This window comes from Erwinia sp. CGal63 (assembly GCF_037026505.1).
Taxonomy (GTDB): Bacteria; Pseudomonadota; Gammaproteobacteria; order Enterobacterales; family Enterobacteriaceae; genus Erwinia.
This window is the reverse complement of the sequence record NZ_JAKUMN010000005.1, coordinates 56883-114553: the sequence shown is the minus strand read 5'-3', so window position 1 is coordinate 114553 and position 57671 is coordinate 56883. Positions and strand designations below refer to the sequence as shown.

At 57.4% G+C, this 57671-nt stretch carries 44 protein-coding genes (2 of these 44 cut by a window edge); 23 read left to right on the top strand and 21 right to left on the bottom strand.

The annotated features are described in order from the left end of the window. The 4 genes from bcsC to MKZ79_RS15795 all read left to right on the top strand — a co-directional run. A protein-coding gene (gene bcsC / locus MKZ79_RS15810; RefSeq protein WP_336143496.1) for a cellulose synthase complex outer membrane protein BcsC crosses the window boundary here: on the top strand, positions 1–2838 show its 3' portion. 630 nt of this gene lie to the left of the window's left edge; the window shows 2838 of its 3468 coding nt (coding positions 631–3468); the start codon falls outside the window, past its left edge; its stop codon occupies positions 2836–2838. Between the two features lie 134 nt (positions 2839–2972). After that, positions 2973–4952, top strand: a complete 1980-nt coding sequence (hmsP, locus tag MKZ79_RS15805) for a biofilm formation regulator HmsP (protein WP_336143495.1) — start codon at positions 2973–2975, stop codon at positions 4950–4952. 400 nt (positions 4953–5352) lie between these two features. After that, entirely contained in the window at positions 5353–6639 is a 1287-nt protein-coding gene (locus tag MKZ79_RS15800; protein WP_336143494.1) for a dicarboxylate/amino acid:cation symporter, read from the top strand. 216 nt (positions 6640–6855) lie between these two features. Then, positions 6856–8349 (top strand): M16 family metallopeptidase, encoded by a 1494-nt coding sequence (locus MKZ79_RS15795; protein ID WP_336143493.1) that lies wholly within the window; start codon positions 6856–6858, stop codon positions 8347–8349. 68 nt (positions 8350–8417) lie between these two features. Here the strand turns inward: MKZ79_RS15795 and MKZ79_RS15790 are convergent, their stop codons facing one another. Further along, positions 8418–9293 carry an alpha/beta hydrolase gene (locus MKZ79_RS15790; RefSeq protein WP_336143492.1) on the bottom strand — a complete coding sequence of 292 codons (876 nt, stop codon included), beginning with the start codon at positions 9291–9293 and terminating at the stop codon, positions 8418–8420. A gap of 600 nt (positions 9294–9893) precedes the next feature. On the opposite strand from MKZ79_RS15790, the gene MKZ79_RS15785 reads away from it, so the two are divergent. After that, a complete protein-coding gene (locus tag MKZ79_RS15785) occupies positions 9894–10886 on the top strand; it encodes an Rpn family recombination-promoting nuclease/putative transposase (RefSeq protein WP_442897167.1) in 993 nt (330 codons plus the stop codon). Between the two features lie 89 nt (positions 10887–10975). Further along, positions 10976–11197: a hypothetical protein gene (locus MKZ79_RS15780; RefSeq protein WP_336143491.1), complete on the top strand. Its 222-nt coding sequence runs from the start codon at positions 10976–10978 to the stop codon at positions 11195–11197. Between the two features lie 129 nt (positions 11198–11326). Here MKZ79_RS15780 and MKZ79_RS15775 read toward each other — a convergent pair whose 3' ends face one another. Next, on the bottom strand, positions 11327–12253 hold the full coding sequence (locus MKZ79_RS15775; protein ID WP_336143490.1) for a sugar kinase: 927 nt from the start codon (positions 12251–12253) through the stop codon (positions 11327–11329). 194 nt (positions 12254–12447) lie between these two features. On the opposite strand from MKZ79_RS15775, the gene pdeH reads away from it, so the two are divergent. Beyond that, on the top strand, positions 12448–13218 hold the full coding sequence (gene pdeH, locus MKZ79_RS15770; RefSeq protein WP_336143727.1) for a cyclic-guanylate-specific phosphodiesterase: 771 nt from the start codon (positions 12448–12450) through the stop codon (positions 13216–13218). A gap of 60 nt (positions 13219–13278) precedes the next feature. Beyond that, positions 13279–15342, top strand: a complete 2064-nt coding sequence (locus MKZ79_RS15765) for an AsmA family protein (protein ID WP_336143489.1) — start codon at positions 13279–13281, stop codon at positions 15340–15342. A 40-nt stretch (positions 15343–15382) separates the two neighbouring features. Here the strand turns inward: MKZ79_RS15765 and MKZ79_RS15760 are convergent, their stop codons facing one another. Next, positions 15383–16711, bottom strand: coding sequence for an MFS transporter (locus MKZ79_RS15760; protein WP_336143488.1), 1329 nt, complete (start codon positions 16709–16711; stop codon positions 15383–15385). A 448-nt stretch (positions 16712–17159) separates the two neighbouring features. Between MKZ79_RS15760 and MKZ79_RS15755 the strand changes: the two genes are divergently transcribed. From MKZ79_RS15755 to MKZ79_RS15745, 3 genes are read left to right on the top strand one after another with little or no spacing between them, the layout of a single operon-like run. Beyond that, positions 17160–18254: an efflux RND transporter periplasmic adaptor subunit gene (locus MKZ79_RS15755; protein WP_336143487.1), complete on the top strand. Its 1095-nt coding sequence runs from the start codon at positions 17160–17162 to the stop codon at positions 18252–18254. A 12-nt stretch (positions 18255–18266) separates the two neighbouring features. Beyond that, on the top strand, positions 18267–21374 hold the full coding sequence (locus MKZ79_RS15750) for an efflux RND transporter permease subunit (RefSeq protein ID WP_336143486.1): 3108 nt from the start codon (positions 18267–18269) through the stop codon (positions 21372–21374). Beyond that, complete coding sequence (locus MKZ79_RS15745) at positions 21374–22408, top strand: AI-2E family transporter (protein ID WP_336143484.1); 1035 nt, start codon at positions 21374–21376, stop codon at positions 22406–22408. The genes MKZ79_RS15750 and MKZ79_RS15745 overlap by 1 nt, the downstream gene beginning before the upstream one ends. On the opposite strand, the gene MKZ79_RS15740 is transcribed toward MKZ79_RS15745, so the two are convergent. Then, positions 22389–23837: an alpha/beta hydrolase gene (locus MKZ79_RS15740; RefSeq protein ID WP_336143483.1), complete on the bottom strand. Its 1449-nt coding sequence runs from the start codon at positions 23835–23837 to the stop codon at positions 22389–22391. The two genes, MKZ79_RS15745 and MKZ79_RS15740, sit on opposite strands and share 20 nt — an antisense overlap. 624 nt (positions 23838–24461) lie before the next feature. Here MKZ79_RS15740 and mgtA point away from each other — a divergent pair. Continuing rightward, on the top strand, positions 24462–27137 hold the full coding sequence (gene mgtA, locus MKZ79_RS15735; RefSeq protein ID WP_336143482.1) for a magnesium-translocating P-type ATPase: 2676 nt from the start codon (positions 24462–24464) through the stop codon (positions 27135–27137). A 143-nt stretch (positions 27138–27280) separates the two neighbouring features. On the opposite strand, the gene MKZ79_RS15730 is transcribed toward mgtA, so the two are convergent. After that, positions 27281–27523 carry a DUF1158 family protein gene (locus MKZ79_RS15730; protein ID WP_336143481.1) on the bottom strand — a complete coding sequence of 81 codons (243 nt, stop codon included), beginning with the start codon at positions 27521–27523 and terminating at the stop codon, positions 27281–27283. Positions 27524–27861: 338 nt separating this feature from the next. Here MKZ79_RS15730 and mntP point away from each other — a divergent pair, with 338 nt between their 5' ends. Continuing rightward, the gene (gene mntP / locus MKZ79_RS15725; RefSeq protein WP_336143480.1) at positions 27862–28428 is read left to right on the top strand and encodes a manganese efflux pump MntP; all 567 of its coding nucleotides are present in this window, start codon (positions 27862–27864) and stop codon (positions 28426–28428) included. Positions 28429–28572: 144 nt separating this feature from the next. After that, positions 28573–28650 (top strand): stress response protein AzuC, encoded by a 78-nt coding sequence (gene azuC / locus MKZ79_RS21280; protein ID WP_442897166.1) that lies wholly within the window; start codon positions 28573–28575, stop codon positions 28648–28650. Between the two features lie 235 nt (positions 28651–28885). On the opposite strand, the gene MKZ79_RS15720 is transcribed toward azuC, so the two are convergent. The 7 genes from MKZ79_RS15720 to MKZ79_RS15690 all read right to left on the bottom strand — a co-directional run bounded on the left by MKZ79_RS15720 (position 28886) and on the right by MKZ79_RS15690 (position 35491). Beyond that, positions 28886–29227, bottom strand: a complete 342-nt coding sequence (locus MKZ79_RS15720) for a hypothetical protein (RefSeq protein WP_336143479.1) — start codon at positions 29225–29227, stop codon at positions 28886–28888. A gap of 121 nt (positions 29228–29348) precedes the next feature. Next, a complete protein-coding gene (gene uilS / locus MKZ79_RS15715; protein ID WP_336143478.1) occupies positions 29349–30200 on the bottom strand; it encodes a UilS family quorum-quenching N-acyl-homoserine lactonase in 852 nt (283 codons plus the stop codon). 323 nt (positions 30201–30523) lie between these two features. Continuing rightward, positions 30524–30892, bottom strand: coding sequence for an SgcJ/EcaC family oxidoreductase (locus MKZ79_RS15710; RefSeq protein WP_442897165.1), 369 nt, complete (start codon positions 30890–30892; stop codon positions 30524–30526). 382 nt (positions 30893–31274) lie between these two features. After that, positions 31275–31916 carry an RpiB/LacA/LacB family sugar-phosphate isomerase gene (locus tag MKZ79_RS15705; protein WP_336143476.1) on the bottom strand — a complete coding sequence of 214 codons (642 nt, stop codon included), beginning with the start codon at positions 31914–31916 and terminating at the stop codon, positions 31275–31277. Positions 31917–31958: 42 nt separating this feature from the next. Continuing rightward, positions 31959–32720, bottom strand: a complete 762-nt coding sequence (gene kduD / locus MKZ79_RS15700; RefSeq protein ID WP_336143475.1) for a 2-dehydro-3-deoxy-D-gluconate 5-dehydrogenase KduD — start codon at positions 32718–32720, stop codon at positions 31959–31961. Between the two features lie 13 nt (positions 32721–32733). Beyond that, positions 32734–33873 (bottom strand): beta-galactosidase BglB, encoded by a 1140-nt coding sequence (gene bglB, locus MKZ79_RS15695; RefSeq protein WP_336143474.1) that lies wholly within the window; start codon positions 33871–33873, stop codon positions 32734–32736. Between the two features lie 31 nt (positions 33874–33904). Then, positions 33905–35491: an MFS transporter gene (locus MKZ79_RS15690; protein WP_336143473.1), complete on the bottom strand. Its 1587-nt coding sequence runs from the start codon at positions 35489–35491 to the stop codon at positions 33905–33907. Positions 35492–35802: 311 nt separating this feature from the next. Between MKZ79_RS15690 and adhP the strand changes: the two genes are divergently transcribed. From adhP to MKZ79_RS15675, 3 genes are all read left to right on the top strand, one after another. Further along, on the top strand, positions 35803–36828 hold the full coding sequence (gene adhP, locus MKZ79_RS15685; protein WP_336143726.1) for an alcohol dehydrogenase AdhP: 1026 nt from the start codon (positions 35803–35805) through the stop codon (positions 36826–36828). 349 nt (positions 36829–37177) lie between these two features. Next, positions 37178–38188, top strand: coding sequence for an alpha/beta fold hydrolase (locus MKZ79_RS15680; protein WP_336143472.1), 1011 nt, complete (start codon positions 37178–37180; stop codon positions 38186–38188). Between the two features lie 420 nt (positions 38189–38608). Next, the gene (locus MKZ79_RS15675; protein WP_336143471.1) at positions 38609–38770 is read left to right on the top strand and encodes a hypothetical protein; all 162 of its coding nucleotides are present in this window, start codon (positions 38609–38611) and stop codon (positions 38768–38770) included. 2 nt (positions 38771–38772) lie between these two features. Here MKZ79_RS15675 and MKZ79_RS15670 read toward each other — a convergent pair whose 3' ends face one another. Then, positions 38773–39789, bottom strand: a complete 1017-nt coding sequence (locus MKZ79_RS15670; protein WP_442897161.1) for an ABC transporter substrate-binding protein — start codon at positions 39787–39789, stop codon at positions 38773–38775. Positions 39790–39799: 10 nt separating this feature from the next. After that, positions 39800–41908, bottom strand: a complete 2109-nt coding sequence (locus MKZ79_RS15665; protein WP_336143470.1) for a TonB-dependent receptor — start codon at positions 41906–41908, stop codon at positions 39800–39802. Positions 41909–42695: 787 nt separating this feature from the next. Here MKZ79_RS15665 and MKZ79_RS15660 point away from each other — a divergent pair. Continuing rightward, entirely contained in the window at positions 42696–43298 is a 603-nt protein-coding gene (locus MKZ79_RS15660) for a helix-turn-helix domain-containing protein (protein WP_336143469.1), read from the top strand. A 51-nt stretch (positions 43299–43349) separates the two neighbouring features. Here the strand turns inward: MKZ79_RS15660 and MKZ79_RS15655 are convergent, their stop codons facing one another. Genes MKZ79_RS15655 through tssF form a run of 7 tightly spaced genes read right to left on the bottom strand, consistent with a single transcriptional unit; the run spans position 43350 to position 51190 of the window. Further along, positions 43350–43841, bottom strand: coding sequence for a DcrB-related protein (locus MKZ79_RS15655; RefSeq protein ID WP_336143468.1), 492 nt, complete (start codon positions 43839–43841; stop codon positions 43350–43352). Further along, complete coding sequence (locus tag MKZ79_RS15650) at positions 43831–45261, bottom strand: OmpA family protein (protein WP_336143467.1); 1431 nt, start codon at positions 45259–45261, stop codon at positions 43831–43833. Before MKZ79_RS15650 ends, MKZ79_RS15655 begins: the two co-directional genes overlap by 11 nt. A gap of 2 nt (positions 45262–45263) precedes the next feature. Beyond that, complete coding sequence (locus tag MKZ79_RS15645) at positions 45264–45869, bottom strand: DotU family type IV/VI secretion system protein (RefSeq protein ID WP_336143466.1); 606 nt, start codon at positions 45867–45869, stop codon at positions 45264–45266. After that, on the bottom strand, positions 45866–47194 hold the full coding sequence (locus MKZ79_RS15640) for a GlcNAc-transferase family protein (protein WP_336143465.1): 1329 nt from the start codon (positions 47192–47194) through the stop codon (positions 45866–45868). The genes MKZ79_RS15645 and MKZ79_RS15640 overlap by 4 nt, the downstream gene beginning before the upstream one ends. A gap of 54 nt (positions 47195–47248) precedes the next feature. After that, complete coding sequence (gene tssA / locus MKZ79_RS15635; protein ID WP_336143464.1) at positions 47249–48268, bottom strand: type VI secretion system protein TssA; 1020 nt, start codon at positions 48266–48268, stop codon at positions 47249–47251. A gap of 10 nt (positions 48269–48278) precedes the next feature. Then, positions 48279–49313: a type VI secretion system baseplate subunit TssG gene (tssG, locus tag MKZ79_RS15630; protein WP_336143463.1), complete on the bottom strand. Its 1035-nt coding sequence runs from the start codon at positions 49311–49313 to the stop codon at positions 48279–48281. Next, positions 49313–51190, bottom strand: coding sequence for a type VI secretion system baseplate subunit TssF (tssF, locus tag MKZ79_RS15625; protein ID WP_336143462.1), 1878 nt, complete (start codon positions 51188–51190; stop codon positions 49313–49315). Before tssF ends, tssG begins: the two co-directional genes overlap by 1 nt. 459 nt (positions 51191–51649) lie before the next feature. Here tssF and tssH point away from each other — a divergent pair, with 459 nt between their 5' ends. The 5 genes from tssH to tssJ form a co-directional block, all read left to right on the top strand. Continuing rightward, entirely contained in the window at positions 51650–54304 is a 2655-nt protein-coding gene (gene tssH / locus MKZ79_RS15620; RefSeq protein WP_336143461.1) for a type VI secretion system ATPase TssH, read from the top strand. 200 nt (positions 54305–54504) lie between these two features. Continuing rightward, positions 54505–55038, top strand: a complete 534-nt coding sequence (tssB, locus tag MKZ79_RS15615; RefSeq protein WP_336143460.1) for a type VI secretion system contractile sheath small subunit — start codon at positions 54505–54507, stop codon at positions 55036–55038. Between the two features lie 23 nt (positions 55039–55061). Continuing rightward, on the top strand, positions 55062–56549 hold the full coding sequence (tssC, locus tag MKZ79_RS15610) for a type VI secretion system contractile sheath large subunit (protein ID WP_442897164.1): 1488 nt from the start codon (positions 55062–55064) through the stop codon (positions 56547–56549). Positions 56550–56662: 113 nt separating this feature from the next. Next, positions 56663–57148, top strand: a complete 486-nt coding sequence (locus tag MKZ79_RS15605; protein WP_336143458.1) for an Hcp family type VI secretion system effector — start codon at positions 56663–56665, stop codon at positions 57146–57148. A gap of 108 nt (positions 57149–57256) precedes the next feature. Continuing rightward, positions 57257–57671 carry the 5' portion of a type VI secretion system lipoprotein TssJ gene (tssJ, locus tag MKZ79_RS15600; protein ID WP_336143457.1) on the top strand. The gene runs 110 nt beyond the window's last position, so the window shows 415 of its 525 coding nt (coding positions 1–415); the start codon lies at positions 57257–57259; its stop codon lies off the right edge, out of view.

Genomic DNA, 57671 nt, shown 5'->3' with positions numbered 1-57671 from the left:
GCTGGCCGCACGCAGGCGGCCGAGCTGTGGCTGAGCGATATCAAATCGCAGCCGGTGACGCCGGAAACCGTGGCGCAGCTGAAAACCTATCTGCAGACCTTCACCAGCGATAAACCCCAGGCGGACGGGCAGCTTGAGCTGGCGCGGCAGGAAAAGATGCTGGCCGATCCCGCTTATCAGCAGCGGCTGCGCGGTCTGGCGCTGATCGACAAGGGCGAAAGCACGGCGGCTATTCCCGCGCTGCGGGCGGCGCTGAAGGCCAGTCCGAACGATGCCGATCTGCTGGGCGCGATGGGCCAGGCGCTGGCGCGCGCCAACCAGCGTGAAGAGGCAGACGGCTATTTTCAGCGGGCCGTGGCGGCCGACGCCCAGGGCACGGATATCGGCAAATGGCAAAGCCTGCTCAAGTCCAACCGCTACTGGCTGGCGATTGCCGCAGGCGACAAAGCGCTGGCGGCGGGCGATATTCGCGGCGCGACGCGCAGCTATCAACAGGCGCAAAGCCTGGATAACACCGACGGCTACGCGCTAATCGGCCTGGGCGACGTGGCGCTGGCGCAGAAAAATTCGCAGGCGGCAGAATCGCTGTTCCGTCGGGCACGCCAGATCGATCCGGGCAACGCCACGGCAACGCAGCGGTTAGTGAACCTTTACCAGCAGCAGTCGCCGGAAAAAGCGCTGGCCTTTATCAACGGCCTGCCCGCCGCGCAAAAACGATCGCTGGGCGCGACGCTGGTCAGCCTGCGCAGCAGCACGCTGAGCGCGGAAGGCGATAAACAGGCGGCGGCCGGACGCTGGGCGCAGGCGGCGGAACAGTACCGCCAGGCGCAGCAGGGCGCGCCGGACGATGTCTGGCTGAACTACCGGCTGGCGGGCGCGCTGCGTCAGGCGGGCCAGCCGCAGGCGGCAGATCGGCAAATGGCGGCGATGGCGCAGCGCCAGCCAGGCGCGCCAACGCAGGTTTACGCCTACGCGCTCTATCTTTCCGGCAGCGATCGCGCCGAAGAAGCGCTGCGGCAGCTGCACACGCTGCCCGCAGAGAAGCAGGATCAAAATATCAAAGAGCTGACCGCCCGGCTGGAAACGGACAGGGTTATCGCCCGCGCCGACCAGCTGCGTGCCAGCGGTCAGGAGAGCCAGGCCATCGCGCTGCTTGGCCAGTTGCCGCCTTCCAGCCGCATCACGCTGACCGAAGCGGACTGGGCGCTGGAGCGCGGCGACGCGGAACAGGCGCTGGCGCGCTATCGTGACGTCAGCGAAAAAGAGCCGCAGAACAACGACGCGCGGCTGGGCGAAATCGAAGCGCTGGTGGCGCTGAAAGATCTGCCTGCGGCGAAAGCGCGGCTTCAGGCGCTACCGCCAGCCATAGCGGAAGAGAGCGTAAATACAGGAAGACGCGTAGCTAACGCGGCGCAAAGCGTCGGCGATACTGCCCGCGCGGCTACGCTTTATGGCTTGCTTAAGCCGAAGGCAGCGCAGGAGATGCCGTCGCAAAGCAGCGCGCTGGTATTCCGCGACGCGGCCCGGCTGGAAGCGGCGCAGAACCAACCTGCCGCCGCGCAGTATGACTATCGCCAGGCGATGGTCGCCAGCGGCATCGCCGCCGCGCCGCCGCAGAGCACGGAAGAGTATACGCGGCTGACGCGCAACGACGAGCGGGACGACTGGCTGAAGCGCGGCATCCGCAGCGAGGCGGCCGATCTGGCGCGCCAGCAGGACACCGTCCTGACGCTGGAAGAGGATTACGCCCGCAACAAAGGCACCGGCGGCGTCTCCGATTTCACCGCGCACACGACGATGATGCAGGCGGAAACGCCGTTCGGCCAGGGCAAAGGCTGGCTGCGGTTGGATAACGTCGATATCTCGGCAGGCACCTTCTCGCGCAACAGCCTCGGCAATATCGACGAAAACTACGGCACCTGCGCCAACGACGATGCGACCTGTAACCGCGACTTTCGCCAGCACCAGAACGGCACCAGCGTCGGCGTCGGCTACAACAGCGACAAATGGTCGGCGGATATCGGCACCACGCCGCTGGGCTTCGAAGTCACCAACTGGGTCGGCGGCTTTACCTGGAACACCAGCGTGAAGGATCTGGGCGTTTCGCTGACCGCTTCCCGTCGTCCCATCTCCAGCTCGCTGCTGGCCTATGCGGGCGCGCGCGATCCCAATACCGCCAGCGGCAAAACCTGGGGCGGCGTGGTCGCCACCGGCGGCGCGGTTGGCCTGAGCTATGACCAGGGCGGCGCGCACGGCGTCTGGGCCGATATCAGCGCGCACCAGATCACCGGCGAAAACGTCAAGGACAACTCCCGCGAGCGGCTGATGGCGGGTTATTACTACAAGCTGATTAACGAGAACAACCGACGGGCGACCATCGGCCTCAACGGTATGCTGTGGCACTACGCGCAGGACTTAAGCGACTATTCGCTCGGCCAGGGCGGTTACTACAGTCCACAGAGCTATAACTCGCTGTCGGTGCCGTTAACTTATCGCCAGCGGACGGAGAACTGGTCATTCGATCTGGGCGGCTCGGTTTCCTGGTCCCATTCCCGCACGCGCGGCCAGTCGCGCTATCCGCTAAGCTTCGGCGCGCTGACCAGCGATAACCCGCGCGGCGACAGCAGCAGCAGCAGCGGCTTCGGCTATACGCTGCAGGCGGTGGTGGAGCGGCGGCTCAGCGCGCACTGGACGCTGGGTTTGGGCATGGATATCCAGCAGGCGAAAGACTATACGCCAAGCCACGGCATGCTTTATCTGCGCTATTCGATGGCGGGCTGGGAAGGCGATCTTGATATGCCGCCGCAGCCGCTGACGCCCTACGCGGACTTTAAATAACCTTCGAAGCCCATCGGAAAACGCTTAATCGGTCAGTAGCTTTCAGGGATGTCTTAACAAGTGCCTGTCATAGGATATACTCAGGGCTGTTTTTGCCGCCTTTCTGGCAGCATTCAGTTTTGCGGAGAACAGGCTTGCGCGTTAGTCGTTCCTTAACGATAAAACAGATGGCGACGGTGTCCGGCGTCGCCGTAGTCACCATACTGATTTTTATCGTCATTCAGCTTTTCCACTTTGTGCAGCAGCGCAGGATTGACTACGCCCAACAGATGGAAAACGTAGCGCATACCGTGCGTCAGCCGCTGTCGCAGTCGGTGTTGAAAGCGGATATCACCCAGGCCGAACATATTCTTAATTCGCTCAAGCCCGCCGGGATCCTGGCGCGCGCCGAAGTGGTGCTGCCGAACGGGCTGCAAACGTTGCATACCGATTTTGAACCGGCGAAGCCGGTGCCAAAGCTGATAGCCGCTATTTTTGAACTGCCCGTGCAGATCACGGTGCCGCTCTATTCGGTGGAGCCGGCCAATCCCAAACCGCTGGCGCTGCTGGTGCTGCAGGCCGACTCCTGGCGCGTTTACCAGTTTATCCTCAGCGCGCTCTCCACTATGGTGACGACCTATCTGCTGCTGGCGCTGATCCTCTCGGTGGCCATCAGCTGGTGCATCAACAAACTGATGGTCAGGCCGCTGCGCCGGATCGCCGCCGAGCTGCACGATTTACCGCCGCAGGAAGCGATTGGTCATCAGCTGGCGCTGCCCGCTCGCCATCGCGACGACGAGCTGGGTATCCTGATCCGCAGCTATAACTACAATCAGCAGATTATCGAAACGGTGCACGACGAGATGAGCCGCCTGACCACGCGCGTCGCGCTTACCGGGCTGCCTAATCAGGCGCTGTTTCTGGCGCTGCTCGAACAGCATATCGAGGCGATAGCGGACGAAGAGAGCTTCACGCTGATGGCGTTGCGTATTGAAACGCTGCAGGAGGCCAACGGCGTTATAACGGACGAGCAGCGCGACGCGCTGACGCTGACGTTGCTGGATAAGATCCGCAACTGCGTCGACAGCCAGACGGTGGTCGGTCAGCTGTCGGACAGCGATTTCGTGCTGCTGATGAAGCGCGCCAGCACGCCCGTTCGCGCTATGCGCATGGCGCGTCTGCTGCAGCTGCGCCTGACCCAGCCGGTGACGCTGCAGGAGATGCAAATCCGACCGACCATCAGCATTGGCATGGCGGCGCGCTGTTCGTGTGCGGCAGAACTGCTGAACCGGGCGGCGTCGGCGATGATGTCGGCGCGCCTTGAGGGTAAAAATCAGATCCTCTTTTTCGATCCCGCCATGACCGAGCGGGCGCACAAGCGGCTGACTCAGGAACACGCTATTTTGCAGGGCCTGAACGATGGCCGGTTCGCAGTATTTCTGCAGCCGCAGGTCGATATGCGCAATGGCCAGCTGGTCGGCGCCGAAGTACTGCTGCGGATGCACCAGCCCGATGGCAGCTGGAGCCTGCCGGAAGATCTGATCGTCAACGCGGAAGAAAACGGCGTTATCAGCGCGCTTGGCCGCTGGGTGTTCGAGGAAGCGTGCCGGATTCTGGCGGCGTGGCAACAGCGCGGTATTGCGCTGCCGCTCAGCGTGAATATATCCGCCGTACAGCTGCGCGAGCCGGACAGAGTCGCGCACCTGCGAGCGCTGATTCAGCAATACGGTATCAGGCCTGGCAGCCTGATGCTGGAAATTACCGAGACGGCGCAGGTCGGCGAACCCGAGCTGGCGCTGCGTCTGCTTAACGATCTGCAGCAGGCGGGCGTCGCCGTGGCGCTGGACGACTTCGGGATGGGCTACGCCAACCTGAACTGGCTGAGCCAGTTTAAATCGTTGCCCATCAGCAAGCTAAAAATGGATCGCAGCTTCGTCAGCGAGCTGCCTGAGGACGATACTATGGTGCGCGTGGTAGCGGCTATCGCGGAGATCGTCCAGCTGGAGGTGATCGCCGAAGGCGTGGAAACCGATGCTCAGCGCGACTGGCTGCTGGCGCGCGGCATCCATCTTGGCCAGGGCTATCTTTACGCCGAAGCGCTGCCGCCCGAAGCGTTCGAACAGCGTTATTTTTAACGGCGAGGGCGCGGATAAAAGCAAGCGCGGCGGGAGCAAAGCATCGTAAGGCAGGAATAATCGACAGGCAGGAATAATCGACGCGAAACGGCTGCGCTTTAGCGTTATGGAATAAGGCAGCGATAGATCCTGTTTTAAGCATTTTGCAACGCAGGACGTCGCTCCGCCTCCTCTCCGGCATCGGCAGAACTGCCCACCTGAATTAACCAAAACGTAACTTTTATCCGGCCTTGAGAGGCCTGTCATACCCGAAGCTGAAGTGATTCAGCTCATAAAATCAAACGCTCGTCCGCGCATAATGTAGCAGATTATATCAATCCGGTTAACGTGGTGTTACTTTTGGCCTGTTGTCAAAATAACCACAGCAATGTCACCCGCCGCAGATGTTAACGGATACTTTATGAAAACTTCCCTGTTTAAAAGCCTCTATTTTCAGGTATTAACCGCGATCGCCATCGGCGTTCTGCTGGGCCATTTTTATCCCGAGCTGGGCGCGCAGATGAAGCCGCTGGGCGACGCGTTCGTCAAGCTGATCAAGATGATTATCGCCCCGGTTATCTTCTGTACCGTCGTGACAGGCATCGCCGGTATGGAGAGCATGAAGGCCGTAGGCCGCACCGGCGCGGTAGCGCTGCTCTATTTTGAAATCGTCAGCACCATCGCGCTGATTATCGGTCTGGTTGTGGTTAACGTGCTGCAGCCGGGCGCGGGCATGAACGTCGATCCTTCCACGCTGGACGCCAAAGCCGTCGCCGTTTACGCGCAGCAGGCGGAGCAGCAGGGTATCGTCGCCTTTTTAATGGATATCATTCCCGGCAGCGTGATCGGCGCTTTCGCCAGCGGCAACATCCTGCAGGTGCTGCTGTTCGCCGTTCTGTTTGGCTTTGCGCTGCATCGTCTGGGCGACAAAGGCACGCTGGTGTTTAACTTTATCGACAGCTTCGCCAAAGTTATTTTCGGCATCATCAATATGATTATGCGCCTCGCGCCGATCGGCGCTTTTGGCGCGATGGCCTTCACCATCGGTAAGTACGGCGTGGGTTCGCTGGTGCAGCTGGGCCAGCTGATTATCTGCTTCTATATTACCTGCGTGCTGTTCGTGGTTGTGGTTCTGGGCCTGATTGCCCGCGTCACCGGCTTCAACATCTTTAAATTTATCGCTTATATCAAAGAAGAGCTGCTGATTGTGTTGGGGACTTCCTCTTCGGAATCCGCGCTGCCGCGGATGCTGGACAAGATGGAAAAGCTGGGCTGTAAAAAATCGGTGGTGGGCCTGGTGATTCCGACCGGTTACTCCTTCAATCTGGACGGAACGTCGATTTACCTGACGATGGCCGCGGTGTTTATCGCTCAGGCGACCAACGCGCATATGGATATCGTCCATCAGATCACGTTACTGGTCGTGCTGCTGCTCTCTTCAAAGGGCGCGGCGGGCGTGACGGGCAGCGGCTTTATCGTGCTGGCCGCCACGCTTTCCGCCGTCGGCCATCTGCCGGTCGCGGGCCTGGCATTGATTCTGGGCATCGACCGCTTTATGTCCGAGGCGCGAGCGCTGACTAACCTGGTAGGCAACGGCGTAGCGACCGTGGTCGTGGCGAAGTGGGTCGATCAGCTGGATGAAAAACAGCTGAAAGCGACGCTTAATGCATCGAAAAAGCCGAAGAATCTGACAGAAACCCGCCTGTAACGCTAAATATCCGCCGAAATGCCCGTCGTGACTTGCCCTCACGGCGGGCATTTGCATAATAACCCCCATTGTTTGACTATTTTTCGCTTTGCGGCGGGACATCGCCGCCGCCGCGTGGTCTAAAAAGCTGTTCGCCGGCTTCCCTGAGTTATCCTTTCCACCGATAGCCGCAGGCCGCACGCGATTTTTTTGGTTTGTGACTGACTAGGGGTTCACATGCAGGGCACCACAATTCGTCTTTTAGTGGGTGGGATAGCGCTGGCCTTCGCCAGCAGTTCGGTGCAGGCTGAAACTCTTCAACCCGATCCCGCCTGGCAGCAGGGCAAACTGGACAACGGTTTTCGCTGGCAGGTACTGACCACGCCGCAGCGCCCCAGCGACCGCGTGGAAGTCCGTCTGATGGTCGACGCCGGTTCGCTGCTGGAGAGCACTCAGCAGGCGGGCTACAGCCATCTGCTGCCGCGCCTGGCGCTGGTACATAACGCGAAGCTGGACACGGCGCAGCAGCGCTCGCTGTGGCAGCAGAGCATGAATCCGGATCGCCCGCAGCCGCCCGCGGTAACTTCTTATAATTTCACGCTCTATTCGCTCAGCCTGCCCAACAACCGTCCTGAAGTGCTGAAAGAGGCGCTGAACTGGCTGGCCGCTACCGTTGGCGATATGGCGGTCAACGAGCAGACGGTTAATACCGCGCTGAACGCCGACGATCCTATCGCCACCTGGCCTGCCGATCCGCAGGACCCCTGGTGGCGCTATCGCCTGAAGGGCTCCGCGCTGCTGGGTCACGATCCGGCTTTGCCGGTAAGCACGCCGGTGGATATGGCGAAGCTGAACGATTTCTATAAACAGTGGTATACGCCGGACGCCATGACGCTGTTCGTGGTCGGCAACGTCGAAAGCCGCGGCCTGGCGGAACAGATCAACAAAACCTTTTCGCCGCTGCAGGGCAAACGTGAAACGCCTGCGCCGGTGCCGACGCTTTCTCCGCTGCCGCAGCAGCCGATCAATCTGGTTAACGCGAATCTCAGTCAGGATCGGCTGTCGCTGGTCTGGGATAATCCGTGGCTGCCGATCCGCGACTCGCAGAATCTGCAGCGCTACTGGCAGAGCGATCTGGCGCGCGAAGCGCTGTTCTGGCACGTGCAGCGCGTGTTAAGCGACAACAAAGCGCAAAAAGTGCAGGTTGGTTTCGACTGCCGGGTGCTGTATCAGCGTGCGCAGTGCGCCATTAATCTGGACGCGGACAACAATACGCTGGCCGCGAACCTGAGCCTGGTCGCCCATGAAATGGCGAATATCCGTGATAACGGCCTGCCGCAGGAGGAGTTTGACGCGCTGATGGCGCAGAAAACCGCCGAGCTTAACAAGCTGTTCGCTACCTATGCCCGCACCAATACGGACGTGCTGATGAGCCAGCGCCTGCGCTCGCAGCAGAACGCGGTGGTGGATATCGCGCCGGAGCAATACCAGAAGCTGCGGCAGAAGTTTCTGTCGGAGCTGACGCTGCAAATGCTGAATCAGGAACTGCGCCAGCAGCTGTCGCAACCTTTGACCATGCTGCTGATGCAGCCGCAGGGCGAAGCGGAAACCAACGTGCAGGCGCTGTATGAGAGCTGGCAGAAGATTATGCAGCCAGAAGCTGGCGCGTCGCCGCCGGTTGTGGATGACACAAAGCCGGAGGTTTCGGATATTCCCGCCACGCAGAATTAACGAACGACAGGGCCGATCGGACTTAGCTCAGCCCGCTGAAAACCCGGCGTTAAGCCGGGTTTTGCGCCTTACCATTTGCGCGCGCGCAGCCATTCGTTAACCAGCATAGGCCAGCTGGCGAGCGGCAAGTCCGCCACGTTGCGGAGGCCGAAGCCGTGGCCGCCTTGCTCATAGAAATGCAGCTCGCTGGGTACGCCGTGCTCCCGCAGCGCGCTGAACATCACCATGCTGTTGTTGATTGGCACCGATTCGTCGTTCACCGCGTGGATCAGCAGCGTCTGAGGTGTTTGCGCCGTGACGCGGGTTTCCAGCGAATAGGCATCGATTTCGCGCTGGGTCGGACACTCTCCCAGCAAGCGCAGCCGCGAGCCGACGTGCGCCAGGCCTTCACGCATGCTGATCACCGGATAGAGCAGCACCAGCGCATCGGGCCTGGCGGCCAGCGAATCGGCGATATCCTGAACGGGATAGAGCTTTTCGTCAAAGCGCGTGCCCACGCTGGCCGCCACGTAGCCGCCGGCTGAAAAGCCCATCATCACGATCTTCTTGCCGTTAAGACCCCGCGCCGCGCGATGGCGCAGAACGCGCACGGCGCGCTGGGCGTCGGCTAAAGGCGCTTCGGCCGCTTCATGATGGCCGTCCTGCGGAAAACGATAGGTCATTACCGCCAGCGTGTAGCCCATCGAGGTAAAGAACACCGCTAGCGAGCTGCCTTCTTTATCGATCATAATACGTTCAAAACCGCCGCCGGGCGCCACCAGCAGCGTTACGCCGTTGCTGGTTTCCGGATACCAGAAAGCCAGCTCCGGGCAGCGCACGCCGGAAGCGGCGCGATCGAAAGGCTCATACTCTTTAGCCAGATCGACAATTTGCGGGCTGACGCGAGAATCGCTGGCGCCTGGCGCCTCACCGTGAGGCCAGATAGTGATTATTTCGGTTTTCATAAAGACTCCCGCTTCGCCCTATTTTAAAGCGCCAGACGAAACAAATGATGTAGTTTTAAACTGCTCTGAGAATAATTTTAGCATCACCTGGTTAAGGTGTTTTCGTCTACTGCTTAATGCTTAATTCGCGCGATTTCAGAATTTATCCAGCTCTATTATTCAGGCATCTTTTTCCCTTTATTGCAGAGTAAATTCGGTCAGTTTGTATTTTCCTGATATAAAATTTTTTATAAATTTAATGCGGGGGTTATCTGATAAAAAAACTCTGCGGAATAATAGTGATGTTATTTGACTTATGCCGTTAAAAAATATGTTAATAAGTGGCTGAGAGCGGTTCAGAGAAAAGGTATTTTTACGTAAACCGCTAATTTAGCAACTTAAAATCATCACCGGGTGGGTGGCAGGTAATTTTTCGGGCTGTCTCGCAATTTTTATGTCGCAGGTGAAATATTGCAGTAAATGTTAACGAGTCGCGCCGCATAATTGTTTTTCTGCCATTTTTTCCGTTGACCCACTGCTATAGAGTCCGAAAAACGATTCGGCGTGAAGCCGGTGGTGACCTGGTCGGGCAGAGGGCTGCCCGATCTTATTGAGGCAGGGATGATGAAAAAAACGCAAACCGTATCAACGCCGCACGATGCTATCTTTAAACAATTTCTGGCTGACTCGACCACGATTAAAGATTTTATCAAATTACATCTTCCGGTGGATTTACAGGAAATCTGCGATCTGACTACGCTGCAGCTGCTTTCCGGCAGCTTTATCGAGGACGATTTACGGCCTTACTACAGCGATGTGCTTTACAGTCTGAAAACAACAGAGGGCCAGGGCTATGTGCATGTGCTTATCGAGCATCAAAGCACGCCCGACAGGCATATGGCCTTCAGGCTGATGCGCTACGGCATTGCGGCTATGCGCCGTCATCTTAATGCCGGGCACGACCGCCTGCCGCTGGTGATCCCTGTGCTGTTTTATGCGGGAAAGCGTAGCCCCTATCCTTATTCGCTGAACTGGCTGGAGGATTTCGACAATCCGGCCCTGGCGAAAAAGCTCTACAGCGACGGGTTTATTTTAATCGACGTGACCACCATTCCTGACGACGAGATTATGCAGCATCGCAGTATGGCGGCTCTGACGCTGCTGCAAAAACATATTCAACAGCGGGATCTCGCCGCGCTCGCCGACAAGCTGGCGGCGGTGCTGCTGGCTGGTTATCTCTCCCAGGAGCAGGTAAAATTATTGTTCAACTACATCGTTCAGGCTGGCGAGACGGCAGACGCCGCAAAGCTTGTTCGCCAGCTTGCGGAAAAGGTGCCGCAACATGGAGAGGAACTGATGACCATTGCACAACAGCTGGAACAGAAAGGCTTTGAGAAAGGCATTCAGCAAGGGCTTGAGCGGGGAATTGAGCAGGGGCTTGAGCGGGGAATTGAGCAGGGGCTTGAGCGGGGAATTGAGCAGGGGCTTGATAAAGGGCGCAGAGAAGAGGCGCTCCGTATCGCCAGGCAACTGATGCATAACGGCTACAGCCTGGCCACCGTTAGCGATATAACCGGTATTGCCGCAGAAGAGCTGGCTTTGCTGCAGCAGTAAAGCGGACGTGCCACAATTTGTGGTAGCGTTGCGTCGGAGCGCTACTCGTCATCTGGCGGTACAAAGTGCCGCAACATGGAGAGGAACTGATGACCATTGCACAACAGCTGGAACAGAAAGGCTTTGAGAAAGGCATTCAGCAGGGGCTTGAGCAAGGACTTGAACAGGGGCTTGAGCGGGGAATTGATAAAGGGCGCAGAGAAGAGGCGCTCCGTATCGCCAGGCAACTGATGCATAACGGCTACAGCCTTGCCGCCGTTAGCGACATAACCGGTATTGCCGCAGAAGAGCTGGCTTTGCTGCAGCAGTAAAGCTGCTGTGTGGCGCCATGCATTAATGATTTGCGGCGCCATGCATCAATAGCTCAGCCGCTGTATGATTGCGCCGCCGCCGCGGTGAGGCGACAGCGCCGCTGGCCTGTGGCGCTGGCGGAAGCGTCGCTATGCCGGCATGGCAGAGAGCGGAATAATCGCCCCACGATGTTGAATAACCGTACTGGCCGTCAAATGGCCTCGCCTGGCCGCCTCTGCCACACTGCCGCCGTTCAGGCGCACGGCCAGATAGCCTGCGCTGAAAGAGTCTCCGGCCGCCGTGGTGTCCACAATACGCTCTGGTGGAAGCGCCTGCGCAGGAACCTCGACCAGCGGCTCGTCAGCCAGCGACACCAGACAGGATTCCGATCCGCGCTTGATTGCCACTTCGACAACGCCCGCCGCATGCGTTCTGGCGATAACCTCATCCACGCTGGTTTCGCCCCAGAGCAAATGCTCATCGTCCAGCGTCAGGAAGGCGATATCGGTAACGGCCAGCATCGCCCGATAAGCCGTTTGAGCTTCCTGAACGGAAGCCCAGAGCCGTGGACGATAATTATTGTCGAAGATAACCTGGCCGCCGTTACTGCGACAGCGCGCCAGCAGCGCCAGCAGCTTCTCACGTCCCGCAGGCGTGAGAATGGCGAGGCTGATGCCGCTCAGGTAGAGATAGTCGAACTGCGCCAGCTGCTGGCAAATCTCATCGGCCCGTTCGCCTTCCAGCCAGAAACGGGCCGCCGCGTCATTGCGCCAGTAATAGAAGGTGCGCTCGCCGCGGGCATCGGTTTCAATCACGTAAAGGCCGGGCAGTTTATTCTCCATGCGCTGGATAAGCGCGGTCTGCACTTTTTCCTGCTGCCAGGCCGCCAGCATCTCGCTGCTGAACGTGTCCGTACCCAGCGCGGTCACATAGTGAACCTCCAGCTGGCTGGTTTGCCGGGCAAGGTAAACCGCCGTATTTAGCGTATCGCCGCCAAAGCCCCGGCTCAGGCCATTTTCCTTTTGGGACAGCTCAATCATACATTCGCCGATAACGGCGATTTTTTTCCTGGTCATGATAATCCGCTCGCTGGTTTTTTCGCCCAGTTTCGCCGCGCAGCCCGCCGCAGTCAATAATTTAAAACGCTGTTTTATTTTTCTCAAGGCCAAAGCGCGCCGGCAACAATGCGATAAAGTTATATAGCCAAATGCCGATACTGATTGCTGAAGCCTCATCCAATATGGCCGTAGAAAATTATAAGGATCTCACTATGGTGCTGAAGAACATCAGACACCGGCTTCCTCCCTCAACTGTCCTGAAACAGCAGCAGGAGCGACTTTACTGGCGACAGTGTCAGCGCACCTATACGTTTCAACCGATCTACCGGGTAACCGGCAGCCTGATGGCAATTGAGTTGCTCACCGCGGTGTTTCATCCTGCCGCGCCGGAGCAAAGACTATCGCCGGAGTCCTATTTTGCCGCGCTTGATACCGCAGAGCGGGTGCTGATTATTCGCGAGCAGCTGGAGCTGCTGGAAACCTGGCAAGCAAAATTTGTCGAAGGCGGTATGGTGGCCTCGGTCAATATTGACGGCCCGACGCTGCAGGCGGTACGGCATAACCCGGCGGTTCGACAGCTGATCGCACGCTCTCCCTGGGTACGTTTCGAACTGGTCGAGCACCATGTGCTGCCGCAAGAAGAGCTGGTGGCGCAGATGCCGGAGCTGGGGCCGCTGTGGCTGGATGATTTTGGTTCAGGCATGGCGAATTTTTCCGCGCTGTCCGAGCTGAAATATGACTATATCAAGCTGGCGCGCGAGCTGTTTATCCTGCTGAGAGACTCGGAAGAGGGGCGCAGCCTGTTTAATATGCTGCTGGCGCTGATCAATCGCTATTGCAAAGGGGTAATAGTAGAAGGCGTCGAGACGCTGGAAGAGTGGCACCAGGTGCAAAACTCCTTCGCCTGCGCCGCGCAGGGCTACTACTTTTCTCGTCCTGTGCCGTTCGATCGTCTGGCGACGCTGCCGCTCTCCCTGGCATAATGCCGTTTTCTCCGCGCTCGTCTATCTTTACTGAAGACGAAGCGAGCAAGGAGATAAACAGTGTCGCGCACGGGAAAAGTAATTAGCTGGGTGGTTGGGATTTTTTTGTTGCTGGTTGTAGTGGTGGTAGTGGTTATCGCGACATTTGACTGGAACCGCCTGAAGCCAACGATCAACGAGAAAGTCTCTACGGAGCTGAATCGTCCTTTCGCCATTCGCGGCGACCTGGGCGTCGCCTGGGAACGCAACCGCGACGAGCCAGGCTGGCGTAGCTGGGTGCCGTGGCCGCATCTGCACGCGCAGGATATTCTGCTGGGCAACCCGCCTGAAATCGCTGATATCACCATGGTGCATCTGCAACGCGCGGACGCGACGCTGGCACCGCTGGCGCTGCTGCATAAAGAAGTTTTTATTCCGTGGATTAAGCTGGAGCAGCCCGATGCGCGTCTGATCCAGACCGCAGACGGCAAGAATAACTGGACGTTCAATCTGGCCGCCGGCGACAGCGCCGAAGCCGACAAGCAGCCTTCAGCGTGGCGTTTCCGCCTGGACAACATCATGTTCGATCAGGGGAAAATTGCTTACCGCGACGCCATTAACAAGGCGGACGTACAGGTTACGGTCAATCCGCTGGGCAAGCCTGTTCCCTATGCCCAACTGGCGGGCGGCAAAGATGAAGCGGGCCAAAAAGGCGCTTCTGACTTTATCTTCGGCTGGAAGGCGGCCGGCACCTATAATGATGAAAAACTGACCGGCGACGGAAAAATCGGCGGTATGCTGTCGCTGCGCAGCAAAACCAATCCTTTCCCTGTTCAGGCCGACGTACGCAATGGCGCTACCCGCGTGCAGATAGCGGGCAGCCTGCAGGATCCGATGAATCTGGGCGGACTGAATATCCGTTTGCGCTTCTCTGGCGACACGTTGGCTGACCTTTATGGCCTGACTGGCGTACTGCTGCCGGATACGCCGCCTTATGAAACCGACGGTCATCTGATCGCTCGCTTCCAGCAAAAAGGCGGGCCGGTTTTTGATTACAAGGATTTCAACGGCCATATCGGCGACAGCGATATTCACGGCTCGCTGACCTACAGTCAGATCAAACCGCGGCCGAAGCTCGAAGGCTCGCTGGAGTCGCGTCAGCTGCGCATGGCCGATTTGGGGCCGCTGATCGGCGTAAACTCCGGCAAAGGCAGCGAAAAAACGGCGAAAGCGAAGGCGAAAAGAGGCGACGCAGCCAGCCAGCCTGCAGATCGCGTGCTGCCGCACGACAAGTTTGATACCAAAAGCTGGGACGCCATGGACGCTGATGTGAAGTTCAGCGGCAAACGCATCGAACACAGCAACTCACTGCCGATTAGCGATCTCTATACGCATCTGGTACTGAAAAACGGCGACCTGCTGCTGGACCCGCTGCGTTTCGGCGTAGCGGGCGGCAATCTCAACTCCACTATTCGTATGGAAGGCGATCGTACGCCGATGCGCGCGCGCGCCGATCTACATGCGCGCAACCTGAAGCTGAAACAGCTCTTCCCCGGTGTGGAATCGATGCAGAGCAGTATGGGACAGATTAACGGCGACGCCACGCTGAACGGCACCGGCAATTCGGTCGCTGATATTCTGGCGACCAGCGACGGCAGCGTGAAGCTGTTGATGAACGATGGCGTGATCAGCCGTAACCTGATGGAAATCGTGGGCCTGAACGTCGGCAACTATGTGGTCGGCAAGCTGTTCGGCGACGATGAAGTCCGTATCAACTGCGCGGCGGCGGATCTGAACGTTGAAAACGGCCTGGCGTCCACCAAACTTTTTGTGTTCGACACGGAGAACGCGGTGATCAATATCAGCGGCACCACCAACTTCGCTAATGAACGAATGGATTTATCGATCGATCCGGAAAGCAAAGGCGTACGTATCGTGACGCTGCGCTCGCCGCTCTATGTCAAAGGCACCTTTAAGGATCCGGATGCGGGCGTGAAAGCCGGCCCGCTGATCGCCCGCGGCGCCGCGGCCGTCGCTCTTGGCGCGGTAGTCGCGCCTGCCGCCGCGCTGCTGGCGCTGATTTCCCCCAGCGACAATGAGCAGAATCAGTGCGTCAACGTGCTGCAGCAGATGAAAAAGAAATAGCGGACAAGCAAAAACCGGCCTTCAGGCCGGTTTTTTTCGCTCAGTCGAACAGCGATTCGTGCCGGGTTTCGCGGCTGGCAAACAGCGCAAATAGCGTCAGGCAGGCCATAGCGGCCAGATAGACGCCGACATAGAACAGGCCATACGTGTGCGCCAGCCAGGTCGCGATATAGGGCGCGACCGAGGCGCCGAGAATCGACGACAAATTGTAGGAGAAAGAGGCGCCGGTATAGCGAACCTCAGTAGGGAAAAGCTCCGGCAGCAGCGCGCCCATTGGGCCGAAGGTCAGTCCCATGATGCTTAATCCGCACAGCAGAAAAGCCATCACCAGCAGCTGATTGCCGGAACCCAGCATGAACGGGAAGATCAGCGCGAAGGCGATAATCATCAGCGTAATGACGATCATTGTGCCGCGACGGCCAAAACGATCGGCCAGCAGGCCCGCAATCGGCACCATAACGCCGAAGCCGAGCACCGCCAGCATCAGCATCCACAGCATGGTGTTGCGCTCAAACCCCAGCCCGTTGGGCGCTGCCGTAGTGCCGTAGGTCATGGAATAAACGGTCATAATATAGAACAGCGTATAGGTCGCCAGCATGATAAAGGTGCCGAGAACGGTGGCTTTAAGATGCTTCGACAGCAGCGTACCGATCGGCACTTTCACCTGCTTTTTCTCTTTTTTCGCTTTGGCGAAAACCGGCGATTCGTTCAGCGAAACACGCACGTAGAGGCCGATCAGTACCAGCACGGCGGAGAGAATAAAGGGCACGCGCCAGCCCCATTGCATAAACTGATCGTCGCTCAGCAGCCAGGAGAGCAGCAGGAAGGTGCCGTTAGCGAAAAAGAAGCCGATCGGCGCGCCAAGCTGTGGGAAAGAGCCGTAAAGCGCGCGCTTTTTCGCGGGCGCGTTTTCCGTCGCCAGCAGCGCCGCGCCGCCCCATTCGCCGCCCAGACCCAAACCCTGGCCGAAGCGCGCCAGCGCCAGCAGCAGCGGCGCAAACACGCCGATAGTGTCATAGCCCGGCAGCAGGCCGATCACCACGGTGGAAATACCCATAGTCAACAGCGAGGCGACCAATGTTACTTTACGGCCCGCACGATCGCCGAAGTGACCGAATACTGCCGAGCCGATAGGCCGGGCCACAAAAGCGATAGCGAAGGTGGCCAGCGACTGTAGCGTTGCGACGGTAGCGTCTCCCTGCGGAAAGAAGATATGCGGGAAAACAATCACCGCCGCCGTAGCGTAGATATAGAAATCGAAAAATTCGATAGCGGTACCGACCAGAGAAGCGACCACAACCTTGCCCCGTGAATTTACGGGCTGGGCGTCCTGTTCGGCGTCGAGCGATGGAGCGATGGAGGCTTGCATAATCATTTCTTATTTGTAATACGTGAAAAGGAATCTTACGCACTGGTTTCTGTTGGTTCAATGGTCAAAAGCCGGCGAAAAGACGCGCGGCGGCGGGAAAAGAGGATCGTGCGTGAGATAGTCTCGTCGCTGGCTGATAGCCGGGGAAAATGACGGTTTTATGGCAATATTCACCAGCAAAGAAGCGATAAAAAGTGTCCCCGGATTAAAAATATCGGACGGTGAGCGTTTTTAAGGCGCCTGACGCTATTTTCGGCTGATAAAAGCGGCGCGCTCCCGAGCGACGGCGATGAAAAGGCGTTTCGCCAGCAAGTAAATCAACCCTAAATCAACCCTGCATTTCCCACAAAATTCAGCTTTTTCCTGATCGAAAACAGCCTGCCGCCGCCAGCGGTAAATAGACTCTCCTTACTTTTTGCCTCCTGAATTTCTGAAAGGTTTTGCCCGGATGCGACTCACTACTTTGCGCGCGCTGACGCGCCTTTTACCTCTGCTGTTTGCTTTTTCCGTGTCGGCAGCGGCGCCGCCCGTTACCGTAATAACGTTGACCAGCGAAAAAGTCGCCAATCCCCGCAGCTATCTGGGCCGTATCGAGGCGTTGCGACAGGTCGATGTGATGGCGCGTACGGAAGGCGTTATCGCCAAACGCTATTTCAGAAACGGCGAAAACGTGAAGGAAGGGCAGCTGCTGTTTGAGATCGATTCGGCAGAGCATCGCGCGGCGCTGGCGCGCAGCCAGGCGCAGGTTAATAACGCGGCGGCGAAGGCCAGCAACGCGCAGCTGCATCTCAATCGCCTGCAGCAGCTGGGCGCAGGCACGGCGGTCAGCCAGTCTGAACTGGATAACGCGCTGGCCGAACGCGATATGGCGCGCGCCGCGCTGAAAGAGGCGGAGGCGCTGTTGCAGACCCAGCGGCTGAATCTGGCTTTTACCCGGATTACCGCGCCGATTGGCGGACGAGCGGGCCACAGCGCTATTCATGAAGGCGCGCTGGTCAATCCGGCACGCGGGCCGCTGGTCAGGCTGAAGCAGCTCGATCCCGTGCATGTGGTGATAGCGATTAACGAGCGCGACTACCTGGCCGACTGGCAGAAAACGCTAACCGCCGATATGCAAAAAGCGAACGCGGCGGTGACGGCCCGGCTGCAGCTGGCGAACGGCGTGGCTTATCCCTTCAAAGGAAAGTTTTTCTCCGTTGATAACCATATTGATAACCATACCGGCACCGTGGCGATTAGCCTGGAGTTCGCTAATCCGGAGCATCTGCTGCTGCCGGGCGGCGTCGTCAACGTGCAGCTGCAGCCGGAAGCGCAGGATCGGCTGCTGCTGCCCGCCGCGGCGCTGCAGCAGGACAGCGGCGGCTATTTTGTCCTGCGAGTTAATCACGAGCAGCAGGTAGAGCGCGTCGCTATCGAACCAGGCGCGCAGATAGCGCAGCGCTATATCGTGACTTCCGGCCTTAATGCGGGCGATCGCGTCATTGTCGCGGGGATGCAGCGGGTCAGGCCAGGTATGCAGGTTATCGCCAGCGAAGCGCCATAAGGAACCGAGCCGATGCTGAACTTTTTTATCAGACGACCTAAATTCGCGATGGTTGTCGCGCTAATTATCGCGCTGAGCGGCGCGGTGGCGCTGAGAGTTATCCCGGTCGAGCAATTTCCGCAGATCACGCCGCCGGTTATCAGCGTGTCGGCGCTCTATCCCGGCGCCAGCGCGCGCGACGTGGCTGAAGCGGTCGGCGCGCCGATCGAGGCGCAGATCAACGGCGTCAGCAATATGCTCTATATGGAGTCGACCAGCGGCAATAACGGCAGCTATCAGCTAAGCATCACCTTTGCCAGCGGCACCGATCCCGATATGGCGGCGGTGGAAGTGCAGAACCGGCTGTCGCAGATCAGCGCGCGTCTGCCTGCTGAGGTCAATCAAAACGGCATCGCCGTCCGCAAACGCGCCAGCAATATTCTGATGAGCATCAGCGTGCTGTCGCCCAATAATACGCTGGACCCGCTCTATCTCAGCAATTACACCTCGGTAAGGCTGCGCGACGCGCTGGCGCGTATCAAGGGCGTCGGCGACGTGCAGGTGTTCGGCGCACGCGATTACAGTATGCGTATCTGGCTTGATCCGCACCGTATGGAAGCGCTAAACATTACGACGGACGAGGTGGTGCAGGCTTTACGCCAGCAAAACGTGCAGGCGGCTGCCGGACAAATCGGCGCCGCGCCTTCGTCTGCGGCGCAGCAAACCGTACTGACCATCAGCGGCCAGGGCAGGCTGATGACGCCGGAAGCTTTCGCCAGCGTCGTGCTGCGCAGCAACGAACGCGGCGGTATGGTGCGCGTCGGCGATATCGCCAGCACCGAGCTGGGCGCGCAGAATTACCAGGTCAACGCCGCGCTGAACAATAATCAGGGCGCTTTTCTGATGGTGTATCCCGCGCCGGCGGCCAATGCGCTCAGCGTGGTGAAAGCGGTGCGTAAGGAGATGAGCAAACAGGCGCAGGTTTTCCCGCCGGATATGGAATACCAAATCAAGTTCGACGCTACCACGCCGGTGACCGCCACGCTGCATGAGATTGCCTTCTCACTGCTGGTTACGCTGATCGTGGTATTAGCGATCGTCTGGTTGTTTTTACAGAGCCTGCGCGCGACTTTTATCGTGGCGCTGACCATTCCGGTGTCGCTGCTCGGCACCTTCGCCGTGCTGCTGACGGCGGGCTATTCGGCCAATACGCTAAGCCTGTTCGCGATTATCCTGGCGCTGACCATCGTGGTGGATGACGCCATCGTGGTGGTGGAAAACGTCGAGCGCCTGCTGACGGAAGAGCCGTCGCTGACGTCAGCCGACGCGACGCGCAAAGCGCTTAAACAGATAGCTGGCCCCATTATCGCCACCACGCTGGTGCTGCTGGCGGTTTTTGTGCCGACCGCCGTGCTGCCGGGTATCGTCGGCGAGCTTTACCGGCAGTTCGCCGTCACGCTGTCGGCAGCGATGGTGCTCTCCAGCGTTTGCGCGCTGACGCTGACGCCCGCGCTTTGCGCCTGTTTGCTGCGGCGGCGCGTGGTGCCGACTAAAGGCGCGCTGACGGCCTTTAACCGCCTGGTCGACCGCGCGCGCGACGGTTACGTCTTGCTTTCCCACAAAATCAATCGCTACGCCACCACTACCCTCGTGGTGATCCTGGCGGCGGGCGCCGTTACCTGGCTGAGCTATCAGCAGCTGCCCGGCGGCTTTTTACCGCAGGAGGACGAAGGCTATCTGTTTATCAACGTCCAGCTGCCGGACGGCGCGGCGCTGCCGAGAACGCAGCAGGTGATGGAAGCGATGTTTAAGGTCGTGAAGCACAATCCGGCGGTGGAGGACGTGATTAAAATTACCGGCTTCAGCCTGCTGGGCGGCGGCAATGCGCCCAACAGCGGCTTTGGCATCGTGCTGCTGAAAAACTGGCACGAACGCGCGCCGATAGAGCAGGTGCTGCCGCAGCTTCAGCAGCAGCTGGCCGCGATTCCTTCCGCCACGATTATGGCTTTCGTGCCGCCGCCGGTCAGCGGCCTGGGCAACGCCGCCGGTTTCGACCTGCGTATCCAGGCGCTGGAAGGGCAGTCGCCGCAGGAGCTGGCGCAGGCGGCTCACGCCGTGATTAGGGCCGCAAATCAGCATCCTCAGCTTAGTCGGGTGTTTACCACCTTCAGCGCCACGGTGCCGGAGATGAGCCTGACGATCGATCGGGAACGCGCCGCGCTGATGCAGGTGCCCGTCAGCCGCATCTTCTCCGCGCTGCAAACCGCGCTTGGCGGCAGCGACGCGGGCGATTTCACCTGGAACGCGCGTCAGTTCAGGGTACAGGTGCAAAACGAGACGCGCTTCCGCCAGTACAGCGATCAGCTGTTGAATCTGACGGTACGCAGCGATAGCGGCGCCCAGATCAGGCTGAACCAGCTGGTGACGCTGACGCCGTCGCTTGGCGCGCCTTACATTATGCAGTACAACCAGTTTCCTGCGCTGGCCGTCAGCGGCTCCGGCGCGGAGGGCGTCAGCTCCGGTCAGGCGATGCAGGCGATGGCCGAGGTGCTGGCGCAGCATCTGCCGCAGGGCTACGACTACAGCTGGAACGGCATGTCCTGGCAGGAGCAGCAGGCCGGCAACCAGGCGGTGCTGATCTATCTGGCGGCCGTGCTGTTCGCCTGGCTCTTCCTGGTGGCGCAGTATGAGAGCTGGAGCGTGCCGCTGGCGGTGATGCTGTCGGTGGTTTTCGCCGCCGCTGGCGCGGTGGCTGGTTTACACCTGATGGGCTTTACCAACGACGTCTATGCGCAGATCGGTCTGGTGCTGCTGATGGGGCTGGCCGCTAAAAACGCTATTCTGGTGGTGGAGTTCGCCCGCGATCGCCGGGCCAGCGGCGTGCCGATCGGCAAGGCGGCGAAGCAGGCCGCCGGCCAGCGTTTCCGCGCGGTGATGATGACCGCCATCTCCTTTATCGTCGGCGTGCTGCCGCTGGTGATGGCCAGCGGCGCGGGCGCGGCCAGCCGCCAGATTATCGGGATAACGGTTTTTGGCGGTATGCTCGCGGCCACGCTGTTCGGCATGTTGTTTATTCCCGCGTTGTGGCTGCATATCCAGCGTCTGCGGGAGTGGAGCAAGCGCCCGCGCGGTGAACGCTGATGACCCGGCGCGATCGGGCCTTCAAAGCCGTCGTCATGCTAGGCATGCTGGTGATTATCTTCGCCGGCGTACGGGCAAGCGCCGAAATCGTAGTGCCCTTTATTCTGGCGCTGTTTGTGGCGGTGATCCTGAATCCGTTAGTGAAGCTGCTGCAGCGCATCGGTCTGCCGCGATTGCCGGGGATCGCGCTGGTTATCGGCGTTATCGTGCTGGCGGGCGCGCTGCTGCTGACCACGCTGGTGACGATGCTGAATGATTTCGCCCGCACGCTGCCGCAATACCGCCTGGTGATGATGTTGTGGCTGCAAGAGGCGCAGCAGCTGATGGCGCGCTTTGGCATCTCTTTCTCTTTGAACGAAGCGATGGCGCTGGCCGATCCCAACGCGGCGATCAACCTGGTTAGCCGGCTGGTTTCACAGCTTTCCGGGGCGATCAGCGGCCTCTTTCTGCTGCTGATGACGGTGGTTTTTATGCTGTTTGAAGCGCCTTTACTGACGAAAAAGCTGCAGCGCGTCCTCAGTCGGCCCGGCGCCGGCATGGCGGCGATCCAGCGCGCGCTCGACAGCGTCAGCCGCTATCTGATTCTGAAAACCGCCATCAGCCTGCTGACCGGCGTGGTGGTCTGGCTGCTACTGTGGCTGATGGGCGTACGCTTCGCGCTGTTGTGGAGCGTGCTGGCCTTCGCGCTGAACTATATCCCTAATATCGGCTCGGTTATCGCCGCGGTGCCGCCCGTTATCCAGGCGCTGATCTTTAACGGCAGCTGGGAAGGCGTGGTGGTGGCCTGCGGCTATCTACTGATCAACCTGGTGATCGGCAATATGCTGGAGCCGCGCTGGATGGGACGCGGTCTGGGGTTATCCACGCTGGTGGTTTTTCTGTCGCTGATCTTCTGGGGCTGGCTGTTAGGGCTGGTCGGGATGCTGCTCTCCGTGCCGCTGACCATAGTAGCGAAGATCGCGCTGGAGCAGGCGCCGGGCGGCAAGCGGCTGGCGCTGCTGCTCGGCGACGATCTTACTGCAGCGTCTGATTGATGCGCTGCCGCATCCACGGCCAGAAGGGATTGGAGGCCTGTCGCATCAGCATATCCAGACTAACCATCAGTACGGCGCGTTCGCCGCGCGGCGTCAGGATACCAAAGCTGACACCGAACTCGTTGGGTTTGGCTGGCAGACGGCCATAGAGCGAATCACTGAGCGGGAAGGGCAGTGCGACGTGAGAGAGCGAATAGACGTCCGCCGGATAACTGATGCCGAGCGGCGCGCTGACGGTCGTTGCAGAACCGGCTGGCGTGGTGCGGGCAACGGCGCTGTTGCTGTCTGGCGCGGCGTTGGTCACCAGGGTAACGGCATAGTTGCGCGGCGTTGGCGGCAGCAGGTTTTCCGCCGCATGTAGCGCCGCGGGCCGCATTAGCGGCGAAAGACGTACCGAACGGTTGACGTCGAAAAGCACCAGTTCGCTGCCGTTGGCGGGCAGCAAATTATAAAGACCTCGCACCACTGCGGGCGTACTTACCGTCGCGTCGGCCACCGACTGAAAAGTCAGCACCGGCGGCAGTTTTTCCAGCAGGCTGCTTTCCCTGTCGCGGTGCAGCTGGCTTTGCAGCGCGCTGGTCAGCAGCCAGGATTGTCGCGCCGCCTTCACCGGAAAAGAGTTGTATTTAAAAGGATTAAATTCCGGCAGGATGCTGAGCCACGCCGAACGGGCGAAAGCCGGCAGCAGCGAAGGCAAACCGGCCAGGCCCGCGTAGCGCGCGTAGCTGCTGACGCCAATCATCGGCGAGATCAGAATCAGCCGGTTTGGCCGCGGCAGCGCAGGATCTTCCAGCGCATCCAGCGTATATTTCATCGCCAGCGCGCCGCCGTTGGAGAAGCCCACGATCTGCAGCGGCGCGCCGGCAGGGATCAGCTTCTGCGCTTCCCGCACCGCCAGCCTGGTCGCCGCCAGCCAGTCTTCCCATTCGATGCGGGTCAGCGAAGCCGGCACGGTGCCGTGACCCGGCAGGCGAATAGCGACCACGGCGTAGCCCTGTTGCTGATAGTCGGCGGCAAAATGGCGCAGGCTGTAGGGCGAATCCGTCAGGCCGTGCAGCAACACAACCGCGCCGCGAGGCTTGCCGTCGGGCAGCAGCTGGTAAGAACGATTCCAGTCGGTAGCGAAACGCGCCGGATAAACCGGGCTCTGTTCGGCATAGCGGTTATAGGTTTCCGCGCTGCTTTCCGGCAGCCTGTCGCTGACGTTGCGTTTCATCTCCGTAAAAATGCGCTGCTCGTTACGCAGATAGCCTGCCCAGTCGCTGCGATCCAGCTGGCTGTCGCTCAGCTCCTCCGGCAGCCAGGTATGCCAGAGCTGCAGGGCTGGCCCACGTTCGGTAACGGCGACGCGCAGCGCCAGCAGGATGATGATAACCAGCGCCAGCAGCAGCAGCAGCCGTCTTATCCAGAATCGTGTGCGTTGTAGCATGGCTTTTCTCTTCGGCAATTTCCGCTGGAAGTATAGAGGAAATCAGCGGCCTGGCGTTGATCGGCGTCAGCCCGCCAAAGCGTCTCGGCGAAGCGCCCTGGCAACCACGGACTAAATCGCGCCGGTTGACGGATGGTTTAGGAAAAAAATGGCGGTTAATTACGGTACGTTACTTTTTAACCGTATGAATAATATATGATTTATCTGCGATAAATCAGGGGTCAGGCCCGGATCCAGACAGGTTTACTTCGCCGCCATGCAGGATTATAGTGGCGACGAATTTTTCAACGGAGCCATAAATTGGACAGTCATTCTTCTTGTTGTAACTGATAAGGCAGGCTACGCCGTTTGCTTGCCGAAAAACCGGTGGGCACTGTTTTACTCTCTCCTGAGCATCACATCCCCGTCATTCATTTTTTTTCCCGCGCAGCTGCCGGGCAAGGATTAACCATGAAAGAACCTCCGACCAGCGACGGGCGATGGCAAACAGGCAGAGCAGGGAGCTGCTTCCCTTAACCCTCCTTTTTTCTCTTCCCCCGCCTCGCCCAATCCCGACATAAAAAATTAAATCCTCACGCGCAGGATCGCTTCTCTGCGCCTGAATAAAAATAAAGGATTCGGCCTATGAACAAAGCCACTGTAAAACTCGCCCGCGATCTGGCTATCGCTCGCGAGGTCAAACTGAGCCTGGACAGCACGCTGGCGCGACTGAACACGCAGCGCAACGGCCTGACCAGCAGCGACGCCAGCGAGCGCCTGCTGGAATATGGCAAAAATCAGGTCGCCACTGAAAAAGCGCCGCACGCGCTGATCCAGCTGGTGCAGGCTTTTAACAACCCTTTTATCTGGGTGCTGATCGCGCTGGCTGCCATCAGCTTTGTCACGGATTATCTGCTGCCGCTGCGAAAAGGCGACGACACCGATCTGACTGGCGTCATCATCATGCTGCTGATGGTGACGCTCAGCGGCCTGCTGCGTTTCTGGCAGGAATACCGCACCAATAAAGCGGCGGAAGCGCTGAAATCGCTGGTGCGCACTACCGCGACGGTGATCCGCCGCAGCAGCGACAACGCGCGGCCGGTCAGGATGGCGATCCCGCTACAGGAAGTGGTGCCGGGCGATATTATTTTTCTGTCGGCTGGCGATATGATCCCGGCGGACGTGCGCCTGCTCTCAGCGCGGGATCTGTTCGTCAGCCAGGCGTCGCTGAGCGGCGAAGCGGTGCCGGTTGAGAAATATGACGTGCTGTCAGGACTGGCCTCGGCACGCACGCCACAGCCGGATGAAGACGATCTGTTGAACGCGCCCGACATCTGCCTGATGGGCACCAACGTGGCCAGCGGAACCGCTACGGCGGTGGTCGTGGCGACGGGTAGCCGCACATGGTTCGGCTCGCTGGCGAAATCGATCGTCGGCAGCCGTCCGCAAACCGCTTTCGATCGCGGCGTCAACAGCGTCAGCTGGCTGCTGATCCGCTTTATGCTGGTGATGGTGCCGGTAGTGCTGTTTATCAACGGCTTTACCAAAGGCGACTGGCTGGACGCCACGCTGTTCGCGCTGGCGGTAGCGGTAGGATTGACGCCGGAAATGCTGCCGATGATCGTCAGCTCCAACCTGGCGAAAGGCGCTATCGCCATGTCACGCCGCAAAGTGGTGGTGAAGCGGCTGAACGCTATCCAGAACTTTGGCGCGATGGATGTGCTCTGCACCGATAAAACCGGCACGCTGACGCAGGATCGCATCATTCTGGAGCAGCATCTGGACGCGCACGGGCGGAACAGCGAGCGGGTTTTGCAGCTGGCATGGCTTAACAGCCGCCATCAGACCGGCGTTAAGAACCTGCTGGATAAAGCGATCCTCAGCTTCAGCCAGGGCAGTAAAGCAATTATCGGGCTGCAGCGCTACCGTAAAGTCGACGAGCTGCCGTTTGATTTTGAACGCCGCCGCCTGTCGATCGTGGTGGCGGACGAGCGCAACCGTCAGACGCTGATCTGCAAAGGCGCGCTGGATGAGATGCTGGCCGTCGCCAGCCACTGGCTGGACGGTGACGAACGCCGTCCGCTGGATGAAGCGGCGCGCCAGCACTGGCTGCAGCAGGCGGAAGATCTTAATCGTCAGGGATTCCGCGTGCTGATGATCGGCGAGCGCGACCTGGGCGAAACGCCGCTGCGACTGCCGCTGCATAAAGACGACGAGCGGGATCTGACGCTTTGCGGCCTGCTGACCTTCCTTGATCCGCCAAAAGAGAGCGCGCGGGAAGCCATCGCTGCGCTGCATGAGCATGGCGTAACGGTCAAAGTGCTGACCGGCGACAACGCCACCATCACCAGCAAAATCTGTCGCGACGTCGGGCTGGAGCCTGGCGAGCCGCTGTGCGGCAGCGAGATCGAGCGGCTGGACGATGACGAGCTGGCGGCGCAGGTCGCTTTACGCACGGTGTTTTGCCGCCTGACGCCGCAGCAAAAGTCCCGCGTGCTGCGGGTGCTGCAGCGCAGCGGTCATACGGTCGGCTTCCTGGGTGACGGCATCAACGACGCGCCGGCGCTGCGGGATGCGGATATCGGTATTTCAGTCGACAGCGCTACGGATATCGCGAAAGAGTCCGCCGATATCATCCTGCTGGAAAAAAATCTGCTGGTGCTGGAGCAGGGCGTTATCAAGGGACGCGAGACTTTCGGCAATATCATCAAGTACCTGAATATGACCGCCAGCTCCAACTTCGGCAACGTCTTTTCCGTGCTGATCGCCAGCGCGTTTATCCCGTTTCTGCCGATGCTGGCTATCCACCTGCTGATCCAGAATCTGATGTACGACCTTTCCCAGCTGGCGCTGCCCTGGGACAAGATGGACAAAGAGTTTTTGCGCAAGCCGCGTAAGTGGGACGCAAAGAATATCGGCCGCTTTATGTTATGGATGGGGCCAACCTCTTCGCTGTTCGATATCACCACGTTTCTGCTGATGTGGCACGTTTTCGCCGCCAACAGCGTGGAGCATCAGGCGCTGTTCCAGTCCGGCTGGTTTATTGAAGGGCTGCTGTCGCAGACGCTGGTGGTGCATATGCTGCGGACGCAAAAGATCCCGTTTATTCAGAGCCGCGCGGCGCTGCCGGTGCTGCTGATGACGGGACTGGTGATGGTGCTGGGTATGCTGATCCCGTTCTCACCGCTGGGCCACGCCGTTGGCCTGGTGCCGTTGCCCTGGAGCTATTTCCCGTGGCTGGCGGCGACGCTGTTTGGCTATTGCCTGGTGGCGCAGAGCATGAAGCGCCTTTATATCCGCCGTTTCGGCCAGTGGTTCTGAGGAGAAAACCATGAAGCATAACAACGTTATCACCACTATCGTGCTGTTTTTTATCGCCGTTATTATCCTTTCCAGCGGCCTGATGATGATCTTCAGCCACTGACCCCACGGTGCAGCTTAAGGCGGAGTTCACTCCGCCTTGTTCATACTTTGATAAAGCGCAGCCAGATAAAGCGGATTACATAATATTCCAGCGCGCCCAGCAGTAAAAACCACAGGCAGAAGATCAGGGTATAAAGCTGATTGATGTCGCTCAGATGGAACAGCTCGGTCAGGCGGCGCGTCAGCTCAACGCCGAACCAGGGCGCGGGCAGCAGCAGCGCGGAGAGGAAGCCCAGCATCAGCGTGCTCATCGGCATCAGAAAGGTCAGAAAGGGATTGTTCATTGTGCTTACCGTTGCATACAGTGGCGGCCATTCTCCGGCAAACGGCGTATGGGTTCAACCTTCGGCGTTCAGGCGGGTTTAATCCCCTTAAGCTAAAGGGTGAAAGCCTTAAGCCGGTAATTCTTTTGGAGTTTTTCGGCTGATTTTCCGACCGGAATTAGCATTCGTTAAAAAGTATAGCCAATGCTATAATTAAACACCTGATTTTATTGTCTTTTTTTTACCGATATCGCATGGTAGGATGCATGCCACATTGAGCCTGATGCGCTTATTTTTTCCACAAGAAGAGTGCTTTTAATGGCTGGGCGGTCAGTTAGCCGCCAGGTCGGTATAACCACATGAATCTATATGCAACCCTTATCCTGGCTTTCGGTATGTCAATGGACGCCTTTGCCGCCGCGATCGGTAAAGGCGCCAGCCTGCAGCGTCCAGGCCTGAAAGAAGCGCTGCGCACGGGCCTGATTTTCGGCGTGATTGAAGCGCTGACGCCGCTGATCGGCTGGGCCGTCGGCATTGCTGCCAGCCGCTATGTCATGGCATGGGATCACTGGGTCGCCTTTACGCTGCTGTTTGTGCTGGGCGCACGTATGATCGTGGAAGGTTTTCGTAAAAAAGATGAGGTTTGCGAAGCGCCGGAGCGTCACGGCTTCTGGCTGCTGGCGATGACCGCCGTGGCGACCAGCCTGGACGCAATGGCCGTCGGCGTCGGTCTGGCTTTCCTGCAGGTTAATATCGTGACTACCGCGCTGGCGATTGGCGCTTCCACTATGGTGATGGCGTCTGCAGGGATCCTGCTGGGCCGTTTCCTGGGGCCGGTGATGGGGAAATGGGCCGAAGTTTTCGGCGGCGTGGTGCTGATTGGCATCGGCACCAGCATCCTGGTTGAGCATTTGGGTCTGCTGTAGCGCGGCGAACGGACATTTGTGCCCTGACGGTTTTGCCGCTTTATGTTGTTTTTGTGAGCTGGTTCAAATTTATTTGCCTGAAAAACGCGCTTCTTGTATACTTTTTTTGCGTTCTATCAATAAAAGTTGAATCAGGTGAAAAAAATGAAGAAGATTGTTAATTACGTGTTCCGTAGCTACGTTGAAACTTTTAAACACGTACCGCCAGGCGCCATGTATTAATGGCCGTGGCCAGAAACCCTCGATAGCCGCGGTCAGGGAAAGACCGGTGGTTATCACCTTCCGCTTCGCTTTATCCCTTCTGATTCCACCATCGCGCCTTTAACGGGCCTGTATTCTATTCAGCTAAATGTTTTGTCAGGCGTGAGTCGATTGCGCTTTGCGGGCGTATTCATCCGCAGGGAAAACCGCCGCTGCTGACGCCATCGCGACCAACAGGGCGGAACAGGAAGGGCCGTTAGTCCTGGCTTTGATACTCGTCCAGCGTGGCATTTTGACAGGCCTGCGTGCTCTGACGCGCCTGCTGTTTTTGCGCCTCGCTGAGGTTCAGCCAGGCGGCGATCACGGTGCGTGCTTCATCCTCGTCGAAATCCGGCTTCTCCTGAGCGGAAGGCGACTGACCACGCGCGTCCAACGCCTTCAGTTTTGCAATATAGCTGTCTGCCGAGCCGGACGTTTTCTCCTGGGTAACTACCGTGCAAAGATTGGCGATATAGCCTTCAGCCGGATCGTCTGAATCTGCAGCGTGAGCCGCGCCGGTCGCCGCCAGAGCGGCAAGCAGCAGCATAACTTTTTTCATACTTGCTCCTGTGATTAACGTTCAGCCTTTCTACCGCCGGGCGGTAGATTTTTTACCCTGCCCGATAAGGATAGCGTTTCCCTGTCGGGCCGGGTTTACAGGCAAGAGCCAGTACTTTAATTCAGAGCCAGTTTCGGTACCAGTCGATCTGCTGTGCAACGACGTTATCGAAGTGCGGGCCGCTGTAAATATCGTAATGCTTAGCGCCCGCTTCCTGATGCAGCTTTTTCTCTTGCGCCGCTACGGCGTCGAACAGTGCGATGCCCTGTTCCGGCGGATTGACGCGATCTTCACCTGCCACGACCACCAGCGTCGGGCAGGAGACGAGGCGGGCGTTTTCCGCCGGTTTGTAGTTCAGCGTTTCGCGCACCGTCAGGAAAGGAATTTTTACGTCCATCGCCGGGAACTGCGCCTTATTGCTTTCAAAAAAGGCTTTTGACTCTTCGTCGCTAAGAACGCGGGTAATGGCGACAAACATCTCTTTGCCGGTCGCGGCCTGCTTCGCGGCCATTTTGTCCAGCGTGGCGATGAAGCCGCTCTTTTCGTCTGCGGAGAGGTTACCGGTCACTACCGCTTCGCCGTCGGCAAAGGCCAGCTGGCTGACCACGCATTTGACCGCGGGACGGCGCGCAGCGGCGCCGAAGACATGACAGCCGCCGAAAGAGGTGCCCCATAATCCAACGCTTGCGATATCCGGCTGCGAGCTGGCCCAGTCGATAACGGTGACGATATCCTCAATCTGCATGGACGGCACCAGGCGGCCGCGTTCGCCGCCGCTGGCGCCAAAGCCGCGGTAGTCGAAGGTGAGGGTGGTGAAGCCGGCCTGGGTAAACGCTTCGGCGAAGGCGGGCAGCAATATCTCCTGAATGCCGCAAAAGCCGTGGCAAAGAATAATAGCGGGCGCGGAAGAGAGATCGGGCGTGCGTACGGTGACGGCGATATCGCCAGCCAGCGTGCGGGTAAATAGTGACATAAAAACTCCCTGTAATAACGGTAGGTGGTTGAGTATTCCATCCGGTGCCTGGCGATTTTACAGAGTCGCTTTCTATAGCAACATAATCTTAATCAAAAAATAATAATCCGGGCCGAATAAAATTTGCCGGCCCGGATTTTCTCAAGGTGAGAAGAAACAGCATTTTCAGCGAGAACAGAATGACAAAATCACCATTTACTTTCTGGCGAGTAAGATGCCAGTCTTAATAATTCTATCCGTCAGCGAAGCAGGAAATTCTCATTCCGTCTTAACCTTATCCGGGATAAATAATCGCTGAAGAAAACAGGCTGGCGAGCGCTGTTTTAACCTTCAGGCATGGCGGAGGAGTGATGGCTTGAAATCAGCCATTTTTGACCATCCCACGCATAGGTAAAGGTATAACGCGCGGCGGCTTCGGAACCGTCGCCAAAGGTAAAGGTATAGGTGCCGGTATCGATAGCTTTATTGCAGCCGATGCGAATGGTGCGGCTGTCGATATGCCCAACCGGTTTTTTCGCCAGGAACTGGTTGAAGTAGTCGATACGCTCTTCGTCAGTCAGACGAGCCTTGTTGGAGAGCGTTGGCAGCAGAACGGCATCGGAAAGATAGTTCTGCGAAACGGTTTTCGCGTCGCCGGTTTTCAGCGAATCGTTCCAGCGATCGAACATAGAGGCCACTTCTTTTTCGGTCATTTTAACGCAGGAAGTGGTTTCCTGGGCAAAAGCGGCAGAACTGGTAAGAACGCCGGCAATCATTAAACCAATTAATCCAGTCTTCATTAATCATCTCCGTAGTGTTTATGTTTTATAATAAAAATAAAATAACAGAAACGGCTAAACGCCAATTAAACGCCGGCAGCAAACAGAAATACCCTTTCTTATTGATTGATACAGATCACACCCGATGATTACGCGGTTTTGTAATGGGTTTGTTAATTATTTATATGTTGAGTGGAGTAATTCATTAAATAAGCGAGGTGAATAATGGAGTAATAAACGACAGGCGGCTGAGAATAATTATTGGCAATAATAACGCGGCGTGAAAAGCGGCCAGCCAACGCTGACCGCTATAATCTTATTTCTGTAAAAGCTGCTTAACCCAGGCGATGATTTCCGCATCTTTGCCCTGTTCAAACAGGCATTTCTGGAAGCGCTCGCCGCCGACGGCGGTTTTCACCAGCTCAGGATCGATAGCGCGCAGGGTATCCAGATAGTTATCCTTGATTACCGCGCTTTTTACCTGGTTCAGGATGCCGGCGTTGCGTACCTGCGGCTCTTTGCGCTCTACAGGATAGCCTTCGCCGCGACGGCCAGTGAACGCTTTTTCAAACATATAGCGCACGTTCAGCTCGGCGCCCCAGCCGAAGCCTTTGGCAAAGGCCAGCGACAGCGCGTTGCCGTTGTTGATCTGGGCGAACAGGAAAGCGTCCGCCGGATCCAGGCAGTAGCCGCAAACCACGTTGGGATGGATGTTCAGCGACATCAATGCGCCCTGGCCGGTGCCGCAGCCGGTAACGACAAAATCCACCGCTTTCGAGTTCAGCAGAATGCTGGCCATAATCCCCAGATGGATATAGGTCAGATGATGATCGTTCTCGTCGCTCATGCCGACGTTGAACACGGTATCTTTGTTCTGCGCCGCTACGGCCTGCAGCTGCTCCAGCACAATGGCGTTTTTCGCCGCCTGGCTGTTTTCCATCATCAGTGCGATATTCATCTTTTCTCTCCAGTATTCAGTCATTGAGAGGCCGCAGGCGCATCAGCGCGCCAGCCAGCCGCCATCTACCGCAAGGGTATAGCCGTTGATATAGTCAGCGGCTTTCGATGCCAGAAAAATCACCGGACCCATTAAATCCTGCGGCGTACCCCAGCGGCCTGCCGGAATACGCGCCAGAATCTCCGCGCTGCGCTCTTCATCGCCGCGTAGCTGCGCCGTGTTATTGGTGACCATATAACCCGGCGCCAGCGCGTTAACGTTGATGCCGTATTTCGCCCACTCGTTGGCCAGCTGGCGCGTCAGCCCCATTACCGCGCTTTTCGACGCGGTATAGGAAGGCACGCGCACGCCGCCCTGAAAGGAGAGCATCGACGCGATATTGATAATCTTGCCGCCGCTCCCCTGTTTGATGAACTGACGAGCGGCCAGCTGCGATAAAAAGAACAGCGTTTTAATATTGACGTTCATCACGTCATCCCAATCCTGTTCGCTAAAGTTCAGCGCGTCTTCGCGGCGGATCAGACCCGCGTTGTTGACCAGGATATCAAGACGTCCCATCTCTGCTACCGCACGTTCCATCAGTGCTGACAGCTCGTCCTGGCGGCCAAGATCGGCCTTCAGGCTGAGAAAGCGCCTTCCCGTCGCCGCCACTTCTGCGGCGGTATCGGCGGGTTCGCTGCGGTTGATCGCCACGATATCGCAGCCCGCCTGCGCCAGAGCCACTGCCATACTTTTCCCTAAGCCGGTATTACAACCGGTGACCAACGCCACCTTTCCCTGTAGAGAAAAATCGTCAAGAATCATGCAGTTTCCTTAGTTAAAGATAGACGTGCAGGTATTCCACCAGACACAGAATGGCCATCGCCTGCCCGTAAGGCATGGAGGTCAGCGGGATCTGGCGGTAGAAATCAAGGTCCTTACCCATGCCGGTGCCAAAGGAAACCTGGGTCAGCTCGCCATCGTTGTTGATACGGGAAATCAGTCCCTTAATGGCTTTTTCCGCGACCGCGATGTAGCGTGGATCGGCGTAGTGGCGACGGGCCGCCTTCAGCATGCCGAAAGCGAAACCGGCGGTGGCCGAAGCCTCCAGGTAGGAGTTGGGATCGTCCAGCAGCGTATGCCACAGGCCGCTCTCGTCCTGACACTTCTCCAGCGCCGCCAGCTGGCTGTTCAGCACTTCGATCAGATAGCGACGGGTCGCGTCTTTTTCCGGCAGCTCAAGCAGCTCCAGGAATTCCGGGATAACGATGGTGATCCAGCTGTTGCCGCGCGCCCAGCGAGCGTTGGCGAAGTTATGGTTGCCTTCAAAAGTCCAGCCGTGGAACCACAGGCCGGTTTCCTTATCCATCAGATGCTGGGTATGCAGCATAAACTGATACTTCGCCTCTTCCACATACTCCGGGCGGTTGAGCAGCTTGCCGATTTTCGCCAGCGGCATCACGGTCATCATCAGCGTGTCGTCCCACAGCTGCTGATGGTTCTCTTCCGCCAGGGTAATATGCTGCAGGCCGTTCATGCGAGTGCGCGGCATGGCGTGCATAATCCAGTCCGCCCAGCTTTCCAGATAGGGCAGCCAGCGCGGATCGCGGGTTTCTTCATAGCGGTATGCCAGCGTCAGGAACGGGCATACCGTGTTGACGTTACGGGTTGTGGAGCCTTCCGCAAAACGGTCGCTGAACCAGTCATCAATGATGGCGCGCAGCCTGTCATCACCTGTCTGGCGGTAATACTGGTGAATGCCGTACAGCCCGATGCCGTGCGTCCATTCCCATCCTGCCCAGCCTTTGGTATCGATCACCCGGCCATCATCCAGCCGCAGCAAAAACTCGCCGGTTTCGTCGGTTATATTCACCAGGTTGTCCACCAGCTTGTTGATCAGCTGATGCAGCTCGTGGCTGGCGATAAACCTTTCCGGCTGACGCAGGAGTGGGCTGTGTTTTACTGGGTATACGACCATAATTGCACTGTCCTCGTGAATCTTAAGTTGACTATGAATGCGTTAAATTGTCGCCTGGCGCGGTTTTCGCCGTCTGCGCGGGCAGGACGCCGGCGGCGGGCTTGTGGCGATTCAGGTAACCAATATTGTTATTGCCCCAGAGTGATTCGTAAGGCATACCGGCCAGCATCTCGACGGTGGCGCGAGCCTGCGGCGTAATCTTGTCCGGCGTCACGTTGCCCGCCTGACGCATTTTCTCCGTTTCCTCACGCAGAACTTTGTGCGTGGACAAATTGAGCTTAAAGCGCAGGGAGATCATAAAGCCGAGGAAGAGGACGAAAATCGTGCCGCCGCACATGATCATCAGAATCGCGTGGCTGACGTTTGGCGCCTGCTCGGTAGCGCCCGTCACGAAGCCGGAGAGCTGCATCAGAATGCCAACCAGCATTACGGCGCCAGCCTGTGAGGCTTTGCGTGTCAGGGTCATGATGCCGGCAAAGATGCCTTCACGACGCTGACCGGTAATCACCTCATCCACGTCCGCGATATAGGTGTAGATATTCCACGGCACGTAGTTGATGCCGCCGCGGCCCAGGCCGGCGATAGCGGAGATCAGCAGCAGCAGCGAGAACACGTCGCTCATGCCGCTGTAATAGAGCACGCCGTAGGAAAGGGTGCTGAGCGCGAACAGCGTCACAACGATGCGGTAAGCCGGCGCAGGCCCGATGCGGATACAGAGCGGGATCATGCCGATAACGGCGACAAATTGCAGGATCGCCATCGTCCCCATCAGGTTAGAGGCCACGGTAGCCTGCTGCATCAGCACAAAGACCACGTAATAGGTGAAGACGGCGTTAAAGACATCCTGCGCGATGTAACCGCCCAGATACATGCCCAGATGCTGGCGAAAGATGCGGATGCGCAGCGTGGAGAGCAGTTCTATTTTCAGTCGGTTCAGGCTCTGGCCCAGCGTCAGCTTCTGCTGTTCGGCGGCCAGCGCGGCGGCGGATTTCTTCTCGGCAGGCCTTTCCCAGGTAAAGAGATAAACCAGCGTCAGTACAATGGCGCACAGCACGGAGAAGACCAGGCTGGAGTAGAAAAAAGAGAGCGGATTATTTTTACCGAAATAGCCCAGCAGGATGCCCGGCAGGAAGGCGGCCAGGATTGCGGAAAGCTGCGCCAGCGCGATGCGGGCGCCGGAGAATTTGGTTTTCTCTTTAAAGTCGTCGGTCATTTCCGGCACCAGCGTTTCATAAGGCACCAGGATCGAGGTGTAGACCACTTCAAAGAAGAGATAGGTCAGCAGATAGTAGACGTAGGTCATATCGCCGACCCACATCAGGCTGTAGCTGAAGACCAACGGAATGCCGATAAGAATAAAGAACTTACGACGGCCAAACCGCTTGCCGAGTCGGGTAGAACCGAAATGATCGGTCAGGTAGCCCATCAGCGGACTGACCACGCCGTCCACAATACGAGCCATAGCGAAAATAGAGGTGGCTTCAATCGGGGAGAGGCCGCAGAACGTCGTATAGAAGTAGAGCAGCCAGGCAGAAGTCAATGCCATGGTTCCGGCACCAAGAAAATCCCCTGATCCATAGGCGAGATAATTAAGCGTTCCTGGTTTACGTATCGTCATAGTGTTCATCCTGAGTAACCAACATGCACAGCCCGGCTGTATGTCGGGAGATGAGCTACGTTAGATTTATGGCGATCGGAAAACCTTTGCGATTTTGCCAGCAGGAAACGGGCGATGGCGAAGAGAGGAAGATAGCGGCGGCCTGCTTCACTAATTTAATAAAATGGCGTTTCATTTTTATTGAATCAGTGAATCATGCTGAATTGAACACAATTTGTTGCGGATTAGAGGCAAGTTAGCGGGGTTAAATCAAACCAGGTTGAGGAAATGTTTATATAGTTAAAAAACAATCAATCGAAGAGGAAGGGATGATGAAAGCTGCTGTGGTAAGTAAAAATCGTACCGTAGAAATTGTTGAGAAAAAGCTGCGCCCGCTGGCGCATGGCGAAGCGCTGCTGAAGATGGAGTGCTGCGGCGTTTGCCATACGGATCTGCACGTTAAAAACGGCGATTTCGGCGATCGCACCGGTATTGTGCTCGGGCATGAAGGCGTCGGCGTGGTCAGCGAAGTCGGGCCGGGCGTGACCTCGCTGAAGCCGGGCGACAGGGCCAGCGTCGCCTGGTTTTATAAAGGCTGCGGCCACTGCGAATATTGCACAACGGGTAATGAGACGCTGTGTCGCCAGGTACTGAACGCCGGTTTTACCGCCGACGGCGGCATGGCGCAGGAGTGCATCGTCGTGGCAGACTACGCGGTGAAAGTGCCGGACGGCCTGGATCCTGCAGCGGCCAGCAGCGTGACCTGCGCGGGCGTCACCACTTATAAAGCGGTCAAGGTTTCCGGCATCCAGCCCGGCAAATGGCTGGCGATTTACGGCCTGGGCGGCCTGGGCAACCTGGCGCTGCAGTATGCCAAAAACGTGTTTAACGCCAAAGTGATAGCGGTAGACGTCAACGACGCGCAGCTGGATTTCGCTAAGGAGATGGGCGCTGATTTAGTGATTAACTCGCTGAAGGAGGATGCCGCGAAGGTTATCCAGGCGCAAACGGGCGGCGCGCACGCAGCGGTGGTGACCGCCGTTGCCAAAGCGGCCTTTAATTCCGCGGTGGACGCCATGCGCGCTGGCGGTCGCATCGTCGCCGTCGGTTTGCCGCCGGAGTCGATGAGCCTGAATATTCCACGGCTGGTGCTGGACGGCATTCAGGTCGTCGGGTCGCTGGTCGGCACGCGCGAAGATCTGGCCGAAGCCTTTCAGTTCGCGGCGGAAGGCAAAGTGGTGCCGAAAGTCACCAAACGTTCCATTGAGGAGATTAACGACATCTTTGATGAAATGGTGGAAGGAAAAATCAAAGGCAGAATGGTGATCGACTTTACCCGCGAAACGGGCGATAACTGATGCTGACCTGCCTGTGGAAAAAGCGTGACGTGCGCTTTCCACAGGCAGCCCGCTGTCAGGCGCTCATAAAGAAGCTGGAACGCTCCGGCGCTTCTGGCTCCAGTCTGCAGCACAGGCTCAGCCATACCAGCGAGATCAGCCAACCTACATTGCTTAACATTTGTTTTCCCTTTTAACACGCGGTAACAAATCAACTCTACTCGCCCGTGAGGAATTCGCCACAGGCATAGCTCTTTTTGCTAATCGCGCCGCCCTTTTTCTGCAGGCAGCGCCGGAATGACGTCTCCTCCCCAGGCCGATATCCGCTAAGCTGAAAGGCGGCTTTTTGATGTTAATGAGGATAATGCATGTGTTAAAAACGACCCGGATACTCTTGTCGGCAGGCGCGCTGCTGATCTTTAGCGCGAGCGCCGCTGAAACCACGCCGCAGTATGGCGAGGAGCTGCAGGGCTTCGCTTTTCCTTACCCGATCGAAAAATTCGCTTTTTCATCCCAGGGAGAGTCGCTGACGATGGGCTATATCGATGTCCGTCCGCAGGGCAAGGCCAATGGCCGGACAGCAGTGCTGATGCACGGCAAAAATTTCTGCGGCGTAACCTGGCAGGATTCGATTGAAGCGCTGCGGCGCGCAGGCTATCGGGTTATCGCGCCGGATCAGATCGGTTTCTGCACTTCATCCAAGCCCGCCAGCTATCAGTACAGCTTTCAGCAGCTGGCGTTAAACACGCATCAGCTGCTTGCCACTTTGCATATCGACAAGGTCAGCCTGGTGGGCCATTCCACCGGCGGTATGCTGGCCACACGCTACGCGCTGATGTATCCGCAGCAGGTAGAGAAGCTGGCGCTGGTCAATCCCATCGGGCTGGAGGACTGGAAGGCGAAAGGCGTGCCGTGGCGCAGCGTGGACGACTGGTATCAGCGGGAACTGAAAACCAGCGCGGCAAGCATCAAAGCCTACGAGCAAAAAACCTATTACGTCGGCCAGTGGAAACCGGAATACGATCGCTGGGTCACGATGCTGGCGGGATTAAATAACGGCCCCGGAAAAAAACGGGTCGCCTGGAACTCCGCGCTGCTTTACGACATGATCTATACCCAGCCGGTTTATTACGAATTCAAAAACCTGGCGGTGCCGACCACGCTGCTGATCGGGACTGCGGACACTACCGCGATTGGCAGCGATATCGCGCCGCCGGAGGTGAAAGCGAAAGTCGGGCATTATAACGAGCTTGGCAAAGAGGCGGCGAAGCTGATCCCTCATGCGACATTAATTGAATTTAACGGCATGGGGCACGCGCCGCAGATGGAAGATCCGGCGAGGTTTAATCGCGCGCTGATCGACGAGCTGAATAAATCCTGACGACAGCGCAGCGCAGGCGAAAAGCCTGCGCTGGCGGCCAGACGTTGACGCCTGCGTGGTGCCGGGTGCCTCCCGGTGGATCGGAAAAGCCATAACCCGATCCGCTGTATGCCACATGGTTAGCGTTTTGGCTTAGCCCCGCCGCTCAGGGGGATTCACCACGGCAAAAAGAATATACAGCGCCTTCTCAACCAATGATAAACGCGTCCGGCAATGGCAACGATAAATAATGCCGGTCGCGCGTTAATTCTGGCTGGTAATAGTTAATATAAATAACGAATTATTTATTATTAATAACGTTTCCTTTGCGCTTATTTTAAATAACAGGCGGTAAAAAGCCTTTATCTGCGGCGTTGGCTTCGCGTTTATTTCCTGCCTTCTATGCTCTGGCAAAAATAAATCGTTCTTGCCGAAAAAGAGATGAAAAAATATAGCGCGCTAATCTGTCTGCTGCTGTCGCTGAGCGGCTGCATGGGCCATCACCACCATGCCGATCCGGCGAACAGCCAGAGCCGTCCGGCAGAGTGTTCCAGCCACAGCCAGGAGATCGACTGTAGCTGGAACGTGCCTGATAACGCGTAGCGTTAATCCGGGCTTTTCGCCTGCAAAATCCGCTGCGCCTCGTCGGCGTTCAACGGGTAATCAAAAAAACGCTGATAAAAGTCCCGAGTCGTTTTCACCATATCCAGCTGAGGAAAGCGCTGTGGATGCAGCAGCTTTGCCGCCCACTGAATCTGCAGCGCGGCTTCCGTGCCGTAGCGATCCCACGGAAAAACGCCCGCCGGATTTTGCCAGACCTGGTGCTGTTTGACCGCCCGCAGACTGGCGAACAGCGCCGCGTAGTCCGAATCGGCCAGCGTGCCGGCGCCCGCGCCGATAATGATGATATCCGGCTGCCAGAAGAGCACGCTTTCCGGTGAGATCTCTTTCATATTGCCATCGACTTCCGCCGCCGCGTTGCGACCGCCCGCCAGCCTGATCCAGGTATCAATCAGCGTGTTACGTCCGTCGACCTTCAGCGGATGCAGTGACTGAATATGTAGCACGCGCGGCCGCTGGCTTTCCTTTAGCCCGGCGGTTTTGGCCTGAATGGCGGCTATCTGTTGATTGAGATAAGCGTTATAGGCCAGCGCCCGCTGCCGCGCCTGCGGCGTGCCGACCACCTCCGCCGTGGTCAGCAGCGAGCGCTGCAGGGAAGGGAAGTCGTCAAAGCGCATCACCAGCGTCGGCAGCCCGGCCCGTCGGTAAGCGTCGGCGTCGGCGTCCTGCGCGGGAACGAATACCGCGTCCACTTTCGCCGCCAGCAGCGCCTCGCTGTTGAACGTGCGGCCATGTACCGCCAGCGCCTGGTGCAGCGAAGGCTGGATTTTAAACATCCAGGGGCGATCGCTGGCGTGATTGACGGTGGCCACGATGCGGTCGCCCGCGCCCAGCGTCATCAGCAGCGAGTGGTGCGCATACCAGCCGTCGGCAATGCGTCGCGCCTGCTGCGGCACCGTCACCGTGTTGCCGACATCGTCCGTTACGGTGCGGGCGAAGGCGGCCGATGCGGTAAAGAAGCTGAAAGCCGCCAGCAGCGGCATCATCAGACGTTTATTCATGGCATCCCCGTCAGAAGTTAAGCTGCATGGAAACCTGCACCCTACGCGGCTCGCCCAGCTGCGCGCTGGCGTAGCCCGCGCCGCTGTAGCCATTCAGACCGCCCGGCACGATATTGCTCCAGTAGTGGCGGTTAGTCAGGTTTGTCATATCCAGCCGAAAAGTGGTGTCGGTGTTGAACAGCCGCGTTTTGTAGCTGCTGCCGATATCGAAAGTCGCATAGCTGCCGACCCAGCTGTCGTTGGCGTTATCCGTGCTGCGGCGTCCCACATAGCGCATGCCGCCGTGGATGTCCGTGCCGCTCAGGAAAGGCAGATCGTAGGCGGCGAACAGGCTGGCCGTATAGCGCGGCAGACCGACAATCTGTTTGTCGCTGGTCGCGGCGCTGGCGGTGTCACGCAGACGCGGATCGAGCCAGGTCATGCCGCCATACAGATGCAGATTGCCGGTCACGTCGCCGTTGGCCATCAGCTCCAGGCCGCGGTTGCGCTGGTTGCCGTCAACAGCGTAGTCGCCGCTGGTGGCGGTATAGGCGAAAGGCCGATCGATTTGGAACAGCGCGGCGGTCAGCAGCAGCTTGTCGATCGCCAGTTTGCTGCCGACTTCCACCTGTTTGCTGCGATAAGGCGACAGAATGCTGCCGGCGTTATTCGATCCGGCGGGCGCGGTATCGCCCTGCTGCAGGCTGTCGGCCCAGGTCACATAGAGCGTCAGCGGATCGACAGGCTTGTACATCAGGCTGGCGGAGCCGCTGAAGCCGCTGTCGCTGGAATGGCTGCTGCGGCTGCCGGTCTTCGCATAGTTGGCCGAGGTCAGAAAGCTTTCGCTCCCGGCCAGCAGCAGGCTCCACTGCGGTGAAAAGGTTAGCGTGTCGCTAAGCAGAAAAGCCTGCTGCGTCGCGGTCGCCGAGTGATAGCGATGGGTAAAGTCGGGGTAGTCCGGCTCGGCGAAAGATTGCGGATCGTCAAGCGAGGCGCTGCCCAGCGTGCTGGTGCCGCCGTGCAGCGGATTATAGTTTTTCCAGACAAAGCCGCGCATTCCGGTGGATATCTGGTGGCGCAGCCAGCCGGTTTCCACTTCGCCGTTCAGGTTCGCCATATAACTGTTGATAGTGAAGCGGCTGGCGGTAGAAGACGAGGTGGTGGTTTTATAGCTGCCAGCGCGATCGGTAAAGGTATTGGTGACCGCAGTGGATTCACGATCGGCAATCTGGCGCAGTACGCCCAGCTCGCCCTGCCAGTTACCGTCAAAGTCATGTTTCAGATGCAGGCTGGCGGTCAGCGTGTGGTTGTCGCTGCCGGCGTAATACTGTCCCAGATGCGCGGTTTTCGGATTGAGCGCGGCAGGGAAAGAGAGGCCATTGCCCAGCGCGAACTTGCCGGGCAGCCCTTTTTCGTAATAGTGGTAGTAGCTGAAATTGCTTTCCAGTACGGTACTGTCGGTCGGCGTGGCGTCCAGCCCCAGGCTGACCAGCTGACGACGCTTTTTGCTGCCGCTGGTAAAGCCGTCGCCCTCATCGTCGAGGAAGTTGGCGCGATAGCGCAGGCGATCGTTGCTGTCCAGCGGGCCGCTGAAGTCGCCGGCAACCAGATGGCTAAGGCCGGTACCTGCGCCAAAAGTCAGGCTATGCCGGGCGATATCGGTCGGGCGCTTCGCCACAAAATTAAACAGGCCTGCCGGGTTCGCCGGGCCGTACAGCGATCCGCCCAGGCCGTTCAGCACTTCTATATGGTCAAACTGTTCGGCGGCGTAATCGGTGGTCGACACCACATTGAGGCCATCGATCATCGAGTTTTGCACTACGCTGCCCTGCATACCGCGAGTTTGCGGCCTTGCGCCGTCGCCTTGAACGGAAGGCATGTAGCGATAGATATCGGTGATGCTTTTTAACTGCTGATGCTTCATCAGCTCCGGGGAAACGACCTGAACGGAATAGGGCGTGTTGCGGATCTCCTGCTTGCCGAGATTGCCCAGCGTGGCCTGCTGGTCGGGCGCGGCCGTCTCGCTGTCGGGCGCGGCGGCCACGGTCAGCGTTTTTTCCTGGGAAGCGGCCTGATTTGCCATAAAAATCAATACGCAGAGCGCGCTTTTAGCCGCGCGCGGCGTGGGGAAAATCGTCATTTTTTATTATGCCTTGCCGACAGACGAACCGCTGTCCGCCTGTTGAAATGTAAAGAGCGCGTAAGGATAGCATAACGCTATATCGTTAAGTATATAGCGTGTGCTTCAGGCCTTTTTCGAAGCACACTGCTGGCGAAACGGCCAGCCGACGGCAAACCTGGTGAAAATAGCGTGATTTGCATCATATTATTCCACCCTGCCCGTAGCGAAAAAATAACTTTCCTTGTATCCGCTGGCAGAGCGTAAATTTTTCTGTCGCCTGATGCTTCCTGTGGCGCGCCGGCGATTTTATTTAAACAGGATGCCGATGAAATAGCGTGATGCCGACACTGCAGGAAAATAACCGCCAGAGCATTATCTCAGAAAATTCCTGATTTGTAGGATTGCTTTATCTTTAGAGTGATTTTTATTTTTATATGGTTAATATTGAATATATTCACCCTCAGGAAAAAAACGTAACGATAGCGGGTAATCATTACTACATTTTATATTAATATCGGTTATGCCTGACGCGCCGGGATGATGATAAATTTATTCTTTCTTACAGCATATTAACATTACGATAAAGAGAAATCGGGAGGGGAGTTTTTTTAGTTATTAGATGATCAGCCCCTGTTTTTAGTAAAATAAAATTATATAAAAGCGCTATTTTTCGGATTTGAGTTTTTGGTCTTAACGGACGTCTCCTGATATTTAACTACACACTATAGAACAATAATATTGGAAATAACTTGCTGATTGCATGAAGATTTATTCACTGCGTAATTTATATTCAGGATGAAATATTATGCTTAAGATAACCGTAGCCAGCGACGATGTCTTTTATCGGAAAGGCCTGGAATCACTGATTGTGAAGACAGGCAACATCATTAAAGATGGGTTAGTGGAGATCCTGTCGGACAAGGATGGTTCGGCAGTAGCAGAAGCTGATATCGTTTTCAGAGATATTATGATTAGTATTTCTTTTAATAATAACCGCTGCGGCAGGTTTGCTGGCAAAGGCCGGGCCGAAAACAGTTTGCCGGTGCTACATATTCCCTTTACCTGCCGCGGTGACAATCTGCAGCAAATTACCGGTAAGATAAAGAAGATTTTACTGATAGCCAGTAATAATGCCCTCTATGCCACCAGTCGTGAGAGCTGTAAAATTGCCGGACTGAAAAAATTTATGCAGCTCTCTTCTACGGAAAGTAAAGTTATGCTGATGGTCGGCCAGGGTTACGATACGGGAAATATTTCCAGAATGCTGGGGCGTTCAGAAAAAACCGTTAATACGCACTGTCGGAATGCTATCAGAAAGATGGGGATGCTGAACCGCGTAGAATTTTATAAATATGCGTCTTATATTGCCAGAAGCGGAGGGAAAAAAGGGAATACGCTTTGTCTTTAACAACACGCGCGGCGAAAAACGGCCCGCGAATGAGCGGGCCGACAGCATAACTTATTCATTCTCGCCCAGCGGCGAGGTTTCCGGGTTAAAGCTGTTAATAATCTGGACATAGTGCTTGCGCTGATAATCATTAAATTCTTTTTGCGACGCCAGCGTAAAGACCATCAAATTCAGACGAGCGGGATTAATAGTAGGGTGCCACGGCAGCTCGACGGTGGTCTGCACCTGTTTCACCGGCTGACCATTCTCCAGAAAAGCGTTGGCCGTCTGGATAACCGGTAGCTTTGCCGGGCCGATTTCATTTTTCAGCATTTTTCCTTCGTTTTTAAAACCGGGCAGGCTGTTGGCCATCAAATTCATCTGCGCTTCACAAAACTCCTCCAGCGTCTGATTCTCTACCTTGAAAGCGCGGTTGATCAGGATGGTATATTCATTCTGTTCCGGATCGTGAAAACGCAAAATATTAATGCTTTGATCGTAAGTCGGCGTCTCGGTCAGAAATGTGCCTTCATACATAATGTAATTCAGTTTTTTACTCATCATCCTTTACCTGTTTTTGATGTACGAAATCCGGCAGCGGAATCACTTCCACGCGCCTGTTTTTTTCACGGCCTTCTCCGGTCTGGTTGCTGGCGACGGGTTTACTGGCGCCCATGCCTTTGATGACAAACCTGTCCGGCGAAACCCCGGCATGAGCGACCAGCCAGTCCCGTACCGCCTGCGCTCTGCGCATAGAGAGCTGGACGTTGGTTTCATTGCTGCCCGTGTTATCCGCATGCCCCACAATCGCAAAAGTGGTTTGAGCGTTGTCGCGGATTAACGGCAGTAGACTGGCCAGGCTGTCGCTGCTGTCAGGTCTGAGCGCGGCGCTTCCCTGATTGAACAGGGCCACAGAGCCTGACGGCATAAAAATTGGCGACAGGTTATACTCCTGTAGCGCCCGATCGATGCTTTCAACCATTTCTCCGCAGCGTGAAAATCCTGCTGGCCAGTGATACCAGGCGTCACGGCAGCTCAGCAGCTGCTGCTTTCGGGCCAGTAGCTGTTGGTAAAGCGCCCGCTTTGTCTGCAGCTGCATCTCGTGCGTTTGCCGAAAAACGGCCAGATCCCGCTCGACCGCGGTTATACGCCTGGCTTCCAGCCAGGTCGCGCCGATCATGCCGCTGGCCAGCAGCAGCGCGGTCGCTATCGGTAACCAGCGCAGAAAAGCGCGCGGCGTTTCCTGAACGACAAGCTGAACCGGCAGCGGCGCGTTATGGCTGACGACTCTGGGCAAAACCGGCAGTTCGATGCCGGCAGCAAGCCCCGGACAAAGGCCAAATTTCTGTTGCAGCCACTGCGCCCAGGCGCCATGTCGCGTAAAGCCGCTGCCGTTATCGGCCAGCAAAACGGCGTTCAGCCGCAGCGACGAAGCGGAAAAGAGCGCGTGCAGCGCTTTCTCCACGCCCGACTCCAGCAACCACAGCCGCAGCGCATCCGTCATGGCGCGGCGGTGAAGCGCGTGGCGGCTGAGCGGTTCCGGCAGAGTGAGCAGCTTATCCAGTTCGTTTTTGAGCGGGGTTTCACCCGTGCTGTTCAGGTTGAAGTCGCCTGACCATCTGGCCTGCCCGGCCGCGCTTTCCTGGCTAAGGCGCGCATACAGGGCGAGTACGCAGGGGAACGTCTCCTGCTGATGAAGAAACAGCCGTTGCCATTTGGCGATCTGCGCCAGCGTCTGCGCGACATTCTCTTCGCCATCCGGGAAAAAAGGGAAAAAAGTGCTGACGTGCAGACGGCGGTTGGTTGCTCGTATCCGCTGCAGGGTTTGCTGCATCGCCGCCGCATCCTGCGCCACTATCCAGCGCACCCGATCGTCTTGCCGTTTCGACTGCCGCGCGGAAAACCATTTTTCCGCATAGGGGCCGATGATGAAGATCGCCGCGGTGGGCAGCGGATTTTTTTCGGGCGGTATTAAGGCGCTCATCGTTAAAGGGTATCCAGATAGCTGAGGCAAAAATAGCCTACGGCGACCAGCAACAGGCCTGATAACAGCAGCTGAATCGGCAGCGTTAGACGGGCAGATTTGTGCGGCGCGGGCGGCATGGGCGGCGCAGGCAGCGGCTCATCTTCCGTCTCCGGTGGCCGCACGGCTTTTGGCGGCGGCGCGTACTGCGCGAGCAGTCTCTCAACAACGCGGTCATTGCCTGCGGAAGCGGCGACAAGCAGCAGCAGCTTTCTGGCGCAGACCAGCAGCTGGCCTTTGGCGTTGGCCAGCAGCGACGCCAGCCCGTCACTTATCTTTTCCGTCTCGTTTTGATAGCCATAAAAATGGTTGGTCAGCGAATAGCGATCCCAGGCGATTTTATCGGCACGCAGGCACAGCTCGATCTGCCCGTCCAGGTAGCGGCAGAGCAGATAGCAAAGGGCGTCGCTGAGCTGTTCGTTCTCGCCTTCCGCCACCAGCGCTTTGCTGAAGAGATCGATAAGATTGATCAGCTTTAGCTGCAGATCCGGCAGGGAAGGAACAATGCCGTCGAAAGAGAGCAGGGCGTCCACGCCAATCAGGCGGTTGTAGAGGATGTCGCTTTTCACCAGGCTCTCTCCACTACCTCGCCCCATCCTTCATCGTCATCCCAGGCGCTGAAGCGGATGACGGCAGGGTTGGGCGTGGCCGAAGAGGCGATGTTCATGATGATCTTTACTTCGCTGCCGCTTGCCAGCTGGGTCGCTATCTCTGCGCCGGAAAGGGTTTTTTTGTAGAGCAGATCGTTATAGCCGCTGTAGATGCCAATATGCAGAGAGTCGACCTCGGTCAAAGGCGAGGTGAACTCCTCTTGCTTCAGCCTGATCTCTTTCGGCAGGCGGTCGGTCAGTCTTTCGCGCCAGTTTTCGTCGTGCGGCGGCGGGAACCAGGCTACGCGCTCCGCCGCCAGCACTTCCGGCAGCACGGCCTGCTGTGTAAAAGAGAGGCCCAGCACGGCTTCAAACTCCGCCAGCGTTCTTTTATCGCCCAGGCCATAGTCGTTCGTCTCGCCGCCCTGGTGCGGTTCTATGCCCAGCAGCACCCTCACGCGCTTTTTCGACTCGCGATCTCTTTCGTACCAGGCCTGGTCTACGGAACCGGCTTCTTTGGCCTTTTCATCATGATCGCCCCAGATACGCACGGCCTTATCCCGGCCGTAAAAATGCCACAGCAGCACCTTATGCGGATGCCAGACGTCATAGCCCTGAGTAAAGGCGCGCGCCGCCATCGCGATCTCTTCGCCTTCAAAAAATATCTGCGGATCGTTCGGGACTTCTCTGACAAAGCGGCCATCGGCGAAGATAAAACCGCCTGCCATATAGCCTCCTCTGACCGGCGCCTGCTGGTGGAAATCAACCGAGGTGAGCTGAACTATTTTGTCAGGCGAAAAGCCGCGGAAAACCAGACGGAAGGTCGCCTGGGTTTTTTCCTCTTCCTTGCCCGGCACGTAGCCTGGCGGATAACAGGAGAGCACGGGCTTCTCGCTGTGCGCTTTAAGCGCTTCCAGCATCTGTACGATTTCGCGATCCCAGTGGTCGATAAAACGGCAGTGGGAGTCGATCTGCAGAAAATAGTCCTCCTGCCGGTACAGGGTTTCGCAGAGGTTTCTTGCCCAGCAGGCGCCTTTGCTGTGGTAGTAGTGCAGGGCGATAACCTGAATCTCTGCGTCGGCGTAGCGCCAGTTCATCAGCCTGTAGGCCTCTGTCGACTGCTCCGCGCAAAGCGTCATGCCGGCCTGCTGAAAAATGCGCTGGTCGCCGTCGTCCTGCCAGCAGACGGCTATGGCGAGCCGGTACAAGCCGGAAGCCTTGTCGATTAAATCGCGCAGCGTCGGGATTAGCTCGGCGTCGCGGTAGCTGGCGATGCTGATAAAAATGGCAGGTTTCCTTTCCATATAGCCATCCTGTGATGTAACGGTCCTTGTTTAGTCCTCAGGCAGCGTCGCGGGCTACTGCCTGTCGGGATCCAGCTTGTCGATAATCTCCGGCGGCAGCATTTTCACCAGTTCGGCAAAGCTTTTGCCTATGGTTCTTTCCGCAAACTGCAGCAGCAGGATTGCGGGGCTACCGGGCTCCATGCGGGTAAACCACATTCGCAGCTCCTGCAGCCTGAGTAGCGCATCGGTACGGCTGGCGATATCGCCCTGGCGCGGCGCGGGAAGAGGATCGGCCGTCGTCACGCTTTCCGGCGGCGTTTCCTGCCGGAGAACCTGCTCTTCGCTTACCGCTTCGACATAAGACGTGGGTAGCGCAGGCGCTTCCTGATGAGTGACGAACAGCTGCAAAATGTTTTTCAGGCGGCTAAAGTCGGGCGCTTCATCGCCCAGCGTAGGCGCCAGTAAAGCCTGCAGCTCTGTCAGGCAGGCCGCGGCTTTTTGCAGCGAAAGGATATTCGCATCCTGACGAGCCTGCCATTCGAGCAGCAGAGCCGCCGCCGTGGCTTCCGGCAGCGCGCCTTCTTCACGCGGCGTGGCGTGCGCCTTTTCAAAATCTTTGATGGCGATCTGCAGCCCTGCCGCTTTCGGCAGCGGTAAATTGCGCAGATCGGCCAGCAGGCCGTCGATATCTTCCAGTTCGGCCAGGGCGTTGGCCCGCATCACCGGATCGAACTCGCCTTCTTCCGTCAGCTGCGGATAGAGATGCTGGGGGAAAGCCGTCAGCAGATCGCGTAAAATCAGCAGGCCTTCACAGAGCGCGGGCGCGCCGATTTGCCGGATGCGGCAGCGTATCAGCGCGACTATCAGCCGAATATCGCGGCTTCTTTGCAGCAGGGTCTGGCAGTCTCGCTCGATCTCCGCCCAGTTGACCGGCTCGGCAGCCTCGACAAAGCTGCCATATTCGGCGTCCAGTTTGGGCTGTAGCCTGGCCTGCAGCATAATGAAGCCGGCGTCATATTCCAGGTTTTCCCCACAGGGTTGCTCGCTGGAAACAGGCTGTAGCAGCGTTTGATAGTAGGCGTGTTCCGTCACAATATCGTCCTTAATGTTTCCTGTTGCCGCGCCGGGACTCTGAGTGATAAAGCTCCGGCTCGAAACTCATGCCGTAAACCGGCGTATCCTTCTCTTTTCGCTCCAGCCAGACGGCGTAGCCCAGCTGGTGGCTGCCATCCAGCGTCGCCTGCGGCATCTCTTCCGCGGCCAGCACCAGCTCTATATCCCAGGCGTACTCAAAGCCCGTGAAGTTACGCACCCACTCGCGCAGTACCGGCAAATCCGGGCCCCACGGGCTGAAGCGCATATAGTTATCCAGCGTCAACGGGCCGAGGATCAGCTTGAATTTATGCTGCCTGTCGCGAACGGTGTCGCCCAGAATCGCGCCGTCGCCCAGCAGCATTGCGCCGTCGTGCGAGCCGAGAATCGAACAATCCTGCGGCTCCAGAAAAATCCACTGGCTGACGTACTCTTCCAGCCGCGCCTGAATCTGAAAGTAGTATTCGATAGCGCCGGTTAGTCCTTCCGGGTTGCGCGCTTCGCGGATCAAATGGGCGGAAGAGGCGAGCCGGGCATGGGTCGGCAGCGGCTTGCCGTGCAGCTCGGCCGGGTCCATGCCCGCCAGGCTGGCAATATAAAAAGAGAATCGCTCATCGTCCGGCCTGTCCAGCGAGGCGGTATCCTGCGCCACAAACCAGGCGCGATAGAACAACGACAGCGCGCGGTGGTGAAAGATATTAAGAAAGTGGATCAGCGTCGGATCGTGTGCTTCCGCCCGTGAATAGGCCAGCTCCGACAGATGCAGCGGCAGCGCGCCCTGTGGCCCCCAAACGCCCAGTCCGAACAGCTCGATGTCAATGCGGCCATCGTGCTGAGCAATGGAAGCAATCTCGCGCGGCGGAAAGATCATGGTGGCCGTCTGACCGAGACGAAAATTCTCCTGCGTGGGCAATACCGCGGCGCCCGGCGCGGGCATGCCGGGCGTTTTAGCGGTAATGGCGCGCATCACGCTGAAAAAGCCGGCTTCCCAGGGGCGTTTTTCATCGAACCAGGCGGCCAGCATCTCTGGGGTGGAACCCGCCATCAGAACGATCCTCGCTTGCCGGGACGAGCCTGCCAGCTTGCCACCAGGCCCCGCTGCATCGAGCGCAGCTCGGTTTCGGTAAAGACGTTGATGGCGGCATGGCGTGAAAGATAGTTTTCCATCACCAGCCCGAACAGATAGGGACTGACGCCGGAAAAGCCTTCTTCATCCACCGTCAGAACGCAGCGCACGCCTCTGCCGTAGATCAGCAAACCGTCACCAGGAAGACGTCGGGTCACCGGAAAGGTTTTACAGCCGATAACGCTGTCCACCTGAGTGCCGGACTCGCGATCGGCGCTGTGTAAAAACAGACGCAGCATATTGCGCAGCGACTCTCCGCCCGGCCCGTGCTCCATATCGGAGAGCGGCAGGTAGTTGAAGCTGAGCTGACGAATCAGGCGCCATGCCGATTCCCCCAGCGCGAAAGGCTCGCGCGGCGCGCTGGGCTGGCAGATAAAGGACGCGCCCGCGATGGGAACCGCATCGGACATGGTCAGATCGAAACTGCCGCTTCTGGAAATCAGACGCGGCAGATCCCTGTTGGTGACCAGGGCTTCCACCGTCAGATAGCGGATAGGATCGGCATAGGGCGCTTCCTGCTGATCGACCAGCGACACAAAAACCTCCGTGCCCAGATAGGGCGTGCGGGTGTCATATTTTCTTTTGCCGTCGCCTTTGATGCGCGCTTCGCGGTTCAGCGAAAAGTAGCGGCCAAAATTGCCGTAATCGCAGTGGCGGGTTTGATAGAGCGGATGGAACACTACGCCTTCGCTGGTTTCCGCCTGCTGACCCAGCACTTTATGGACGGAAAAGACCTCGTAATCCAGCGGCTTACTGCGGTCGGGCACGATATGAAAAGCGTTCAGCGCTCTGTTGACCTCGATCCTGTCCACCACTTTGGGAAACAGATTAATCACGGGCGTGCAAAAAGGTAAAAATTTGGAGGCGTCGGTATGGCCGACCAGCTCCTGCGGAAGCCTGTCCAGCAGCACAATCAGTTCGGCTTCGCTGCTATGGTTATGGCGAAAGCCTTCTGCCAGCTGGGTCAGGGTAAAGAAATAGAAGCGCTGGCGGCAGGCGAAATATTCATGGATCAGGTTATGGCCGTGAAACATATTCCAGGAAAGCGGCAGCAGCGTCTGATCGGGATTCAGCCCTTCAAAGGTAAGCGGACGCTGGTTGACCACCACATCCTGCGATCTGTCGTGCCCGGCTCGCACCAGCATGGCCACATTGCTGGTATGCAGCAGTTCAAAAAGATGGGAAACAATGCGCTCGTCGCCGTCGAGATAGAGCGGTAGCCGATCGAAGCCAGTCAGCTGAGAGAAGACCCGCTCGCCCTGCAGGCGCAGCTTAATGCGCAGCGCGCCTTTCAGCCTGGCGTAGGGAATGCGGTATTTTTCCAGATTAGGCAGATCCGGCGGCACCGAGGTCAGGCGCGCTTCGGCGACTTCTATCGGCCACAGCGTGACGTCCTGACCGCTACGAAACTCGCAGCGCGTATTTTCTCCAGGCAGGATTCGGGTATAAAAAGCGCTGTTTTTCGGAACCAGATAACCCTGGCCTAAATCGCCCTCTTTTAAATCCGGCACAAGCTGCACCACGCCGATAGAAGGCGTAGGACAGTTATAATTAGGATAGACAATATCCAGAAGGCGCTGGGTGAATTTTGGAAATTCCGCATCCAGTTTTAAATGTGTGCGCGCAGATAAAAAACAAAAAGCTTCAATAAGCCTTTCAACATAAGGATCGGCGGTTTCTATGCCGCGCATCCCTAAGCGGCCCGCGATTTTAGGATGCTTCTCAGCAAACTCACGAACCGTTTCTTTCATAAAAGTGAGTTCCTGATTGTAGTAATCAAGAAATTTATGATTCACCGCGTGCTCCCGTCATTCTGTTGGCATTATCCGGCTTAATATATTTATCTTTTTTGGATTTATAATATTATTTTATGTATTTATTGTCGGCGCTTATAATGGGAAAGGCCTTTTTCTGTTTTAGCGATAATTTTAATGATAGTTTATCGCTATCGCGTTGATAATTACGGCTATGCGATTTTTTAAATGGATTTATAGCACGGGTTGAAAATGTGCTCAACGGGATTATAAAAAATGCGAAATATTCTTGCCGGCGAAATCAGGCTCGTTCGGGAAAAAATCTTTTTTAAATAATGGATTGTCCTGCTGTTGCTGCTGATATTCAGGAATAACGTTCGGGCGGTTTTCTTAATTTTATTTTCTGGCGTAGACAATGCGGATTGTTTTTGTTTTCCTTGCCAGGGAAAGCCTGAATAACAGGGCTTAGTTTGCAGGACAACACCAGGGAAGGAATTATACGTGGCGATTACAAGGCAGAATCTATTCGGCAAGCTGGATGAAACGTTGTTCAGAAGTATCGAGAGCGCGACAACGCTTTGTAAGCTGCGCGGCAACCCCTATGTCGAGCTGGTTCACTGGCTGAATCAGATCTGGTATCAGGACCAAAATGATTTGCGCCTGATCGCCCGCCATTTCGAGGTGGATGCGGAGGCGCTGGAAAGAGGTCTTTCTCAGGCGCTGACCCGCTTGCCTTCGGGCGCCAGCACCATTTCCGATTTTTCATACCATATCGAACTGGCTATCGAACGCGCCTGGATCTACGCCAGCCTGGAGTGTCTGGAGAGCCGGATACGCAGCGGGCATCTGCTGATAGCGATGCTCACTACCATGGAGCTGCGGCGCGCGCTGTTCGCTATCTCTTCCGCCTTCGAGCGCATCTCTCTGGAGCACCTGACCGCGGATTTCGGTTATATCACCCAGGCGTCGCCCGAAGTCGGCGAAGCGACCAGCGACAGCGGCGCGCTGCCTGGCGAGGTTAATTCGGCCATTGGTGGCCAGCAGAAAAGCGGCGGGCTGGCGCAGTATGCCACCGATCTGACCGCTTTGGCGCGCGAGGGCAAGATCGATCCGGTGACGGGACGCGAGCCTGAAATCAGCACCATGACCGATATCTTGCTGCGCCGCCGCCAGAACAACCCGCTGCTGACCGGCGAAGCGGGCGTAGGGAAAACGGCCGTCGTGGAAGGACTGGCGCAGGCGATAGTCGCGGGCAACGTGCCGCCGGCGCTGGCGAAAGTTCGCCTGCTGGCGCTGGACGTGGTGGCGCTGGCGGCTGGCGCCAGCATGAAGGGCGAGTTTGAAGCGAGGCTGAAGGCGGTGCTGGATGAAGCCATCGCCTCGCCGCAGCCGGTGATCCTGTTTATCGATGAAGTCCATACGCTGATCGGTGCGGGCGGCAACGCCGGTACGGGCGATGCCGCCAACCTGCTGAAGCCCGCGCTGGCTCGCGGTCAGCTACGCACCATCGGCGCCACGACCTGGAGCGAATTTAAGCGCCATATCGAAAAAGATCCGGCGCTGACGCGGCGTTTTCAGGTGCTGCAGGTCGCCGAACCGGACGAGGCGGCCGCCGTCGCCATGCTGCGCGGACTGCTGCCGGTGCTGGAGAAACACCACGGCGTCTGGATTATGGAAGAGGCTTTACAGGCGGCTGTACGACTCTCGCACCGCTATATCCCGGCTCGCCAACTGCCGGACAAGGCGATTGGCCTTCTCGATACCGCCTGCGCGCGCGTCGCGGTGGCGCAACACGCGGCGCCGGTCACGCTGCAGCGCCTGCACAGCCAGACGGAAGCCGCTCGTGCGGAACTGGCGCTGGTGGAAAAAGCGGACCGCTTCGGCAAAGGCCAGGGCGACAGCGGCGAGCGGTTGCGACAGGAGATTGCCCGTCAGGCCGAGGCATCGCAGGCGCTGGAGCAGCGCTGGGCGCAGGAAAGAGCGCTGGTCGCGGCCATCGTCGAAGTGCGCGAAAAGCTGCAGGCGCATGAGGCCAGCGAAGAGCCGCAGGAGGATCTCTCGCCGTTGCAAACCGAACTGGCGACGTTGGAAACAGAGCTGCAGGCGATCAGAGAAGAGCAGCCACTGGTGCAGGCGGAAGTGAACGCAGAGGTTATCGGAGCGATAGTGGCCGACTGGACAGGCATCCCGGTCGGCCAGATGCTGAAAGACGATATTCGCGCCGTGCTGGAGCTGCCGCAGCGGCTGGCGGGGCGCGTTATCGGTCAGGATTACGCGCTGCATCAGGTCAGCGAAAGCATTCAGACCGCCCGCGCCGGGCTGGCCGATCCGCGCAAGCCGGTTGGCGTCTTTATGCTGGTTGGCCCGTCCGGCGTGGGGAAAACGGAAACCGCGCTGGCGATCGCCGAGCAGCTCTACGGCGGCGAACAAAACCTGATCACCATCAACATGAGCGAATATCAGGAAGCCCACACCGTTTCATCGCTGAAGGGATCTCCGCCGGGCTATGTCGGCTACGGCGAAGGCGGCGTGCTGACGGAGGCGGTACGGCGCAAGCCTTACAGCGTGGTGCTGCTGGATGAGATTGAGAAAGCGCATCCCGACGTGCACGAGCTTTTTTTCCAGGTTTTCGACAAGGGAAGCATGGAGGATGGCGAAGGGCGGCAGATCGATTTTAAAAACACGGTGATCCTGCTGACCAGCAACGTGGGCAGCGAAACCATCGCCAGCCTGTTCGCCGATGCGGAGACGGCGCCAGACGCCGAGAGCGTCAGAAAGCTTTTGCAGCCCGAACTGCTGAAGGTTTTTCCGGCGGCGTTTCTGGGGCGTCTGGCCATCGTGCCTTATCTGCCGCTGCAGGAAGCTTCGCTGCAGCGTATCGTCCGGCAGCAGCTCGGCAGGCTGGCGCTGCGGTTGCAGGAGCAGCATCACGTTGCGCTTCACTATAGCGATGAACTGGTGGCGCATATTATCGCGCAGTGTCCCGTCGCTGAAACGGGCGCGCGCATGTTAATCCGTTTTATTGAGCAAAATATCGCGCCGGAAATCGCACGGCAGATATTAAAAAGCGAGCAGCCATTAAGCGAACAGCGCCTCTGCATAACCCTGGCGGAAAATAATATCGCTATTTTATTCCAGCAAGCCGCATGCGTATAAGCGGGAAAACGGCAATTTATCATTCCGTATAGCAAGAATACCCGCGCCCGAAATGGGCGGGCGGCTTAAGTTTTATAAATCGATCTGTAAACGGGACATATTGCGAAATCAGAAGATTCAGTAAGGCAATAGCGCGGTAAAGCAGCCAGCTATTGCGATAAATAAGGGTGCTTTTATTAAAAAACGGTGAAAGGGATATCATGACTTTAAAAAGAGGCAGTGCTCAAAAATTTATCGCCAGAAACAGGGCGCCACGCGTGCAGATTGAGTATGACGTGGAGATCTACGGCAGCGAGAAAAAAATAGAATTGCCCTTTGTAATGGGGGTATTGGCCGATCTCTCTGGTAAAGCGCTGGAGCCTTTACCGCCGGTCGCCGATCGCAAATTTCTCAGCATAGATATCGACAACTTCGATGAGCGAATGAAGGCGATGAAGCCGCGCGTGGCTTTTGCCGTGCCTAACACCTTAACCGGCGAAGGGCAGCTGATGATCGATATGACGTTTGAAAGCATTCACGACTTTTCGCCGGATGAGATCGCCAGAAAAGTGGATTCGCTCTCTCAGCTGCTGGAGGCGCGCACCCAGCTGGCCAACCTGCAAACCTATATGGACGGCAAGGCCGGCGCAGAGAGCCTGGTAATGAAAGTGCTGCAGGATAAAACGCTGCTGGCCACGCTGGCCGCGTCGCCGAAACCGGCAAATACCGACAGCAGTCTGTCACCGAAAGAGTAAGTGGAGAGAGGGATATCATGTCGATGCAAGCTGAGGGAAAAGGTCAGACGGCCAGCGCCAGCTATAGCGATTTCAACGCGCTGCTGAGCAAAGAGTTCAAACCGAAATCGGCGCAGGCGAAATCCGCCGTAGAGAGCGCGGTCAAGACGCTGGCCGAGCAGGCGCTGGCCAGTTCGGTCACGATGGCCGACGACGCCTATAAAAATATTGCCGCATTTATTGCGGAGATCGATCGCAAGCTCTCCGAGCAGATCAATCTGATCCTGCACCATCCGGAGTTTCAGGCGCTGGAGAGCGCCTGGCGCGGGCTGCACTATCTGGTTTACAACACGGAAACCGATGAGAAGCTAAAGCTGCGTTTTATGGATATCTCCAAAGACGAGCTGCGGCGCAATATGCGGCGCTATAAAGGGATCGCCTGGGATCAAAGCCCGCTGTTCAAGCAGGTTTACGAAGAGGAGTATGGTCAACTGGGCGGCGAGCCTTACGGCTGTCTGGTCGCCGACTACTACTTCGATCACACCGCGCCGGATGTCGATCTGCTGGCGTCGATCGCCAAGGTGGCCGCTTCCGCTCACGTGCCTTTTATTACCGGCGCGTCGCCTTCGGTGTTGCAGATGGACTCCTGGCAGGAGCTGGCCAACCCGCGCGATCTGACCAAGATCTTTACCCAGAATCTGGAGTACGCGGCGTGGAACTCGCTGCGCCAGTCGGAGGATTCGCGCTATATCGGTCTGGCGATGCCGCGCTTCCTGTCGCGCCTGCCTTACGGCATCCACACCAACCCGGTCGACGACTTCAACTTTGAAGAAACCACCGACGGCGCCGACCACAGCAAATATGCCTGGTCCAACGCCGCCTATGCGATGGCGGTCAACATCAACCGCTCGTTCAAGCATTACGGCTGGTGCACCCTGATCCGCGGCGTGGAGAGCGGCGGCGTGGTCGAAGGCTTGCCTTGCCATACTTTCCCGACCGACGACGGCGGCGTGGATATGAAATGCCCGACGGAGATCGCCATCTCGGATCGCCGGGAAGCGGAGCTGGCCAAGAACGGTTTTATTCCGCTGATCCACCGTAAAAATACCGATTATGCCGCCTTTATCGGCGCGCAGTCGCTGCAAAAACCTGCGGAATATTACGATCCGGACGCCACCGCCAACGCCAATCTTTCCGCGCGTCTGCCCTATATGTTCGCCTGCTCGCGCTTTGCCCACTACCTGAAATGCATCGTGCGCGACAAAATCGGCACCTTTAAAGAGCGCGACGAAATGCAGAAGTGGCTGAACAACTGGATTATGAACTATGTCGACGGCGATCCGGTGAACTCTACTTTTGAAACCAAAGCCCGTCGTCCGCTGGCCGCGGCGGAAGTGGTGGTCGAGGATGTGGAAGGCAATCCGGGCTATTACCAGGCGAAATTTTTCCTGCGTCCGCATTTTCAACTGGAAGGCCTGACGGTGTCGCTGCGTATGGTCGCCAAGCTGCCGTCATTAAAAGGCGCGGCATAAACCGGATTTGATTTTTTAATATTGTTATTGATGGCATTGAAAAAGCTGTCTTTAACCACGTGCGCTGCGCGCAAGCGCAGCGATTTTAATAAGTGCTAAATAAGGGAATTATCATGGCACAAGATATGTTTATCAAAATTGACGGCATTGAAGGTGAATCGCTTGATGCCTCACACACTAATGAAATCGAGGTGCTGGAGTGGCATTGGGATGTTTCACAACATTCCAATATGCACAGCGGTTCTGGCGGTGGTTCAGGTAAGGCGAGCGTAAACGATTTCTGTTTTACCCACTATACCGACAAAGCCAGTCCTAATCTGCTGAGCTACTGTCTGACGGGGAAACACATTAAAAATATTGTTTTCGTAATCCGTAAAGCGGGCGGCGATCCTCTGGAATATCTGACTATTACCTTTACCGACACCATTATTACCCGTGTCGAGATGTCAGGCTCTTCCGAAGATGAAACCCGTCCTCGCGAACTGGTTAAATTCTCCTTCACCAAAGTGACGCAGGATTATGTCATGCAGAACTCTGAAGGCAGCAAATCTGGCGTTATCTCTGCAAGCTACGATGTGAAAGCGAACCAGAGCAGCTAAGGAATTGAACCAAATTAAAGCTTGTCATCATGGTGATGGCAGGCTTTTTAACCTGCCTGTCGCGGGTTTGCGTGGCCGGTTCCGGTTCCGGCAAGCCAAGGTAACGTTATGATGCATTCAAATAAAATAGCCCGATTGAGTGGTTTGCTTCTTATTCTGGCGTTTTTTACGCTGGCAGGCTGCAGCTCGCCTTTCGGTGAAAAAAAATCGCCCGAATTAACCATCAGGCTGGAAGCGGCAGAAGATATTAATCTCAATGAAAAAGGAGAGCCGGCGCCGCTGGATATTTCCTTTTATTTTTTAAAGTCGCTGGATAATTTCGAAAACAGCGACTTCTTTACCCTGACCGATGGCGCGGATCCGGCGCTGCAGGCGGAAGCGAAAAAAGCCTACGAGGGAATATTGCAGCCCGGAGAAACCAGAATCATCAGCCTGTCGCCGGGAAAAGAGACGATCGCGTTAGGGATTGTTGCCGCCTATCGGGATATCGATCGCGCCGGCTGGAGTGAAACCTGGGAGCTGT

What these genes read in the sequence shown, in the direction of transcription:
- MKZ79_RS15800 (WP_336143494.1), top strand. Translation starts at nt 5,353, where the DNA reads ATGAAAACTTCCCTGTTTAAAAGCCTCTATTTTCAGGTATTAACCGCG.
- MKZ79_RS15795 (WP_336143493.1), top strand. Translation starts at nt 6,856, where the DNA reads ATGCAGGGCACCACAATTCGTCTTTTAGTGGGTGGGATAGCGCTGGCC.
- MKZ79_RS15790 (WP_336143492.1), bottom strand. Translation starts at nt 9,293, where the DNA reads ATGAAAACCGAAATAATCACTATCTGGCCTCACGGTGAGGCGCCAGGC.
- MKZ79_RS15785 (WP_442897167.1), top strand. Translation starts at nt 9,894, where the DNA reads ATGATGAAAAAAACGCAAACCGTATCAACGCCGCACGATGCTATCTTT.
- MKZ79_RS15780 (WP_336143491.1), top strand. Translation starts at nt 10,976, where the DNA reads ATGACCATTGCACAACAGCTGGAACAGAAAGGCTTTGAGAAAGGCATT.
- MKZ79_RS15775 (WP_336143490.1), bottom strand. Translation starts at nt 12,253, where the DNA reads ATGACCAGGAAAAAAATCGCCGTTATCGGCGAATGTATGATTGAGCTG.
- pdeH (WP_336143727.1), top strand. Translation starts at nt 12,448, where the DNA reads ATGGTGCTGAAGAACATCAGACACCGGCTTCCTCCCTCAACTGTCCTG.
- MKZ79_RS15760 (WP_336143488.1), bottom strand. Translation starts at nt 16,711, where the DNA reads ATGCAAGCCTCCATCGCTCCATCGCTCGACGCCGAACAGGACGCCCAG.
- MKZ79_RS15755 (WP_336143487.1), top strand. Translation starts at nt 17,160, where the DNA reads ATGCGACTCACTACTTTGCGCGCGCTGACGCGCCTTTTACCTCTGCTG.
- MKZ79_RS15750 (WP_336143486.1), top strand. Translation starts at nt 18,267, where the DNA reads ATGCTGAACTTTTTTATCAGACGACCTAAATTCGCGATGGTTGTCGCG.
- MKZ79_RS15745 (WP_336143484.1), top strand. Translation starts at nt 21,374, where the DNA reads ATGACCCGGCGCGATCGGGCCTTCAAAGCCGTCGTCATGCTAGGCATG.
- MKZ79_RS15740 (WP_336143483.1), bottom strand. Translation starts at nt 23,837, where the DNA reads ATGCTACAACGCACACGATTCTGGATAAGACGGCTGCTGCTGCTGCTG.
- mgtA (WP_336143482.1), top strand. Translation starts at nt 24,462, where the DNA reads ATGAACAAAGCCACTGTAAAACTCGCCCGCGATCTGGCTATCGCTCGC.
- MKZ79_RS15730 (WP_336143481.1), bottom strand. Translation starts at nt 27,523, where the DNA reads ATGAACAATCCCTTTCTGACCTTTCTGATGCCGATGAGCACGCTGATG.
- mntP (WP_336143480.1), top strand. Translation starts at nt 27,862, where the DNA reads ATGAATCTATATGCAACCCTTATCCTGGCTTTCGGTATGTCAATGGAC.
- azuC (WP_442897166.1), top strand. Translation starts at nt 28,573, where the DNA reads ATGAAGAAGATTGTTAATTACGTGTTCCGTAGCTACGTTGAAACTTTT.
- MKZ79_RS15720 (WP_336143479.1), bottom strand. Translation starts at nt 29,227, where the DNA reads ATGAAAAAAGTTATGCTGCTGCTTGCCGCTCTGGCGGCGACCGGCGCG.
- uilS (WP_336143478.1), bottom strand. Translation starts at nt 30,200, where the DNA reads ATGTCACTATTTACCCGCACGCTGGCTGGCGATATCGCCGTCACCGTA.
- MKZ79_RS15710 (WP_442897165.1), bottom strand. Translation starts at nt 30,892, where the DNA reads ATGACCGAAAAAGAAGTGGCCTCTATGTTCGATCGCTGGAACGATTCG.
- MKZ79_RS15705 (WP_336143476.1), bottom strand. Translation starts at nt 31,916, where the DNA reads ATGAATATCGCACTGATGATGGAAAACAGCCAGGCGGCGAAAAACGCC.
- kduD (WP_336143475.1), bottom strand. Translation starts at nt 32,720, where the DNA reads ATGATTCTTGACGATTTTTCTCTACAGGGAAAGGTGGCGTTGGTCACC.
- bglB (WP_336143474.1), bottom strand. Translation starts at nt 33,873, where the DNA reads ATGGTCGTATACCCAGTAAAACACAGCCCACTCCTGCGTCAGCCGGAA.
- MKZ79_RS15690 (WP_336143473.1), bottom strand. Translation starts at nt 35,491, where the DNA reads ATGACGATACGTAAACCAGGAACGCTTAATTATCTCGCCTATGGATCA.
- adhP (WP_336143726.1), top strand. Translation starts at nt 35,803, where the DNA reads ATGAAAGCTGCTGTGGTAAGTAAAAATCGTACCGTAGAAATTGTTGAG.
- MKZ79_RS15675 (WP_336143471.1), top strand. Translation starts at nt 38,609, where the DNA reads ATGAAAAAATATAGCGCGCTAATCTGTCTGCTGCTGTCGCTGAGCGGC.
- MKZ79_RS15670 (WP_442897161.1), bottom strand. Translation starts at nt 39,789, where the DNA reads ATGAATAAACGTCTGATGATGCCGCTGCTGGCGGCTTTCAGCTTCTTT.
- MKZ79_RS15665 (WP_336143470.1), bottom strand. Translation starts at nt 41,908, where the DNA reads ATGACGATTTTCCCCACGCCGCGCGCGGCTAAAAGCGCGCTCTGCGTA.
- MKZ79_RS15660 (WP_336143469.1), top strand. Translation starts at nt 42,696, where the DNA reads ATGCTTAAGATAACCGTAGCCAGCGACGATGTCTTTTATCGGAAAGGC.
- MKZ79_RS15655 (WP_336143468.1), bottom strand. Translation starts at nt 43,841, where the DNA reads ATGATGAGTAAAAAACTGAATTACATTATGTATGAAGGCACATTTCTG.
- MKZ79_RS15650 (WP_336143467.1), bottom strand. Translation starts at nt 45,261, where the DNA reads ATGAGCGCCTTAATACCGCCCGAAAAAAATCCGCTGCCCACCGCGGCG.
- MKZ79_RS15640 (WP_336143465.1), bottom strand. Translation starts at nt 47,194, where the DNA reads ATGGAAAGGAAACCTGCCATTTTTATCAGCATCGCCAGCTACCGCGAC.
- tssG (WP_336143463.1), bottom strand. Translation starts at nt 49,313, where the DNA reads ATGGCGGGTTCCACCCCAGAGATGCTGGCCGCCTGGTTCGATGAAAAA.
- tssB (WP_336143460.1), top strand. Translation starts at nt 54,505, where the DNA reads ATGACTTTAAAAAGAGGCAGTGCTCAAAAATTTATCGCCAGAAACAGG.
- tssC (WP_442897164.1), top strand. Translation starts at nt 55,062, where the DNA reads ATGCAAGCTGAGGGAAAAGGTCAGACGGCCAGCGCCAGCTATAGCGAT.
- MKZ79_RS15605 (WP_336143458.1), top strand. Translation starts at nt 56,663, where the DNA reads ATGGCACAAGATATGTTTATCAAAATTGACGGCATTGAAGGTGAATCG.